This is a genomic window from Pseudomonas sp. GW821-FHT07G06 (assembly GCF_058986625.1).
In genome coordinates this window covers 170725-228395 of the sequence record NZ_JBYSVW010000013.1, presented here as the reverse complement: position 1 = coordinate 228395, position 57671 = coordinate 170725, and the positions used below count along the sequence as shown (strand labels likewise).

The 57671-nt window shown below is 60.1% G+C and carries 46 protein-coding genes (2 of these 46 only partly in view); 21 read left to right on the top strand and 25 right to left on the bottom strand.

Annotation, left to right across the window (positions count from 1 at the left end; all coding sequences use genetic code 11):
• A protein-coding gene (locus AC3WJW_RS22120; RefSeq protein ID WP_493727398.1) for a tautomerase crosses the window boundary here: on the top strand, nt 1–317 show its 3' portion. 139 nt of this gene lie to the left of the window's left edge; only the last 317 of its 456 coding nucleotides appear in the window; the start codon falls outside the window, past its left edge; the stop codon is at nt 315–317.
• A gap of 61 nt (nt 318–378) precedes the next feature.
• Here AC3WJW_RS22120 and AC3WJW_RS22115 read toward each other — a convergent pair whose 3' ends face one another.
• Entirely contained in the window at nt 379–1872 is a 1494-nt protein-coding gene (locus AC3WJW_RS22115; protein ID WP_493727397.1) for a DUF1254 domain-containing protein, read from the bottom strand.
• A 48-nt stretch (nt 1873–1920) separates the two neighbouring features.
• Nucleotides 1921–3375, bottom strand: a complete 1455-nt coding sequence (locus AC3WJW_RS22110) for a DUF1254 domain-containing protein (RefSeq protein WP_493727396.1) — start codon at nt 3373–3375, stop codon at nt 1921–1923.
• A 272-nt stretch (nt 3376–3647) separates the two neighbouring features.
• On the opposite strand from AC3WJW_RS22110, the gene AC3WJW_RS22105 reads away from it, so the two are divergent.
• On the top strand, nt 3648–4130 hold the full coding sequence (locus tag AC3WJW_RS22105; RefSeq protein WP_493727395.1) for an HIT family protein: 483 nt from the start codon (nt 3648–3650) through the stop codon (nt 4128–4130).
• Nucleotides 4131–4291: 161 nt separating this feature from the next.
• On the opposite strand, the gene AC3WJW_RS22100 is transcribed toward AC3WJW_RS22105, so the two are convergent.
• From AC3WJW_RS22100 to AC3WJW_RS22080, 5 genes are all read right to left on the bottom strand, one after another.
• Nucleotides 4292–4642 carry a copper-binding protein gene (locus AC3WJW_RS22100; protein ID WP_493727394.1) on the bottom strand — a complete coding sequence of 117 codons (351 nt, stop codon included), beginning with the start codon at nt 4640–4642 and terminating at the stop codon, nt 4292–4294.
• A complete protein-coding gene (locus tag AC3WJW_RS22095; protein ID WP_493727393.1) occupies nt 4639–7797 on the bottom strand; it encodes an efflux RND transporter permease subunit in 3159 nt (1052 codons plus the stop codon). The genes AC3WJW_RS22100 and AC3WJW_RS22095 overlap by 4 nt, the downstream gene beginning before the upstream one ends.
• Nucleotides 7794–9278: an efflux RND transporter periplasmic adaptor subunit gene (locus AC3WJW_RS22090; RefSeq protein ID WP_493727392.1), complete on the bottom strand. Its 1485-nt coding sequence runs from the start codon at nt 9276–9278 to the stop codon at nt 7794–7796. The genes AC3WJW_RS22095 and AC3WJW_RS22090 overlap by 4 nt, the downstream gene beginning before the upstream one ends.
• Nucleotides 9275–10531 (bottom strand): TolC family protein, encoded by a 1257-nt coding sequence (locus AC3WJW_RS22085; protein ID WP_493727391.1) that lies wholly within the window; start codon nt 10529–10531, stop codon nt 9275–9277. The genes AC3WJW_RS22090 and AC3WJW_RS22085 overlap by 4 nt, the downstream gene beginning before the upstream one ends.
• A 100-nt stretch (nt 10532–10631) precedes the next feature.
• Complete coding sequence (locus AC3WJW_RS22080) at nt 10632–10973, bottom strand: hypothetical protein (RefSeq protein ID WP_493727390.1); 342 nt, start codon at nt 10971–10973, stop codon at nt 10632–10634.
• A gap of 515 nt (nt 10974–11488) precedes the next feature.
• On the opposite strand from AC3WJW_RS22080, the gene AC3WJW_RS22075 reads away from it, so the two are divergent.
• From AC3WJW_RS22075 to AC3WJW_RS22050, 6 genes are all read left to right on the top strand, one after another.
• Nucleotides 11489–12622 (top strand): pyridoxal-phosphate-dependent aminotransferase family protein, encoded by a 1134-nt coding sequence (locus tag AC3WJW_RS22075; protein ID WP_493727389.1) that lies wholly within the window; start codon nt 11489–11491, stop codon nt 12620–12622.
• Nucleotides 12623–12697: 75 nt separating this feature from the next.
• Entirely contained in the window at nt 12698–12943 is a 246-nt protein-coding gene (locus AC3WJW_RS22070) for a hypothetical protein (protein ID WP_493727388.1), read from the top strand.
• 427 nt (nt 12944–13370) lie between these two features.
• Nucleotides 13371–14189: a hypothetical protein gene (locus tag AC3WJW_RS22065; protein ID WP_493727387.1), complete on the top strand. Its 819-nt coding sequence runs from the start codon at nt 13371–13373 to the stop codon at nt 14187–14189.
• 281 nt (nt 14190–14470) lie between these two features.
• The gene (locus AC3WJW_RS22060; RefSeq protein WP_493727386.1) at nt 14471–15322 is read left to right on the top strand and encodes a hypothetical protein; all 852 of its coding nucleotides are present in this window, start codon (nt 14471–14473) and stop codon (nt 15320–15322) included.
• Between the two features lie 680 nt (nt 15323–16002).
• Nucleotides 16003–16530, top strand: a complete 528-nt coding sequence (locus AC3WJW_RS22055) for a PDDEXK family nuclease (protein WP_493727385.1) — start codon at nt 16003–16005, stop codon at nt 16528–16530.
• Between the two features lie 75 nt (nt 16531–16605).
• The gene (locus tag AC3WJW_RS22050) at nt 16606–17226 is read left to right on the top strand and encodes a hypothetical protein (RefSeq protein ID WP_493727384.1); all 621 of its coding nucleotides are present in this window, start codon (nt 16606–16608) and stop codon (nt 17224–17226) included.
• Between the two features lie 313 nt (nt 17227–17539).
• Here AC3WJW_RS22050 and AC3WJW_RS22045 read toward each other — a convergent pair whose 3' ends face one another.
• The 3 genes from AC3WJW_RS22045 to AC3WJW_RS22035 form a co-directional block, all read right to left on the bottom strand.
• Complete coding sequence (locus AC3WJW_RS22045; RefSeq protein ID WP_493727383.1) at nt 17540–17938, bottom strand: YfeK family protein; 399 nt, start codon at nt 17936–17938, stop codon at nt 17540–17542.
• 137 nt (nt 17939–18075) lie between these two features.
• Complete coding sequence (locus tag AC3WJW_RS22040) at nt 18076–19554, bottom strand: DASS family sodium-coupled anion symporter (RefSeq protein WP_493727382.1); 1479 nt, start codon at nt 19552–19554, stop codon at nt 18076–18078.
• A 54-nt stretch (nt 19555–19608) separates the two neighbouring features.
• Nucleotides 19609–20556, bottom strand: a complete 948-nt coding sequence (locus tag AC3WJW_RS22035; protein WP_493727381.1) for a lactate/malate family dehydrogenase — start codon at nt 20554–20556, stop codon at nt 19609–19611.
• Nucleotides 20557–20876: 320 nt separating this feature from the next.
• On the opposite strand from AC3WJW_RS22035, the gene AC3WJW_RS22030 reads away from it, so the two are divergent.
• Nucleotides 20877–21683 (top strand): lytic transglycosylase domain-containing protein, encoded by an 807-nt coding sequence (locus AC3WJW_RS22030; protein WP_493727380.1) that lies wholly within the window; start codon nt 20877–20879, stop codon nt 21681–21683.
• A 31-nt stretch (nt 21684–21714) separates the two neighbouring features.
• Here AC3WJW_RS22030 and AC3WJW_RS22025 read toward each other — a convergent pair whose 3' ends face one another.
• From AC3WJW_RS22025 to AC3WJW_RS21980, 10 genes are all read right to left on the bottom strand, one after another.
• A complete protein-coding gene (locus AC3WJW_RS22025; RefSeq protein WP_493727379.1) occupies nt 21715–24273 on the bottom strand; it encodes an efflux RND transporter permease subunit in 2559 nt (852 codons plus the stop codon).
• Nucleotides 24274–24302: 29 nt separating this feature from the next.
• A complete protein-coding gene (locus AC3WJW_RS22020) occupies nt 24303–25379 on the bottom strand; it encodes a WD40/YVTN/BNR-like repeat-containing protein (protein WP_493727378.1) in 1077 nt (358 codons plus the stop codon).
• Between the two features lie 169 nt (nt 25380–25548).
• Nucleotides 25549–26907 (bottom strand): DUF1329 domain-containing protein, encoded by a 1359-nt coding sequence (locus tag AC3WJW_RS22015; protein ID WP_493727377.1) that lies wholly within the window; start codon nt 26905–26907, stop codon nt 25549–25551.
• Between the two features lie 38 nt (nt 26908–26945).
• Nucleotides 26946–28772, bottom strand: coding sequence for a DUF1302 domain-containing protein (locus tag AC3WJW_RS22010; RefSeq protein WP_493727376.1), 1827 nt, complete (start codon nt 28770–28772; stop codon nt 26946–26948).
• 179 nt (nt 28773–28951) lie between these two features.
• Nucleotides 28952–29959: a YeiH family protein gene (locus tag AC3WJW_RS22005; RefSeq protein WP_493727375.1), complete on the bottom strand. Its 1008-nt coding sequence runs from the start codon at nt 29957–29959 to the stop codon at nt 28952–28954.
• A gap of 3 nt (nt 29960–29962) precedes the next feature.
• Nucleotides 29963–31237 (bottom strand): MFS transporter, encoded by a 1275-nt coding sequence (locus AC3WJW_RS22000; protein ID WP_493727374.1) that lies wholly within the window; start codon nt 31235–31237, stop codon nt 29963–29965.
• Between the two features lie 61 nt (nt 31238–31298).
• On the bottom strand, nt 31299–32879 hold the full coding sequence (locus AC3WJW_RS21995) for an acyl-CoA carboxylase subunit beta (RefSeq protein ID WP_126045445.1): 1581 nt from the start codon (nt 32877–32879) through the stop codon (nt 31299–31301).
• On the bottom strand, nt 32876–34435 hold the full coding sequence (locus AC3WJW_RS21990) for a class I adenylate-forming enzyme family protein (RefSeq protein WP_493727373.1): 1560 nt from the start codon (nt 34433–34435) through the stop codon (nt 32876–32878). The genes AC3WJW_RS21995 and AC3WJW_RS21990 overlap by 4 nt, the downstream gene beginning before the upstream one ends.
• 65 nt (nt 34436–34500) lie before the next feature.
• On the bottom strand, nt 34501–35211 hold the full coding sequence (locus AC3WJW_RS21985) for a GntR family transcriptional regulator (RefSeq protein WP_102699884.1): 711 nt from the start codon (nt 35209–35211) through the stop codon (nt 34501–34503).
• Nucleotides 35212–35216: 5 nt separating this feature from the next.
• Entirely contained in the window at nt 35217–35441 is a 225-nt protein-coding gene (locus AC3WJW_RS21980) for an acyl-CoA carboxylase biotin carboxyl carrier protein subunit (protein WP_102699883.1), read from the bottom strand.
• 196 nt (nt 35442–35637) lie between these two features.
• On the opposite strand from AC3WJW_RS21980, the gene AC3WJW_RS21975 reads away from it, so the two are divergent.
• From AC3WJW_RS21975 to AC3WJW_RS21920, 12 genes are all read left to right on the top strand, one after another.
• Nucleotides 35638–36105, top strand: a complete 468-nt coding sequence (locus AC3WJW_RS21975; protein WP_493727372.1) for an acetyl-CoA carboxylase biotin carboxyl carrier protein — start codon at nt 35638–35640, stop codon at nt 36103–36105.
• Entirely contained in the window at nt 36105–37514 is a 1410-nt protein-coding gene (gene accC, locus AC3WJW_RS21970) for an acetyl-CoA carboxylase biotin carboxylase subunit (RefSeq protein WP_493727371.1), read from the top strand. The genes AC3WJW_RS21975 and accC overlap by 1 nt, the downstream gene beginning before the upstream one ends.
• Complete coding sequence (locus tag AC3WJW_RS21965) at nt 37511–38905, top strand: acetyl-CoA carboxylase biotin carboxylase subunit family protein (protein WP_493727370.1); 1395 nt, start codon at nt 37511–37513, stop codon at nt 38903–38905. The genes accC and AC3WJW_RS21965 overlap by 4 nt, the downstream gene beginning before the upstream one ends.
• Nucleotides 38906–38908: 3 nt before the next feature.
• Entirely contained in the window at nt 38909–40408 is a 1500-nt protein-coding gene (locus tag AC3WJW_RS21960; protein WP_493727369.1) for a hypothetical protein, read from the top strand.
• 7 nt (nt 40409–40415) lie between these two features.
• Nucleotides 40416–40832 carry a Zn-ribbon domain-containing OB-fold protein gene (locus tag AC3WJW_RS21955; RefSeq protein WP_493727368.1) on the top strand — a complete coding sequence of 139 codons (417 nt, stop codon included), beginning with the start codon at nt 40416–40418 and terminating at the stop codon, nt 40830–40832.
• An 8-nt stretch (nt 40833–40840) separates the two neighbouring features.
• Entirely contained in the window at nt 40841–42370 is a 1530-nt protein-coding gene (locus AC3WJW_RS21950) for an AMP-binding protein (RefSeq protein ID WP_493727367.1), read from the top strand.
• Nucleotides 42367–43551, top strand: a complete 1185-nt coding sequence (locus AC3WJW_RS21945; protein ID WP_493727366.1) for a thiolase C-terminal domain-containing protein — start codon at nt 42367–42369, stop codon at nt 43549–43551. The genes AC3WJW_RS21950 and AC3WJW_RS21945 overlap by 4 nt, the downstream gene beginning before the upstream one ends.
• Entirely contained in the window at nt 43548–43706 is a 159-nt protein-coding gene (locus AC3WJW_RS21940) for a hypothetical protein (RefSeq protein ID WP_493727365.1), read from the top strand. The genes AC3WJW_RS21945 and AC3WJW_RS21940 overlap by 4 nt, the downstream gene beginning before the upstream one ends.
• Nucleotides 43703–45244, top strand: a complete 1542-nt coding sequence (locus AC3WJW_RS21935; RefSeq protein WP_493727364.1) for an acyl-CoA carboxylase subunit beta — start codon at nt 43703–43705, stop codon at nt 45242–45244. The genes AC3WJW_RS21940 and AC3WJW_RS21935 overlap by 4 nt, the downstream gene beginning before the upstream one ends.
• A 43-nt stretch (nt 45245–45287) precedes the next feature.
• Nucleotides 45288–46022, top strand: coding sequence for an NAD(P)H-dependent oxidoreductase (locus AC3WJW_RS21930; protein ID WP_493727363.1), 735 nt, complete (start codon nt 45288–45290; stop codon nt 46020–46022).
• 140 nt (nt 46023–46162) lie between these two features.
• On the top strand, nt 46163–47317 hold the full coding sequence (locus tag AC3WJW_RS21925) for a response regulator (RefSeq protein WP_493727362.1): 1155 nt from the start codon (nt 46163–46165) through the stop codon (nt 47315–47317).
• A 38-nt stretch (nt 47318–47355) separates the two neighbouring features.
• Nucleotides 47356–51771 (top strand): response regulator, encoded by a 4416-nt coding sequence (locus AC3WJW_RS21920; RefSeq protein ID WP_493727361.1) that lies wholly within the window; start codon nt 47356–47358, stop codon nt 51769–51771.
• 35 nt (nt 51772–51806) lie between these two features.
• Here the strand turns inward: AC3WJW_RS21920 and AC3WJW_RS21915 are convergent, their stop codons facing one another.
• The 5 genes from AC3WJW_RS21915 to AC3WJW_RS21895 form a co-directional block, all read right to left on the bottom strand.
• A complete protein-coding gene (locus tag AC3WJW_RS21915; protein WP_493727360.1) occupies nt 51807–53126 on the bottom strand; it encodes an OmpP1/FadL family transporter in 1320 nt (439 codons plus the stop codon).
• A 150-nt stretch (nt 53127–53276) separates the two neighbouring features.
• Nucleotides 53277–55178, bottom strand: coding sequence for an acyl-CoA synthetase (locus AC3WJW_RS21910; RefSeq protein ID WP_493727359.1), 1902 nt, complete (start codon nt 55176–55178; stop codon nt 53277–53279).
• 2 nt (nt 55179–55180) lie between these two features.
• Nucleotides 55181–56137: a fumarylacetoacetate hydrolase family protein gene (locus AC3WJW_RS21905; protein ID WP_493727358.1), complete on the bottom strand. Its 957-nt coding sequence runs from the start codon at nt 56135–56137 to the stop codon at nt 55181–55183.
• A 175-nt stretch (nt 56138–56312) separates the two neighbouring features.
• Nucleotides 56313–57404: a VOC family protein gene (locus AC3WJW_RS21900; RefSeq protein ID WP_493727357.1), complete on the bottom strand. Its 1092-nt coding sequence runs from the start codon at nt 57402–57404 to the stop codon at nt 56313–56315.
• 87 nt (nt 57405–57491) lie between these two features.
• On the bottom strand, nt 57492–57671 hold the 3' end of the coding sequence (locus AC3WJW_RS21895; RefSeq protein ID WP_104448546.1) for a TetR/AcrR family transcriptional regulator. Its footprint extends 435 nt past the window's final position; only the last 180 of its 615 coding nucleotides appear in the window; the start codon falls outside the window, past its right edge — the gene reads right to left on this strand; it ends in the stop codon at nt 57492–57494.

The following is a 57671-nucleotide window of genomic DNA, read 5'->3' as shown; positions in this document are numbered from 1 at the left end:
CACTTGTTGAGGAAGTGGCGCCAGGCGCCTGGACCTGTGGTGGAGTGGATGTCAGCGCTCAAGCCATTCCGTGCATCATTCAGGTCAAGGTCCCAGCCGGTGTGCTGAACGAGGCCATGAGAGGCGACTATGTGCAGCGGCTACATCAAGCGGTAAGCCGGTCGCGAGCACCGCAAGACCCACGAATCATCATGACTTCGATCATCCTTGATGAAGTCAACGATGGTGCCTGGGGAGCCAATGGAGCGATCTGGCATCTGCCCGATTTCATTCAGGCGGCCGGGTACCGACATCTGCAAGATCTGGCACAGCGGTAGACACTCCAAGCGTCAGCCGTTCGCCCTGCCCCGCTTTACAACGGGGCAAGGCAATTCATCGTTACTGTTTGATCAAATCACTGGGCTTCCAGCTCTGGTCGAAAAACGCTTGCTTGGGACCATACAAACGTACAATCACCAGGAAGCCTTTGCCCGGCACGGTACGTATCCAGTTCTTGCCCGTACCCGGTGATTCAGGGCCGAAGTAGATGTCGGTCGAGCCATCGCTGTTCTGCGCCGGTTTGTCCATCTGGTTGAGCGACGGGAACGGCTGGCCGTTGTCCAGGCCCGATGCCGTCAGGTTGTCGTAGGCCGTCACCGACCAGAACAACGCCGCCGGCACATTGGCGGGCAGGTTGAGCTTGTAGGTGTGGGCGCCGTCGAGGAACTTGCCGTCGGCATCGCGGGTGGTGGCGGGATACTTGGCGCCGGCGCCGACCATGTTCATCACCATGCCCGGGCTGTCCGAGTAGGCAGAGGTGAAGAACGCCACACGCTGCTCGAGGTTGGTGTACGTGCCGCTGGACTGGAACTCGGTGTTTTCCCCGGCGAAGGTATTCACGTACTGGCGATCCGTGTAGTACAGGCCGCCCGGCTCTTTCATCAGCAGATGACTGGTGACCACCTTGCTCATCTTGAACGCGGTGCGTGCCGCTTCATCCAGCAGCTTGCGCCGCTGTGCATCCGGGGCGAAGGCCTTGCCCTTTTCGATGCCGATGGTGTGCAGGAAGCCGCGCATGTCCATGTCCGCCGGGTCGACCGCTTCGGCTTCAATGAAGCGCGACAGCAGATCGAAGTACCGGCCGTCCTCGGGGAACAGCATGTTGATCGGTGCACCGGTGGCATCGGGGAACTGCATCGGCAGCGCCGAATCCTTCTTGCCCAGCGGATAGATCTTGGTGCGCTCGACCTCGGCCACCGGCACGCTCAGGTCTTTCGGATCCTTGAAGAAGGTGCGCCAGAACAGGAACACGTTGTTGGTGCGCGAGCGGTAGACGAAACCTTCGGTGGGCTCCGGGCCGGTGTAGCCAGGCGGCAGCAGCACATAGGTGCCGCCCTTGCCCTTGTCGGGGCCGGCCAGGCCGACGTCGCCGCGCCAGGTCTTGCCGTCAATGGTCGGACCGACAATCGGCCGCTGGAAGAAGTCGTCGAACATGCCCTGCACGCCGGGCGGTGCTTCGACCACCAACGGACCGTATTTCGCCAGGTCCAGATAGCTCATGGCGTAGACCAGGTCGGAGTTCGGCGTGGTCACCAAGGTCTTGGCGTTGATGCGTTTCTTCCAGGTCGGCAGGATGTTGTAGCCGGCGCCGAATTGTTTCTCCGACGCCTCCTTCATCGACCAGATGTTGATGGCCGGCAACGACCAGAGATACGACTGCACGGCGCGCTGGAAAATCAGCTCGTCGATCATGCTGCGTGCGGTGGCCTCGGTCGGGAAACCGTTTTCGAAGGGCAGGTTGGCCAGCTCTTCGTAACGCGTGGCGGCATCGGCGACGCCGCTCAGAGAGACCGCCACTGCCAGGGCGGTCAGGGTGTTACGCAAGCTGCTCATGGGATGTCCTTATGTGGCGCAGTTTGAAGATAAAACATGGCATGGTTTTCAGTTGAGCTTGACCACCGCCGGCGGCGTCCACTGGCCGTTCATCGCGGCGGCTTCAGGCCAATAGGCTCGTACGTAGAGGGAGAAGTCGGCGCCCTTGGGCGCGGGCAGCCAGTTGCTTTCCTTGTCGGCACCCGGGGATTCGCTCTGCACGTACAGCGTCAGCGAGCCGTCGGCATTGGGCTTGAGCGATTTGTTCTTGGTGCCGAGGGAATAACGGCCCAGCGGGTTATCCGCGAAGAAGTGCTGTTCGTTATACAAGGTCAGCGACCAGAAACCCTTGACCGGCGGCAAGGCATCTTTAGGGAAGGTCACGCTGTAGCGCTGGCCGCCATTGAGGCGCGTGCCGGACTGATCCAGGTCCTGGTAAAAGTACTTGGTCTCGACCTGCTTGTTGACGAAGATGTTCGAGCGGGCCACCGCCGTACGCAGGAAGTAGTCGGTGCCGAACGCTGCGCCGTTGTCGATGGTGCTCCAGTGATTGGGCAACTGCTTGCCATAGTTGCGGAACTGCAACAGCGGTTTGACCACCTCGGCATCAGACTTTTGCGCCTCGTCGATCATGGCCTTTTTCAGCTCCGGATCACGCTGGGCGATCTGTGCCAGTACCGACAATTGCGCATAGCGTGCTTCTTCGCCGGGCAATGGCTTGGCGTCCTTGAGGAGTGCCGGCAGTTCATCGAAGAATTTTTCCGGGAGCACCCAGCGGGTTTCTTCGGCACCGGCCGCTTCTGCCGGGAATTTCGGCGACTTGCTCCAGTCACGCTGCTTGAGTTTGCCGTCGTATTTGGACACCGGGTACATATCGATGCCGGACAGGTACGGCTGAATCGCCTTGCGATCCTCGGTCGTATCGTCCTGGAACACCCGTGGAATCACGAAACCGGTGTTGGTCTTTGCGCGGAAAACCTGGGTGATGCCCTCAGGCACCTTGCCGTTCCAGTCCGGGCCGACCAGCAGGTAGAAACCGGGTTTGGTGCCGTACATCTTGCCCAGTTCGGCAAAACTGTCGGAGCGCAGATCCACGACCTGATACACCCAGAACCGGTCGCCGAAATCCGGTACCTGCAAGACCACCGGTTCCAGATCCAGCGCGATGCTGCCGGCGCCGTAGACCACGTCCTGGTTCGGGCAGGCCACCAGGCGTTCACCCGGCGAGATGTAATCGGTGAGCATCGACAGATGATTGATCGGCGCCACGGGCACGATGCCGCCCATCAGGCCAGGCTGCGGCAGATCCTTGAACTTCAGCCGCCGGTTATAGATGTTGGCCATCGGCCAACCCCAGAAATAGGCTTCGCGCGCCATCATGCGCACATAGGTTTCGGTCACCTTCACATCGGCCTCGGGCCCGGACACCTGAGCCACTGGCTCACTCTGCGCCTGCACGGCAGTCGCGCCGAGCAACATCGCCGTTGCGAGCAGACCAAGGGTGAAAAGAGGAGTCTTTTTCATGAAGGCGCTTCCTTGCTTGGGAGTTTTCGTTAAACGTGTTTCTGGCAGTAAACACATCGGCAGAAAATTTAGCAGAGGAATCTGATTCGACAAAGAAAAGGCGTAAGACCAAGGGGCGCTTATTTCTTTTTTCGCCAGGTCAGCGTTATTTCTCGAAAGGCATCCATGGGTCGGATGCAGCCCTTCGCGACAGGCAACAATCGGCCAGGAGCGGACGTAACCATGATGCCTTGATACTCTGTGTGACCGATCGCCGAAGGACATCAACGCACATGGAAATTGCACCACGGTTCATCATTCATGAAACCGATCATTGGATACTCAATCATCATATGTCATCCGCGCTCCCCGGTTATTTGATGCTGGGTTCGCGGACTCATGCGAACTCGCTGGCCGACCTTCCGGGCAGTGCCCTGGCAGAGTTGGGTGGCCTGCTCGCAGCAGTTCAGAAAGCCATTGAATCGCGACTAAAGCCGAAGTGGATCTACATCAGTCGATTCGGCCATGACCCTGGCTATCCCATTCATTTCCATTTCATCCCTGTGTATCACTGGGTCGAAGAGCTGTTCTGGAAGGATGCGAGATACAGACTTTTGGAGACCTTCGCTACAGCTGAAAACGTTCAATCACTGACTGACGGAGCAGAACTGACACTGTTCATCTGGCGCGAATTTGGGGAGAGCCCGGAGCCCCCAACCACCCAAGGACCTTCCATCAACCAAGTCATTAGTGATTTTCGCGAATCATTCAAATAGGCCGACGAGCCTGTCCGCTTCGGCTCGGAAGCAGCTCCTCGTCACAGACCACAATCGGCCAGAAGCACCCAATTCACGCGGCGCCTCTGAAGTGCTGATTATTGTGAAAATTGTTAAAGCCGGCACGTCGATGCGTGCCGGCTACGAACAACATCAATATTTCATTTTTTGATAGAAACAATCGTTGCTTTTCCACCCTCCAGTCGGAAGGAAAACGATACTCGGTCTCCAACCTTCAACCCTGTCAATTGATCTTCTGCCACCGAAAAGGCCATGGTCATCGGCGGCCATTGCACAGCTGGAACAGCGCCGTGAGCCAGGGTCACCGTATGCTTTGCAGTATCCATAGCCTTGATCGTGCCCTCGGCGCTGGCGACTGGAGCCTGCTTTGTTTCCTGCTCCATCTTCATGCCCTCCATACCGTCCATTTTCATTCCTGGCATGTCCCCTGCGCGGGTAGCCAGAGAGAACACAACGGCGGTGCTGGCAATAGCAATAAGGGTCAGTTTCATACGACATTTCCTTCCTGGGTGACGGGTGTGATTGGGAGACTTTGGCGACGCATCAAGCGATAGGCGGCCGGGATGACAAACAGCGAAAGCAAGGGGGCCGTGACCATACCGCCGACCATAGGCGCGGCGATGCGGCTCATCACTTCGCTGCCGGTGCCGCTGCCCAACAGGATGGGTAACAGACCGGCAATGATCACGGCCACGGTCATTGCCTTGGGTCGGACTCGCTGCACCGCGCCTTCACGAATCGCTGCCAGCAGCCCACGCTCAGAGCTGTCGCCGAGGTCTTCTCGTTCGGCCCAGGCGTTCTTCAGGTACAACAACATGATGACGCCAAATTCGGCAGACACTCCGGCCAGTGCGATAAAGCCGACCCCGGTGGCAACCGACAGGTTGAATCCCAACAGATAAAGGAACCATACCCCGCCAGTCAGTGCGAATGGCAGAGTGGCCATAATCAGTAGGGCCTCGTCGAAGCGGGCAAAAGTCAGGTAGAGCAGCACGAAGATGATCAACAGCGTGGCAGGCACCACCAGTTTGAGTCGTGCGTTTGCCCTTTCGAGAAACTCGAACTGTCCTGAGTAACTAAGGCTCATGCCGGGCTGCAACTTGACCTGTTCATTGACGACCCGACGTAGATCGGCAACCACCGAGGCAATGTCCCGCCCCCGCACATCGATATACACCCAGCCTGAAGGACGTGCATTCTCGCTCTTGAGCATCGGCGGACCATCCGTGATCTTGATCTTCGCCACTGTGCCGAGGGTGATCTGGCTGCCTGACGAGGTGTAGATCGGCAATTGCTCCAAGACACCTGGCGAGTCGCGCCACTCACGTGGATAACGTACGTTGATCGGGAAACGCGCGAGTCCTTCAATGGTCTCCCCTATGTTTTCACCACCGATGGCACCGGCCACGATGGATTGCACATCCTCGATGTTCAGCCCATAGCGGGCGGCGGCCTTGCGGTCGATGTCCACGTCGATATAGCGACCACCGGTCAGGCGCTCGGCCAAAGCCGAACTGACACCGGGCACATCTTTGGCCACCCGCTCGACCGCCTGAGTCGCGGCATCGATCTCCGTCAGATTGGTGCCGGCAACCTTCACACCGATGGGGCTCTTGATTCCCGTAGCCAGCATGTCGATACGGTTGCGAATCGGCGGTATCCAGATGTTGGTCAAACCGGGAACGCGCACCACGCGATCCAGTTCTTCCACCAGCTTTTCCTGGCTCATACCGGGGCGCCATTGCTCATGCGGCTTGAACTGAATGGTGGTTTCGAACATTTCCAGTGGCGCCGGGTCGGTTGCGGTTTCGGCACGACCGGCTTTACCGAAGACGTGTTCGACCTCTGGAACAGTCTTGATCAAGCGATCGGTCTGTTGCAGCAGTTGCGCCGCTTTCTGCGCCGACAATCCCGGCAGGGCCGATGGCATATAGAGCAGGTCGCCCTCGTCCAACGCGGGGAGAAACTCGCCACCCAGGCGAGACATTGGCCATAGCGCGCTGAAAAAAACCAGCAGCGCCACCAGCAGCGTGATCTTCGGCCGACGCAAGACTGCGTCCAGGGCTGGCTGGTAGATCCTGATCAACCAGCGGTTCAACGGGTTCTGTTGTTCACCGGGAATCCGTCCGCGAATCCAGTAGCCCATCAGCACTGGCACCAGGGTCACCGACAATCCCGCCGCTGCGGCCATGGCGTAGGTCTTGGTGAACGCCAGTGGACCGAACAGCCGCCCCTCTTGGGCTTCCAGGGTGAACACCGGAATGAACGACAGGGTGATGATCAACAAACAGAAGAACAGGGCCGGCCCTACCTCTGCCGCCGCGTCGGTCATCACATGCCAATGCCGCTCCCCCCTCAACTCCTCTCCTGGATTGGCCACGTGCCACGCTTCAATCTTCTTGTGGGCGTTCTCGATCATCACCACGGCGGCATCGACCATGGCGCCGATGGCGATGGCGATTCCGCCCAGGGACATGATGTTGGCGTTGATCCCTTGGTAGCGCATGACGATGAAGGCAATCAGCACCCCCACCGGCAGGGAGATGATCGCCACCAGGGAGGAGCGCAAGTGCCAGAGGAATATCCCACACACCAGCGCGACAACGATGAACTCTTCGATCAGCTTGTGGCTGAGGTTTTCCACCGCGCGGTCGATCAGCTTGCTGCGGTCGTAGGTGGTGACGATTTCCACGCCAGCCGGCAAACTGCTTTTCAGTTCGTCGAGTTTGGTCTTGACCGCCGCGATGGTCTCGCGCGCATTTTTGCCGCTGCGCAAAATCACCACGCCGCCGACTGTCTCGCCTTCGCCGTCGAGTTCACTGATGCCGCGACGCATTTCCGGTCCCAACTGGATAGTGGCGACATCGCCAAGGGTCACTGGCACGCCGCCAGAGTCGAGCTTGAGCGGGATCGCCCGAAAATCATTGAGCGTCTTCAGGTAACCGGATGCGCGCACGATGAACTCGGTCTCTGCCATCTCCAGCACGGCCCCACCGGTTTCCTGATTGGCCTTGCCGATAGCAGCGCTCACCTCAGCCTGAGTGATGCCGAGGCTGGCCAGTTTGAGTGGATCAAGCTGCACCTGGTATTGCTTGACCATGCCCCCCACGGTGGCCACTTCCGCCACGTTGGGCAGGGTCTTGAGTTCGAACTTGAGGAACCAGTCCTGAAGTGCGCGCAGCTGCGCCAGATCGTGCCCGCCACTGCGATCCACCAGTGCGTACTGATAGATCCAGCCCACCCCCGTCGCATCCGGCCCCAACGCCGGCTTGGCGCTGGCCGGCAACCGACTTTGTATCTGGCTCAGGTACTCCAACACCCGCGAGCGAGCCCAGTACAAGTCGGTGCCGTCTTCGAACAGCACATACACGAAGCTGTCGCCGAAGAAGGAATAACCACGCACCGTCTTGGCTCCCGGCACTGAGAGCATGGTGGTGGCCAACGGATAGGTCACCTGGTTCTCGACAATCTGCGGCGCTTGTCCCGGATAAGGGGTGCGGATGATCACCTGCACATCGGAGAGGTCCGGCAGCGCATCGATGGGGGTGCTCTGTACCGACCAAATACCCCAGGCCGTGACAAACAACGTCGTCAGCAGCACCAGGAACCGGTTGGCCACTGACCAACGAATCAGGGCAGCAATCATGGCTGGCTCCCCGATTTTTCCAGACGTTCGACCCGCAAACCATCGTCGGTCTGGCTCACCGCCACCCGAACCTTGTCACCCGCTTTGAGCCCCTGCCTCAGCGCCGGATTGGCGAGTGGAAACGTCATCGTCATACCTGGCATGCCCAGTGTCTTGAAAGGGCCGTGGGCGAGCGTGACTTCTTTGTCGTTGATCTCGACGATCTGCCCATCCGCCTCATGAAAACCGGAGGCTGCTGCACTTGGTGGCGCCTGATCCTCCGTGCGAGCAACAATGCCCTTGAGGCTGGCCTCCGAATCGAGGAGGAACTGGCCTGACGTCACCACCTTCCGGCCTTCTTCCAGACCTTTCAAAATCGCCGTCTTGCCGTCGCTTTCCGGCCCGGGTTGTACCTCCACCGGACGGTAGCGGCCCGCGTCTTCGGCGAGCATCACCAGGGTACGTCGGCCAGTGCGGATAACCGCCTCACTCGGCACCCACAACACGCTGTGCTCGGATTTACGATTCAGGCGGACCTGCGCCGTCAAACCTGGTCTCAGGCGCCCGTCTGGATTGGGCAGCTCCACCCGTACGCGCAGGGTACGGCTGTCCGGATTGGTCTCGGGCAGAATCGCGCTGACCTTGCCATTGAGCTTTATCCCCGGGAAGGCTGGCAATTGCGCTTCAACCGTTTGCCCCACGGTGATCGATCCGGCCTCCGATTCGGGAACGGCCACGGCTAGCCAGACACTACTCAGGCCATTGACGCGGGCCAGAGTCTCGCCAGTCGCCACGGTCATACCCACACGCACATTCAGCTCTTGCAGCACACCACCAATGGGGCTGGTGAGCGTCAGGTAGGGTTGGACCTTACCGCCACGCTCTACTTGAGTAATGAGTGTTGCCGGCATCCCTGTGAGCCGCAGTCGCTGGCGGGCCGCCGCCAACAGGTCAACATCACCGTTGTGCTTCAGGGCAAGAAACTCTGTCTGGGCGGCGGCCCATTCCGGCACCAGGATATCCGCCAATGCCGCATTGGCTTTGAGCACATCGCCTGGAGCATGGGCATAGACCCGTTCCACGAAGCCAGCTGTGCGTGCCTGAATCACTGCGACATCCCGTTCGTTGAATGCCAGGACACCGGTCACCTCGAGGCTGGAGTCAAAGACTCCACGGGTGACTGTGGCAACGCGCAGACCGAGATTCTGGGTGAGAGCTGGATCGATACTGACCGTCGCATGGTCGCTACCTCCACTGGCGTATTGTGGGACCAGTTGCATGTCCATGAAGGGAGACTTACCCGGCTTATCGAACTTTTGCTGTGGGTACATGGGGTCGTACCAATACAGAGCTTTGCGTTCATCCGGTGAAATGGAGCTCATCTGCGTGGCGGTAACCGGTACTGCGCTCACACGCTGGTGAGCAAACCAATATCCACCGGCACCACCCAAGGCCAGCGAGAGACCTACCAACAACGCCCCGTTCCATTTTTTAAGGATCATTGGCTGGACTCCCCATAAGCAAAATACAGTCGCGCACGGCTCAACGCTCGCTGCTCTTCCACGTCGATCTGTTTGAGGCGCGCCTCGATGAGTTCACGTCGGGCGGTAACCACGGCATTTAAATCACCTTTGCCGGCACGATAACTGGCCATGCTGAGTTCGACCTTTTCCCTGGCCAGCGGCAACAGGCTTTCCTGGTTTCGCTGTACCGCACGATTGAGGCGCTCGTAGTCAGCCAGTTCGCTCTCCAGTTGCTGGGTATGCTCGCGTGACAGGGCTTCGCGCTCGGCCTCAAGCTGGCTGAGCTCAGCCTGTTTGGCTGCGATTTTGGGATTTTGGCGAGCGTCAGGAAACAGCGGCAGATCCCAGGAAAACTGCACACTGACCATGTCGCCAAACTCACGGCCACGGTGCTGGTAATCCAGTTCCCAGCTCCAGTCCGGCTTTTTCTCCGACACGGCTTCGTGAACCTTGGCCTGCGCTTCACGGGTCATCGGCGTAAACGCTGCCAACTCGGGATGGTGCTGCAGTTTATGGACGTAGCTTGAGGAGTCGACAGGCCATTGAGGCAAGCTGCCCACCGGTTTGTCGTTGGCGGCTGAACCAATCCAGCGTTTTAGTGCCGCTCGTGCCTGGGCGCGCTGGCGAACCAGATCGTCCTGTTGCTCCGCCAGTTGAGCCGCTTCTTGCTTGGGCGTCACCGCATCGGCGGGTTGAGCGCGGCCACCGGCAATTTGCGCCCGGACGGCGTCGGTCAGCAGACGGTTTTCTTTGTAGAAGTCCTGGAATAGCGCATCTTTGCGTTCAACCGAGTAGCTGCTGATCCAGGCCAATGCCGTGGATTGACGCACGTTCAGTCGTGCAACCCGACGCTCGGCGGCAGCGCGATCAACGGCGGCGTTGGCGACCTCGATGCGAGCTTTACGCTTGTCACCGTTGGGCATCTCTTGCCTGACTCCGACCATTTGCATGGTCATGAAGTCGTCGTTGATGCTCCAGCGATCCGGGCCGTCGATGGGGTAGTTCTGCACACCGGCCAGCAACTTGGGGTCAGGTAGTTCACCCGCTGGAATAGCCGCACTGCTGGCGGCCTGAATCTTTGCATCCTGTGCAGCCAGCGACGGCGCATTGTTTTCGGCCAGCCGCAGCGCTTCATCGAGTGTCAATGCGGCAGCGAAGCTCGGCAATGCCAGTACGCTTGCCGCCAGACCGGCCACGAAGGACCAACCTGTGCAATAGCACTTGGAGTTCATGTTTACGATTCCTGTGATCATTCACTGCACGCATCAAAAAGACAGGCGCGCAGCCAGTCCATCCCGCAAATGCGGAATGAGGCTCAATGCTGGACAGGAATCAAACGCGAGGCGGTCGCCATACCCCGGACGGGGTTTGTACAGGCAGGGAATCACTGGAGTAGGAAAAAACTACGGGGCTGAACACGGTGACAGGAGGCTTGAGGATCGTGACTTGCAGCATGCCGCCTGTCTTGCATTCCTGGCCTGGCTTGCAGGGCTTGCCATGCTCGGTTGGGCTTTTCATATCATTGCAACAATCCATGCCCATGTCGTCCATCATCGCCATGCCCATCGACTTCATTGGGCATGGTTCTGTCGGTGCCTGAACGCCCGCCATCCCGCTGAGGGGAAGCGCCAGGCTAATCATGAAAATGAGGCAAAGCCGCAGGTAGCGTTTCATGGGGTTGGAGTGTAGCCGTCAGATATGGCACTAACAATCAATTGAACACATGCTTGTAGCTGCCTTGCGCAGGCGCTGATTGCGCGTGGATATAAGCGCTTCAGTATTAAGCCAACATTACATTGTCAGCCCGCTCACTATCTCCTGAGGTATTACGGACAACCTTCAGAGAGGATGGCTCGTACGGCTCCACTGATCAATCAACGTCGGTAAAGGAGCTAAAAAGATGAACAGTGCGCAGGCGAAGGGGCATTTTCAAATGTCCGCTACAGGTCGGTTCCTGCCCTTCGTAACTGGTCGTTATCGACGGAACGCAAGGAGGCAGGAACCTTTAAGGCCCACCCTCCCACAACTCAGCAGCCACCGGCGAGCATTGCTACGCCCACGTCCAGTCATCGACCTGTTGATGCCAGCCGCTCGACAGAAGTCGCCATTCCATCCCGAGCAATCTTGTCATTTGCGAAGGCTTAGGGCAGGGTCGATACCACTGAGATCCCTGTCAAAGGAGTCACCCCATGTCAAAGCTATATCCCGATATCGATCCCGAGGGGCTGGTCGAGTATTCAGTGGTCTACACCGACCGCTCGCTCAATCACATGTCGCAGTCATTTCAAGGCGTGATGAAGAACATTTCCACGACCCTGAAACAGGTCTACAACGCCCAGGCTGTTGCGGTGGTCCCGGGCAGCGGCACATTCGGCATGGAAGCGGTGGCGCGACAGTTTGCCACCGACCAGCAATGCCTGGTGATACGCAACGGCTGGTTCAGTTATCGCTGGAGCCAGATCCTTGAGATGGGCAACATCCCGGCGGCCACCACGGTGCTGAAAGCCCGACCGGTCGACACGGGTCGCCAGGCTGCCTACACCCCACCCCCTCTGGACGAAGTGCTGGCTGCCATTGCGGCTTCGAGGCCGCAGATTGTCTTCGCCCCCCACGTTGAAACCTCATCGGGGATTATCCTGCCCGACGACTACCTGCGGGCCGTGGGCGACGCCGTGCATGCGGTGGGTGGCCTGTTCGTGCTGGACTGCATCGCCTCAGGCACGATTTGGGTTGATATGCACAAATGCGCAGTCGACCTGCTGATCAGCGCACCCCAGAAAGGCTGGAGCGCCTCCCCTTGCTGCGCCCTGGTGATGTTCAGTTCCCTGGCCCTCGAGCGCATCGAACAGACGCAAAGCAGCAGCTTCGCCTGCGACCTGAAAAAGTGGCTGCAGATCATGCAGGCCTACGAACAGGGCGGACATGCCTACCATGCGACCATGCCCAGCGATTCCCTCGCGCGATTCAACGAAGTGATGAAAGAGACGCAAGCCTACGGTTTCGACAAGGTCCGCGGCGAACAACAGGCGCTGGGCGATCGGGTGCGCGCGATGTTGACCGGCAAAGGCATCAAAAGCGTGGCTGCAGCCGGCTTTCAGGCCCCTGGCGTAGTGGTGAGCTACACCGATGATCCCGACATCAAGACCGGCAAGAAATTTGCCGACCACGGCCTGCAGATCGCCGCCGGAGTGCCGTTGCAATGCGACGAGCCGGCCGACTTCCAGACCTTCCGCATCGGTCTGTTCGGGCTCGAAAAGCTGCACAATATCGAGCGCACGGTCAGCACGCTCGAGCAGGCACTGGACGAGGTCATGGTTAACTAAACATTCATCTTGCCCTCCGGAGGCCCACCAGCATCGTGGGCCTGTATCGTCGAACTGAATGTAAGCGACCTGACTATGGATGATTTTGAAACGACTATTTCGCGCTTGGTACCCATGAGCAAAATGCGTAAAGACGAGTTTACAAAACTCCGTGATTGGGCGAATCAAAATGCAATCAGCGCTTCGGCTATGGTTGCCGGTCAGAATGATACGGAAACTCAGATCGGCGGCAGGCAAATTGATTTTTTAATCTGCGGTGATTTTTCAGTGGGCAAGGCTTTGTTGCTCAAATCGCGGCTGATGGTCTGGCCGGTAAAGTGACTGCATGAGCAAGCTGCTCCTGCCAGGTACAAAACGAATAACCGGTCACCCTGTTAGATGGCGGCCTACCCGCTTAACCCCTGGCGATACGCCCATGCGGATCAGTAGAACCGAGTGGGCCCAAGTAAGAAAGGATGACCTTCGTGGCCAACATTTCTTCCCTCGAAACAGAATTCCGAACCGCTGGATTTGGATATCGGTGAGCGGGGTAGCTATCGGCTCAAAGCGTGCACTCGCGAATGGCTGCTTCCGGCCTATCGGTGCCTGTCGCGAAGGCCCGCGTGCGACCCGAAGCGGTCGTTGGAGATTGACAGTTACCGGTTAGAAGCGAATGTTAAGCTTGGGGTGATTCTTCGACTAACAACCGATAGTCAGGCGGCTTTCCATTGCTTTTAAGAGTTAAAAAACGCGTGGAATCATATCCACAATGAGCCCTGTTAAGATCCCAGTCGCGTCTGAGCAATCAGGAAAAAATTCAGTATGGAGCGCCATAATGGTCAGTTGTTATTTTCCCGGCTGTGAAAATCATGCAAACAGCAAAGAGCATATCCCACCGCAATCTTTCTTTCCAGACTCTAAAAAAGTAAATCTAATGACTGTAAAGTCATGCAAGGTGCACAATAACGATAAAAACAAGGACGACATATATGCTCTGGCCAATATTTGTGTAAATTGTATAACCGATGTGCAAAGCAATGCATCAGAGGTTTTCGAGTCCAGTGTCAAGCCTCAACTGATGCGTAATAACAGTTCTCTATTTAAGAAAATCTTCAAGGACCTAACCAAGCAGCCACAGGGATATGGATTCTCGGTTGACACCGCCAGACTGAATTCTTTCTTTGATTGTCTGACTCACGGGGTTCTATATAAAAAAACAAAGAAAAAAATTAATCCAGACTGCTACAGGGTAAAGCACCTCTACATGAATCTTAATGAGAAAAGCTCCGACGGTTCTCATGAATTTTTAAAGATGATGAAGGACTACTGGAAAACCCACCTTCTGAACGGAGGGCCTATAGCGGAAATTTTAGATTTTAGGGTCACAGATGCTAAAGGTTACAGTCATGAAATTTACAAAGTAAAAATCATGGGCGCCGATTTTTTAAATGCTACTGGGATAGATGAGTTTCAATCGTCAATTTCAGTAATTCATGAGTTTTACGGCCACTTCGTTGTGGTTTCAGCGCTGACACGAATTGCAAACTTTGAGAATACACCGGCATCCATACGGCCTGAGTTTTCCTGATATTTGATGTTCTTTTGATGGGCGGCACTTATGTCGCCCGATTTGAGGGACGTACCATCCGATTCAATAGTCAGGTGAGCCTGATATCGGGATCGCTAAGACGCAATCGGATGCTCTACACATTCCGCAAACCAAAGCGGGCTGCAGGGGAGCAATGAAGTCCCTCAGCGAGCCAGGTGTGAAGCAGAAATCACGACTAATACGCCCGACTTTTAAAGCGAAATAAACAATTTACACTAACGCTATGCTGCGAGGCTTACAGCAGCTCTTTGGATTCGATGATGAAGACCACCACAAAACAGAATCAGGGGAAGTCCGACTACTTCTCCGCTGGCAAGCCAGTACATCGGCTATCCTATTGCGCCTTTCTTGATGTCCTAGGCTTTTCTGACAGAATTTTAACCGGCTACAAGGACGGCGGAGCAGACAAGTTGTTGGAGAGTTTTCACAAAATTCTCGCCAAGAGTATTGCCCAGTTCAAGAAGAGCACCCATGAGTCGATGCTCTATTTCAAGTCATTCACTGACAACGTGGTGCTGGCCCATCCCCGGTTCAGCGATGATATGGAATCCGAGTTCGGGTTCATCCTGTGGGCCATCAACGAATATCAGTTTCAAATGGCGTTGAAAGGCTTTTTCATCCGAGGCGGCCTAGCGGTAGATCTGTTATTCATGGACGAGAACAGCGTATATGGAGCAGCCCTGCTTGAGGCCTATCGTCTTGAGAGCAAAGTTGCTGTCAACCCCGTCGTCGTTTTGTGTGATAACACAATGAAGCTGGTGGACAAACACCTCACGTACTACGCCAGTGGGATTGCCCCCCAACTTAGGCATGTGTTGAAAGGTCCTGATGGCCGCTATTTTTTGAACTATCTGGCGGAATGCATTATAGAAGGTGACGATCAAGATTATCTCGATGATAGTTCACTTCGCCGCCATAAAAAGCAGATAGAGTCGGCGCTCAAAGCCTATGCCACCGTTCCAGTTGTCTTTGCAAAATTCGCGTGGCTCGCTTCCTATCACAACTACTTCTGCGACATGGTTTCCGGCTACCGGGAATATAAAGGCTCGCTGAAGGTTTCCGCGGCGCTTACCGCCACACAATTTAGACGTCTCGATGAAAAGAAGAAATGAGCCGTTAATGTTACCCTCCAAGCTCTTTGTTATTGAAATAAAATTCGACTCCGTGTATGGATTCCTACGAACTACGTCCAGTTCAAGGAGTGCGTGAGGCGGGAGGATAGGGAGCGAGGCAATCCTTTGTCTCATCAAAGCGTTTGTGGGCGTCTCACGTTGCTTGGTATTGAGCAAAGGGTTGCTTTGGGCCGTTAACTACCCTTCACGAAGGGTAGCAATCGACTGTGGATTCAACCGGTCAGCTCGGGCTGAAGTCGGCCAGAAGCAGCCTCTTGAATATGTCTACGAAACCGGTGGCGATTCACTGATCTATGGAGTTCGAGCCTTTTCTTCTGACAGCGCTCTCCCGTCAAGCCTTGCTATTACTGATTTATAGCTAACTCACACCTGTTTTGACCTGCTTTTCATCGCTGTGATATCCACACTTTCCTACACGTTAGCTAGACAGCCTTGAGGCCGATCGGTAACGTCTAGCCATCACGTCACCTTGGCTGGTTTGGTACGTGTTGCCTTTCATGTCGTTGTTGCGCCTGGCTTAGTCGCGCTTTCCATTTTCGCGTCCCTACCAATCAGGGGTTACTACATGACAATGGATGTTACAAGCAACGCAAGGCGTGTTATCCGTCAGCAATGCCGCCTCATTAGTAGTCAGGCCTTTTTACAGGAGATTGGAATCCATGCTCAAAGCGATTCAGACTCGATATAAAGGACACAAATTCAGATCCCGTTTAGAGGCCAGATGGGCGGTATTTTTTGATGTCGCTGGAATTAAATGGATATACGAGCAAGAAGGTTTTGTGGTTAATGATACGCCATACTTGCCAGATTTTTTTCTGCCAGAGTTTGGCTATTTCGAGGTCAAGGGTAGACCTGACTATGATGAGAACCTCATGCAGGAGTTTTCAAATCAATCTGGCGAGCTTGTTATTCTTGCATTTGAAGAAATACCTTTTCTTGAAAACGGAAATGGGTATCTAAAAGTTCTGACCCCAAACTCACACCATGAATGTGGTGATCTAATGTTTTGGGGGTACAATGATATGTTTTTGCAGTGCGATGGTTGCGGAAAAATCACAATTCAAAACGAAGTTTACGATACGGTTAAAGGAAACTGCTGCGATGGCTTCCGAGAAATGTCCATTGAGCACGCATTACTAACAGCTAGGGAAGCCCGATTTGAGCATGGGGAAAAACCTAATATCTAACAAGTGGTTCAAATCGTTAGCTTCGCTTGCTGGGACGGGCTAAAGCCAGCCCCTTAACCAAGTGTTAGGAATATAATGGAAACTACCTCTGAACGCTGGGAACGCTTTCTTGACCCTGACGTGGTCAAACCCTCTCTTTTTCTAGCGACAATGTTCATCACAGCATTTGAGATACTTAAAAACGCGGTGATTGATCGCCTGCGCAATTTTTATGCAGATGGCTGGGACGAAAACGGCCCAATCATTAGCCCTGAGTACCAGAATAGAGTTTTGTATCGTAACAAGAGCGCGCTTTACGCATCATTTGATTGGCTGCAAGAAAGTGGAGCCATAGGCAGTGAAGATTTGGAGCGGTACGAAAAGCTCAAAAGAACTAGAAATTTGTTAGCGCACCAACTATTTGAAGTGGTAACAGGCCAGGTTGAATCAAAGCATGAAGCTCATTTCGAAGAGCTATTAGAGCTGCTGCGAAAAATAGAGGTGTGGTGGGTTGTTAACCTTGAAATTGCCAGCAATCCAGATTTTGACGGACAGGAAATTGATGAGACAAGCATTGTTCCTGGCTCTATCTTGTCATTGCAGATGCTTATTGAAGTGGCGTCTGGCAATAGTGAGCTTCTTGAGCGCTGGCGCAAAGCACAAAAGCAACGCGGAGCAGACGCCAACAATGCATATATGGAATCTCCCCACAAGTAATGGGCAAAGCTTTTGATTTACAACTGCCGTCTGTGAGGTTGCTTGCGTAGAACCGGCCTTTCACGGGCGCGAGGCCCTGGCTATTTTGTAGTTCGTGCAGCACGGGGCCAACCTGGATCACCACTCGACTTGTAGACACTCGATGACCGCTTCTGGCCGATTGTAGCCCTTCGTGACCGGCAGAAAACGGCCAGAAGCAGACGATCAGGAGTCTCTTTGAATCAGGGGAAAGATGTAACACCCGGAAAAAGTCGATCGCTTTGCTTCTTGACCACGGAGCGCCATTCAGACTGTTATCGGACTTGAGGCAAAATCAATGCAGTTGCCGTTGCCTCTGTAGTTCTCTCTTCAACCACGTGTTTGCCGGTTCTACACCTTCTGGACATCGCACCTCATAGGCGCGGCCGCTCATACTGCTTTTAGTGGCAGCAAGATCGATGAAGTCTTCTGCGCTGTTCACCATGTTCTTGCCTTCGAGATATTTCAGTTTCTGCTCCAGATGTGCCCGAGCGCGGGGACCTGGGTATTCGCTCCCATTGCGCACAAACTGACACTCACTGTGTTCGACAAAGTCCAGCAAGCCTTTTATCTCTTGAGTGACTTGAGGTGCGGCGAGAACCTGCGCATTCGTGATGATTGCGACAAGGCCAATACCCGCAGCCATCATCAATAGGCTGACAAGCTGCTCTGTGCCCCTCATCCAGATCCGCATGATCAATCCTGGTTTTGAAGGTGAAATGAAACGAGATCCCTCCTCCTGCCAATACAGAGGGTGCAGGAAGACAGCGCTATTATCACGAAAGCGGCAGTGAGGCTCTTAAAGAATCAGCCCCTACTTTAGGTGCCGTCTCAAACATGTCCAAGCAACTGCCACCAAAGCGGGCCGACGACCAGCCAGATCACCATGTAGATGACGCTCATCAAGAAGCCGGTCTTCCACCATTCCCCCTGGGTGACGTAACCGGCACCGAACATGACCGGCCCGGAACCGATGCCGTATTGGGTCAGACAACCGTTGACGCTGCTCAGGATGCCGAGAGCGACCGCTGCTGTGAATGGCGGGATGCCGGCAGCGACCATAAGCGCCATGCAGAGGGGAAACAGAGCACTGATATGTGCCGTGGCGCTAGCGAAGAAATAATGGATGTAGCAATAGATCGCCGCCACCAGCATATAGACAGCCAGCCTAGGGAAACCCTCCAGGTATGCCCCGAACTCCTTGCCGAACCACGAAACCATGCCGTACTCATTGAGTTTGGAGGCCAGCATGATCAGCAGGCCGATCCAGATCATGGTGTCCCAGGCGGATTTCTCATTAAGGGCATCCTGCCAGGTCAGTACGCCGGTGATGAACAGCAACGAGACACCGAGAGCCGCCGCCAGCGTCGCTCCGATTTTCAGATCCTCACCGAAAATCCAAAGCACCAGCAAGCCAACGAAGATCACCGCCATGATGATTTCCTTGGCCGAGATGGGCCCCATTGCCAGGAGTTCTCTCTGTGCCAGGGCCTTCGCATCGGGTGTCTGGCGAATCTGCGGCCGGACAATCCACAGCAAGGCCACCGGAATGAGGGCAAGGCACAACAAACCGGGAACTGATGCTGCCACCGCCCATTCGAGCCAACTGATTGAGACGCCCTGGTCTGCGGCCATCTTGACCGCCAGGGGATTTCCCGCCATCGCCGTGATGAACATGCCTGCGGTGATGATATTGGCGTGGAAGGCACAGAGGATCAGGTAGTTCCCCACCTTGCCGCGCGATTCAGGGTCATCGGCATGGCTGCCGAGGACCTCCGACATCGCTCGGGTAATCGGCAGCATCACCCCACCGGCGCGAGCGGTGATGCTGGGCATGGCGGGCGAGATAAGGAGTTCAGTCATGACCAGTCCATAACCCAGCCCCAGGGTTCGCTTGCCCAGCAGCCGCATGAACAGGAGTGCGATGCGGTGCCCCAGTCCGGTCTTGATCACGCCTCGGGAGATGAAGAAGGCGAGCATCACCAGCCAGACGAGGTCCGTCCCCGTGGATTTGGTGACGTCGGCAAAGCTCACGACGCCAACCAGTACGCCCACCGTGGCGCTGATAATGGCTACCGCCGACATCGGAAGAGGGGCGGTCATGATGCCGGCGATGGTGGCGACGAACACGGCGAACATGTGCCATGCCTTCACGTCGAGGCCAGCCGGCGCCGGCAGGAACCAGAGGACGATACCTATGCCCACCGGGACGAGAAATTTCCAGACATTACTGAGGTGCCCTTCCGATGGCGTCGGTTTCGTCACGGCCGGGGTTGCAGGTTGCGAATCCTTTGCGGGTAATACAGCCATGATATAAACCTCTTGGCGGCACTGTTCGGTTTATTCAGAGCGTGCGCAATTTCCCTAACGGGCGAGAAGCACGCTGTCGGTTGCCTCTTTGACGATGCACGCACTGCGCTGCAAGGCCTCGCGCTCGATGGGGCCGAGCTCCGGATAGGCCAGTAACTGCGCACCTCTGCCATTGACCACCATCGGCAGCGACAAACACACCTCTGGTACGCCTTCGACTTCAGCATGCACGACAGCGACCGGCAGAATGAGGTCGGTGTTATGTACGATGGCCTGGCAAATTCGCCCAATCGCACTGGCGACTCCATAGTGGGTGGCGCCCTTGCCTTCCTTGATGAGCGTGGCTGCCTCGTGCACGGAGCGCAGGATCAGATCGCGGCTGGCAGGCCCCAATTCTTTGCCGCTCCTGGCCAGGAACATATCGAGGGGCATTCCGCAGACCGTCGCGCCGGACCAGTCGATCACCGCGGATTCGCCGTGTTCGCCGAGAACGTAGGCGTGTATCGCAGGCGCCACGACGCCCAGCCGCTCGGAGAGCAGCGATCGCAGTCGCCCGGTATCGAGGGATGTGCCGGTGCTGATAACGCGCTCGCGCGCGCAACGCAGGCGGTCAAAAACGACACTGGTCAACACATCGCAGGGGTTGGTCGCGATTACGTAGATTGCATCCGGGGCCAACGGTGCAGTGCGATCCACAACTTGCGCTGCAATGGCCGCATTGGTTCTGGCCAAGTCCAGACGAGTCTGCCCTTGCTTCAGACCGACACCAGCGGTGATGACGATGATGTCCGCGTCTCGTGCGTTCTCGTAATCACCGGCATAGAAGCGATTGTGCCCCCAGAATGCTGCTGCGTGGGTGAGGTCCAGCGTCTGCCCTTCGGCTCGTATTCGCTCGACATCGATGATGACGATCTCGGCACTTGGAATAGCTACGGCCGCAAACAGGGCTGCTGATCCGCCAACCAATCCTGCACCGACGATTACGATCTTGGGTTGCCGCATCGCATGCCTCCCGTCGCGCCAGGAGAATTGGACACCTGAACCAGGCATCCGCCAATGGCGAGTTCCTCATTGGGAACCGGCAAGAAAAGAGTAGCTCAACATCGACTGGGTGCATGCCCGCATGGATGTGCAACCTGGGAATGGCTGCAATAGAGAATTGCCAATGACCGCAATGGGTCGCAAGCAGCCCGTACGTCAACGCTAGTTCCAAGGCCGGTTACAAGGCGTATAACTATCAGAACAAACGGCGGATCACCCGGAACAGCCCCTCCAAAGGCAGCGCCCAGGCCTGATCGGCGCCTGTGGCGCGGAGCGATGTGATGAGTTGCAGAGCATGGCGATGGGCTCGCAAGAGCCTTCTTGGCGGCATCGGGCTGGCCTTGCTGGTCGCTCCACTGTGCGCCAGCGCCATGTACAAGTGCCAAGCCAGGGACGGTGCCATCAGCTACACCCGCCAAGCCATCGCCAGCGCCCGCTGCACTCGCCTCAATGGCATGGCGGGCGCCGGTGTCGGCGCCAAGGCAATGGCCCTGCCACGGTTTGTGCGGGACGACAACTCGGACGCGGTGCGGGTTCGGATGTTCACCTTCATCCACAGGGGTGTTCGTCAATATGTGAGCCGGCGCCCCGTGGGGATTTCCGCACGGGTCGATGTCATTGATCTCTATTACATCAAGGGCTGCTACCTGTGCAGGGCGCCGAAGGATTTCAAGGTCGCCTCACTGCGCCTGGACACCCAATCCTATCGGCGGGAGATCGAAGCCGCTTCGGGTCTTTATGGTGTCGACCGGGCGCTGGTCCGCGCCGTGATACATGCCGAATCGGCGTTTCGCCCCTACGCCATTTCCGAGGCCGGCGCCCAGGGGCTGATGCAGTTGATGCCCGCCACCGCCGAGCGTTTCGCCGTGGACGATCCGTTCGACGCACGACAGAACATTCGTGGCGGCGTGCGCTACCTGGCCTGGCTGCTCAAGCGCTTCAACGGCAACCAGGTGCTGGCGTTGGCAGGCTACAACGCCGGCGAAGCGTCCGTGGCCGAGTACAACGGGGTGCCTCCCTACGCCGAGACGCAATCCTACGTCACCCTCGTGCAGTCCTTGACCGAACGCTATCGCAACCATCGCTAGTGCCGCAGGGCGCATAACCCGGAATATCCCTTTACTCCACCCGACTGACGGGCATCCTGCCCTTACCCGCCTGGTCAGCGTCGCAGTGCTCAAGCCCTTGCGACGCCTCGACAACTGACACTTCAGACGTCATCTCGTCCGTTTTCTTGCCCAGGACGTGATGAGTTCGCAAAAGAAAATGCGACAGCGCCGGGATCAATATCAATGCACCCAGCATGTTCCACAGGAACATGAAGGTCAGCAGCATGCCCATGTCGGCCTGGAACTTGATCGGCGACCAGATCCAGCACACCACGCCAGCGGCGAGGGTAATGCCCACCAGGCCGACCACCCGGCCGGTAAAAGACACGGCGTTGCGGTAGGCCTGGGACAGCGGCAGGCCCTGGCGCTGGTATTGCAGCTGGACGCTGAGTAAATACAGCGCGTAATCCACGCCGATGCCAACCCCCAGGGCAATCACCGGTAGCGTTGCCACCTTCACGCCAATACCCATGGCCACCATCAAGGCTTCGCAGAGGATCGAGGTCAGTACCAGCGGCAATAGCGCCACCAGCGTGGCCCGCCAGCTGCGGAAGGTGATCAGGCAGAACAGCGTCACCGCCGCGTACACGTACAGCAGCATGGTGCGATTGGCCTCGCGCACCACGATGTTGGTTGCCGCCTCGATACCGGCGCTGCCGGCGGCGAGCAGGAACTGGCGATCGTCGCTGCTGTTTTCCCTGGCGAATTTGTCGGCAATCGCCACCACCGCATCGAGGGTTTCGGCCTTGTGATCCTTGAGGAAAGCGATCACCGGCATCAGCGAGCACTCGGTGTTGAACAGCTCCGGGGAGTTGACCGAGGCTTGCTGCGCGGCGTAGTTGAGCACGTCCTGGTTGCGCTGGATGCTGTTGAGCTTGGGGTTGCCTTCGTAGGTGCCGGCGGTGATCTGCCGTACCGCGTTGACCAGCGAAGCCGTGGCCTGCACGCCCGGATACTGTTGCAGCTCCCAGGCCAGGCGGTCGGCGAGGATCAGGGTCTTGTAGTTCAGGCAGCCCTCCGCCGGGGTCTTGATCATCACCGCGAACAGGTCGCTGGACAGCGCGTAATGCTGGGTGATGTAGGCGTTGTCGCGGTTGTAGCGCGAGTCGGCGCGCAACTCCGGCGCACCGCTGTCGAGGTCGCCGATTTTCAGTTGCAGGCTGACCACGAATCCGCCGATCCCGAGCAAGGCTGCAACGAGGACGGCACCGGTGGCCCACTTCGCTGTCGTGAAGCGGTCAAGACTGTCCCACAGTTTGCCGAAGCCTTTATGCGCGCTCGCCCGCGTGTCGATTTGCAGCGCACGCTCGGCGGCTTTGCTACCGACGCCGACAAAGGACAGCGCCACCGGCATCAGCAGCAGCGAGGTGAAAATCAGCACCGCGACACCGATGCTGGCGGTGATCGCCAGGTCCTGGATCACCGGGATATCGATCAGCATGAGCACGGCGAAACCCACCGCATCGGCCAGCAACGCGGTGACCCCGGCGATGAACAGGCGGCGGAAGGTGTAGCGCGCGGCCACCTGCTTGTGGGTGCCACGGGCGATGTCCTGCATGATGCCGTTCATCTTCTGCGCGGCGTGGGACACACCAATGGCGAAGATCAAGAACGGCACCAGCACCGAATACGGATCGATGGCATAACCCAACCAGGCGACGATGCCCAATTGCCAGACCACCGCGATCAGCGAACAGCCGACCACCAGCAAGGTGCTGCGCACACAGCGGGTGTAGAGGTAGATGATCACCAGCGAGGTGACCACGGCCAGACCGAAGAACATCATCACCTGGATAAGGCCGTCGATCAGGTCGCCGATCAGCTTGGCAAAACCGATCACCCGCACCTTGTAGTGCCCCTTGCCCTCCTCCCCGGCCTTGCGCGCCGCAGGGTCACCGGCGTATTCGATCTTGTCGCGCAGACGCTCTTCGAGCATTTGCGAGAACGCGTGATAGTTGATGCCGTTCCCCGTAGCCGAAGCCTTGTCCAGCAAGGGCACGATCAACATGCTCGACTTGAAGTCGCTGGCCACCAGGCTGCCAACGATGCCGGCGCGGTTGATGTTCTGGCGCAGCTGCTCGATATCGGAGGGCGAGCCCTGATAACTGTCGGGCATGACCGGGCCACCCTGAAAGCCCTCTTCGGTGACTTCGGTCCAGCGCACGGCCGGGGTCCAGAGCGATTTCATCCAGGCGCGGTCGACGCCTTCGGTGAGGAACAGCTCATCGTTGACCTGCTTGAGCACGTTCAGGTATTCGGGGTCGAAAATGTCGCCCTGGGTGTTCTCCACCACCACGCGCACCGAATTGCCCAGGCCGCGCAACGAGTGGCGGTTCTCGAGGAAATTCTGAATGTACGGCTGGCTCTGCGGGATCATTTTTTCGAAGCCGGGGCGCAGCTCCAGACGGGTCGCCGCCATGTAGCCCAGCACCAGGGTGGCCAGGGTCATGAGCACGATGAACAGCGGGCGATAGTTGAACACCAGCCGTTCCAGCAGGTTGCCGGAGCGCCGATCAAAATCGCGCAGGTCGCGGATCACCGGCATGTTGTCTTGCTTGGTAGGGGCCATGTCTGAGTACTCGCTCTATGTTCTGGCTCTTATTCTTTGAGAAGCGCACGTGCGCCACGCATACCCACCACGACCAGCGAACCATCGACGGCCAGGGTGGCACCGGCGACCGGTGACGGGTTCTGTTGCGGCATCAATTGCAATTGGGCGTTATCGCGCTGATCGGCGAGCATGTGCCCCGCCTGGGTGAACAGGCGAAAGTGACCCTGGGCATCAATCGTGGCGGCAGTGACGCTGACCTGCAGGCCAGTGTCGAACGGCGTCCAGCTCGACCCGCCATCGGTACTGCGCAACGCATTGCCACGCAGGCCGTAGATCACGACTTCGCCGGGCTTGCCGACGACGCCGAAAAAACTGCCCTGATACGGCGTGGCCAGTGCGGCGAAACGCTGCTGTACCGCCTCCCATTTCAGCAGCAGGCCCTGCTCGCCGGCGATGTACAGCGCATCACCAGTCGAAGCGATGGCATTCAAGTGAAAGCTCTGCGGGTTGTCGGTACGGTCCTGGAACGGCGTCCAGCTTTGGCCGCCATCCTCGGTACGCAGGATCAGGTTGAACACCCCGACCACGTAGCCGACCTTGTCGTCGGCGAACCAGACGTCGAGCAGCGGCTTGTCGGCGCCCTCCTCGACCAGCCGCCGGCCGTCAGCGACCAACAGCGGCCACTGCTCATTGGCCGGCTCGGCAGTGGCCAGCGCCGTGTAATGCCTGACCAGCAACGCGCCGATCTGTCGACCGTCCAGTTGCTTGTTCCAGGTCACGCCGGCGTCGCTGCTGTGCAGGATCACGCCATCGTTGCCGACGGCCCAGCCCTGCTGCGGCGAAGCAAAATACACCGCACTCAAGTCACTGCTGACCGGTACGCTCGCCTGCTGCCATTGCCGGCCGCAATCGTCGGAATAAAGAATGTGCCCGCGCTGCCCGACCGCCACCAGCCGTTGCCCGGCATTGGCGACATCCAGCAACGGGCTACGCACGGCCAATGCACTGGCCCTGGCGGGCATGTCCAGCACATCGACGTAATCGGCCGCCTGGGTGATACCCTGCGACAGGCCGAGCACAACGCCTAACGCCCAACGCCAAATATGATTTTTGTACGAACACATGCTGCGTCCTCTTCGGAAAACCGCGTCGTGCAGGTCATGTGGGAGCGAGCCTGCTCGCGATGGACGTTAACGATGACGCGTGCTGTCTGGATGCCCGCGTCGCCCTCTGGTCCATCGCGAGCAAGCTCGCTCCTACAGTGGATCGTGCGAGCGTTTGCTTGCGGTTGGCTCAGCGAATACCGTTACCGGCCAGCGCATCCGGCGACCACTGCGCCTTGGAGAGCGGCGCGATGTACTTGATGCCGCCGTAGGCGCCGGACAGGCCGTTGATGTTGTAGGTACCGCCGACCAGGTCGTAGATCACGTGCGGCGTGGTGTTGGGCGTTGTCACGTCGTAGCTTTGCGAGAGGAAGCTGAACGAACCGCGATAGAGCTGGCCACGGGCGTCGTACTGATCCGATGCCAGAGCGACCCAGCTGTCCTCATCCAGATAGAAGCGACGTTTGCTATAGACGTGACGGGCACCCGCCTTAAGCGTGCCCTCAACAACCCACACCCGATGTTTCTCCCAACGCACGAACTGCGGCGCCAGGTGATTCGGGGTGGTCAAGGTTTTCGTGTCTTTGAGATAGCTCAGGGCGTAGGCGTTGTACGGCACGATCATTTCCTGCTTGCCGACCAGTTTCCAGTCATAGCGATCCAGCGCACCGTTGAAGACATAAACATCATCATAAGTGCCGGAACCTGCGGTGCCCGGGTTTGGCGTGTCGTAGGCCAGGGTGGGTGCCAGCTTCACGCGGCGTTGCCCGGGCAAGTACTGCCAGGCACGGCGTGCCTGCGCCAGCGGGTTGGCGGCGTCCTTGAGCATGATCGCCTCGCCTGCACGGCGCGCCGGGCCCGTATACAACAGGCGGGTCTGGAAGTAGGTGTCCTTGCCATCGATAACCTTGTCTGGGTCTTCGAATATCGGGAACGAGTTCACCACCTCTCCGCTGGTCGCCAGGTTCTGCGAGCCCGAGGAATCCACGTTCCACGAATCGTACTTGGTGGAATAAGCCACGCCCTGATAGCGCAACAGGTGGTTCCACATGGCCTCGGCGCCCGACTGCGGGATCGGGAACGGCACGCCAGGCAGCACGTTCTCGATCGCGTTGCCGCCTTCCAGCGACTTGGCGCCGGTGGCGTTTTTCAAGGTATTGTCCAGCACGCTTTGCGGCAGCGCGACGCTGCGGTGGGTCGGGTAGACCTCGACGCGAAAGCTTGGAAAACGCGTGGCCAGTTCGACGGTGACGGCGGTCAGCTGGTTTTTGTACTGCGCGACGTTCTTGCCGTCGATCACCAGCAAGGGTTTCTCGCTGGCGTATGGATCCGGGCGGAAAGTGTCACCGGTCTTGAAGCCTGCCGGCAGGCTGGTCAGCCCACCGTTGTAGGCCGGGATGGAACCGTCGGCATTACCGGCCTTCTCGGCGCCGACGGCGGTCAGGTTGCTGCCCAGTTTGGCGGCATCGGCGGCGGGTACGGCGGCCTGGACCAGGCCGGCGAAGGCCAGCGCAACCGAGGCGGTCAACAGAGTGTGCATGCATTTCATTGTGTCGTTCTCCTGATTGGGTTTTAAGCAATCGCGAATCAGAAAGTTGTCTTGAAGGTGGCCGTCACCATGCCGCGATCCTTGAGCTGGGCCGGAGTACCGCCGAAAGCGGTGGTTTGTCCTGGAGTGCAGTTGTACTGTCCGTTCACACCCGGTGCGGTGCCGTCGCCCTGACTGCCTGCGCTGCCCGGTGAGCTGCAGGTATCGAATGGACCGAAGTTGTCCACGTATTTCAGGTCGAAGCGGTATTGGTTGCGAATGTCGAAGCCGACGCCGACCGAGTAGCTGCCGGAGTCTTCGTTGCCGCCCAACTGCACGGCGGAGTTGCCATTGAGGCCGACGTTGTAGGTCATCGGCATGTACATATCGACGCCGGGGAACACCTGGTACCAGGTCGGGTTGAAGTTGACGCCGATGATGTAGTTGTCGCGGGTGACCTTGTCGGTGCCGTGGTACCAGTCTTCGCCCTTGAACAGCTGTTTGTTGTCGGTCACTTTCAGCCAGCGGCTGTAGCCGAGTTCGACCAGCAACGAGGAACTGTCCCACAGCGGCGTGTCGCCGAAAGTCGTCAGGCCGTTAAGCACCGCGTGCACGGTGTTGCCGCGCGCCACGCCGTTTTCGCCGTTGAAGCTGCCGATGAAGCCTGGCACCCCGGCGGCGGCCGCCGCCGCATTGACGGTGCCTGGCACACTGGCCAGCGGCATGTTTTCGCGGTAGTTCAGGTCGAATCCGACGCTGACATCGCCAACGCTTTTCGACAGGCTCAGGCCATAGATATCGATGTCATCGACGTAGAACTGGTTGTAGCTGCCGATGTTGCCGGAGATCAGCTGCGCCGGCCCGACAGCGGTCGGTTGCAGCACCAGGTTGGGCAGGATGTCGGACGTCTTGCGGTAGTAGACGCCGAGCGTGCCGTCCAGCCACTCAGGGCTCCACTTGGCCATCAGCCCGAAGTCGCCATGCTTGTCCGGGGTAAAGGTATGGCCATTGCTCAAGCGCAGGAACTGGTTCGCCCCCAAGGGTCCGGGCGTACCGAAACGCGGATTCAAGCCACCGATCAGCGACAGGTTGTGCCCGCCGTTCTGGATGCCGTCGTTGAAGCCCAGATAGGTCCCGGATTCCGGCAGGCGCGAAGCGTCCCAGTCGAGGAAATACTGCGCACCCAGGGTCAGCTCCGGGTTGACCGTGAAGCTCATCGACAGCTGGTTGCGCGGGATGAACAATTCCTTCGCTTCGGTACCTGGCACCGCCAGCGCCTTGGTGATGTCCAGGCCGGACTGGCCGTAGCTGTTGCCGTGGGCGAAGGCCAGGACACTCTCGCCCCAGTACTGGGTGTGCTTGCCGAGCTTGGCGCTGAGGATCGACTCGTCACCGATTTCCGTGCTGCCGAAAACGAAGGCATCGAGGATTTCCGCCGACGGCCCGTTGTAATAGCGATCGACATAGCCGCTGACATGGCGCGAGTCCGGGCGACCACTGTTCAACTGGTTGGTCGCCGCGTTGTCACTGCCGACATTGTCGTAGGCATGGTCGTACCAGCTGTTGGTGCTGACCCGAAAACCCATCTTCTTCTGGTAGGCCACATCCAGTTCCGAGAGCACGTCCAGGCGCTGGGACACCGCACTGCCCGAAGAGAAGTTACGGTTACCGTCGTTGTTGTTCCATGAGCGGGCCAACTTGCTGTTGGGACTTTCCACCCGCTGGGCATAGTTGAACTTGAAGGTGTTGTCGAAACGTACCGTCCAGTCTTCATTTCCGGTATCGAGTTCAAAGGCATGAGCCGCCGGCAATGCCGCGATAAATAGCGCAGAGGCCAGCAGTGTTGGCTCCCACACACCCACACCGAGTTTTTTGTTGATCCGCATACGTTGGCTCCGATCTTTTCTTGTTGTTGTTTTATGTTCATGAAAAAACATCTGGCCACCCGATTCGGGCGCGACAGTGCTCACCACTCTTATCCCCATCAGGGGAGTGTTCGATTCATTCAAGTAACCCGATCAATACCGCCGGACTCAGCATCCTGCGCGGTATGAAACGACCCGACTCAACCGGCGAGTCGTATCAACAGCAACACCAGCCCCAGCAGGAACACGGTTTCACCGACCATCAACACAATGGGTTTGAGCCCCACCGTGGCCAGCTCCTTGAGCTGGATTTTCATGCCCAGCGCGCTGATGGCGACCACCAGGCACCAGCTCGACATCTGATTGCCCAGGCTCTGCACCGCCGCAGGCAACCAGCCGAAACTGGTGACTGTCGCCAGCACCACGAAGGCCACGGCAAACCAGGGCAGCAACGGCGGTCGCTGACCGGTGTCGTTCCCGCCCTGGGACCGGGTGATCAACACTGCGCAGACGATCACCGGCAGCAGCATGGCGATGCGCATCAGTTTCACCACCGTGGCGGTATCGCCGATGTCATGGGACATGCTGTACCCGGCACCCACCACCTGGGCGACGTCATGGATGGTGGCGCCGAGAAACACCCCGGCCTGCAGCGGATCCAGACCGAGCGCCCGGGCAATCACCGGATAGACAATCATCGCCAGGGTCGAGAGGCTGGACACGCCAATCACCGTGAACAGCGTCGCGCGTTCCTTGGCATGATGGGCGGGCAACGCCGCCGCCAGGGCCAGCGCCGCCGAAGCCCCACAAATGGCCGTGGCACCACCGGACAACAGGCCGAACAGCACGTTGAAGCCCATGGCGCGCGCCGCCAGCATGGACACAACGATGGTCACCACCACCGACACCACAACGATCAGCACCGGATGCCAGCCCAGTGCCGCAATCTGCTCCAGGGAAATGCGCAGCCCCAGCAGGGCCACACCCACCCGCAGGATTTCCCGGGCGCTGAAGTCGATACCCGGCTTGCTCGGCCCCGCCGCCAGGAAATTCATGGCCATGCCGAGCAGCAGCGCCAACAGCATCACCGGCGCGTGGTATTGATCAGCCAGGAAGCGCGCGGCAATCGCCACGACAATGCTCGCCAGCACACCCGGCAGGTACTGGCTGACAACCGACTGAAACTGAATGACGGCGGACCTGGACATAAGCTAGACCTTGATTCCCATGGCCGGCAGCGCACGCGTGCTTTCGCGCTTGATCCGCGCCGCCACATAAAAGAACAAGCCACCAAGCAGCAGCGCCAGAATGTCGCTGACCAGCAACACACGGCTCAGCGGCGAAGCCACGCCGGCAGTCGTCAGCACATCACTGATCCAGCCCACGACAAAGGTGCCGAGCGCCACCGAGAACAGGTTCAACAGCAACATCGAGCAACCCATGACCGTCGAACGCATGCGCACAGGCACCGCGCCCTGGATCGCGGTGGTCGCGCAACCGTACAGCGACATCAACATGAAAATGCCCACCGCCATGCCGACGTAGAACAGTGGCGAATCCGCCGGCACCAGGCGATAAGCGATCATGAACGGCGCACTCACCAGCACCAGCAGTACCAGCACACTGGCGGGGCCACCCTTGAAACGCGGGGCCAGGCGATCGCTCAAGACGCCACCGGCCAAAGCGCCCAGCGAACCGAAGACAATCTGCATGACGCCCATGGTCGTGGCGATGGTCGCCGGGTCCATGCCGCGTTCGCGGGCGATCCACAATTGCGCGAACGAAATGCCCGGATAGACCAGATGCGCCAACACGAAACCGGCCACCGTGTAGCGCACCACGCGGTTGCTGCGCAGCTCCGCGAACACTTCGGCCATCTGCGTCGTCAGGGACGCGCCGCGTTCCTGCACGGCGTGGCTGCTGCGTTTGTCGCTCATCAACATCAACGGCAGGCCGATGACAATCCCGGCAAGCCCCAGGAAGTGGAACGTGGTGCGCCAGCCATGGGCGGCGCCCAGCGTACCCGCCAACAAAAAGCTGCAACCGATGCCCAGCGGAATGCCGAGGTAGAACAGGCCCATCGCCGTGCCCCGGCGCTTCTCCGAGAACAACTCCATCAACAGTGCCGTGGCGGCAGGCACCAGCGCGGCTTCACCGGTGGCCACCAGAAAGCGCGCCGCCACCATTTGCTCGAAGTTCTGCACGTAGCCTGAGGCAATCGTGCAGGCGCTCCAGACCAGCATGCCGGCGCCGATCACCCGTGGCCGGCTGTGCCGGTCGGCCAGGGCGCCGAGAAACACCGCCATCACCCCGTAGCTCAGGACCCAGACCGCGCCGACCAGAAAGCCGTACTGGGCATTATTGATCGCCAGCTCGCCGGTGATTTGCGGGGCGAAGCCCAGCAGGATGTTGCGGTCCACCTGGGCCAGCAGGTGAATCACCATCAGCGTTGCCAAAACGGCGCAAGGACTCTTTTTCCAGAACATCGTCTGTACCTTTGAGTTGTTGTTATGAAGGTAAGGCCGGATGCCGCTCGTCCCGCCAGGACTAGCGCATGGTCCGCCGCTTCGGCCCCAGGGAAAGTGCGGTGATGCGATACGCGTCACCCACCCAGTTGCACAGCAATGGACGCGTGCTGTCCGGCTCGATGATGTCGATCACGCCAAAACGCTCGGCGGTACGCAGCGGTGAAGCCAGGGCCTGGTAATGCGCCTCCAGTTCCTTGCGCCGGGCCAACGGGTCGTCCGCCGCAGCGATTTCCTGCTTGTAGGCGGCGGCCACGCCACCCTCGATCGGGATCGAGCCCCACTGCGCCGAAGGCCAGGCAAAGCGGTGCGGCAAGGCGGTGCCCGTCGGGCCGTGCCAGGGGCTGACCATGGCGCCGGCGAGGCCGACACAGCGGCGCAGCACAATGGTGATGACCGGCACGCTCGCCTGTTCGATCGCATGTACTGCCTGCATCGCCGCAATCAGCGTGCCTTGCATCTCGGCTTCCTGGCCGGTCATCACCCCGGGCTGGTCGACGAGGTAGATGATCGGCAGATGAAAGGTGTCGCACAGGTCGATGAAACGGGTCTGCTTGAGCGCCGCCGCACGGGTCAGCGCACCGCCGCCGACCCGCGGGTTGTTGCAGATGATCCCGACCGGGTAGCCGTCGAGACGGGCGAACGCGGTGATGGTCGACGCGCCGAAATCCGGGGACATCTCGAACAGGCTGTCCTTGTCCACCAGCGACTTGAGGATCTTGTGCGGGTTGAAGATCTTGCGCCGGTCATGGGGAATCGCATCGTTGAGCCAGGCGTCGCGGCGACCGGGGGAATCGGTCGATGCTGCACGCGGTGGCTGCTCCCAGACATTGCCCGGCAGGAATGACAGGAAGCGCTTGGCCAGGTCCAGCGCCTCGGCGTCGCTGTTGGCCGCGAGGTTGATCATGCCGCTGTGGCGATGCACCTGGTCGTATCCGCCGAGGTCGTTCTTGTCGATATCGACGCCGAACGCCTGCTTCACCACCGGCGGGCCGGCCGCGAACACCTGGCTCTGGCCGCGCACCATGATCGACAGATGCGAAGCGGCGACCCGCAGCGCACCCAGTCCGGCACAAGCCCCGTGGGCGATACCGACAACGGGCACGGCGCCCAGCAGGTTGGTGATCGGCAGCAAGGCATAACCCGGAATCTTGGTGTGGCCGAGCTTGTCGAGCAGCTTCACACTGCCGCCGGCGCTGTCGATCATGCGAATGATCGGCAGCTTGTATTCCCAGGCATAACGGTCGGCGTAGATCCACTTTTCCGCGACCGCCGCCTCCGACGATCCGCCGCGAATGGTGAAGTCATCCGCCGCGACCACCGTGCGTCGCTGCTCGATCTTGCCCACGCCAACCACCGCCGTGCTCGGTGTGGCGGAAGCGATCTTGCCCTCGGCCGTGTATTTCACGGCACCGGCGAGGATGCCGAATTCCTCGAAGCTTTCGCCATCGAGCAGGTGGCCGATGCGTTCACGCGCCGTGAGCTTGCCCTGGGCATGATGCTTCTCCACTGCTTCCGGGCCGCCCAATGCATAGGCAACTTCGCGGCGAGCGCGGATGTCGGCGAGTTCCCGGGACCATTCAGGGGCAACAGGCGTGCTCATGACGATTTCCTCTGCAGGCGCGCGAGATAGTCGTCGCGCAGAATGTTTTTAACCACCTTGCCGGCGTTGTTGCGCGGCAGGGCGTCGACGAACTCGATCAGGCGCGGTTTCTTGTAGCCGGCGATCAGTGCGGCGCAGTGAATGCCGAGAGCTTCGTTGTCGACGCTGGTGCCTTCGCGGCGCACGACGAACGCTGCGATGCGCTCGCCCCACTCCGCATCGGGCAATCCGAGCACCGCGACTTCGAGCACCTGCGGATGGCTTTCCAGGGCGTCCTCGACTTCCCGCGCATAGACGTTGAAGCCACCGGAAATGATCATGTCCTTGTTGCGCCCGACGATATAAAGGAAGCCCTGCTCGTCGAGGTAGCCCAGATCGCCCGAGTAGTACCAGCCATCGCGGATCGCCTCGGCTTCCAGATCGGGACGGCGCCAGAACGCCACTTCGCCGATGCCGTCGGTGGCGATGGCGATCTCGCCGATTTCCCCCACCGCCCTCTCTACACCCTGGGCGTCGCGCACCGTGATCTGCACGTTGGCAGTCGGTTTGCCGCAGGAGCGCAGCACGCCATCCTCTGCATGTTCGTACGGATACAGCACCGCCAGCGGCTGCACGGCCTCGGTCATTCCGTACTGCTGGCGCATCACCGGGCCGAATCGCGCCATGGCCCGGCGGATCAGGTCGACGGAAGTCGGCGCGGTCCCGTAATGGATGCACCGCAGCGACGACAGATCGGCCGCGACCCCGCTGTCGAGGGTGTCGAGCAAGCGCGTGAGCATGGTCGGCACGCACATCATTTGCGTGATGCGGTGGCGTTCGATTTGTTGCAGCGTTTCCAACGGCTCGAACTTCTCCAGGATCACGTTGCGCGCACCCCGCAAGTAGCACGGCAACAGGTGCACGCCGGCAGCATGGGTCAAGGGACCGACGTGCAACATCGCATCGGTCACGCCCAGGCTGTATTCCATGGCGTAGAAATGGTTGGTCAGGCGCTCGTACCAACGCTTGACCGTATAGGTGACGCCCTTGGGTTTGCCGGTCGTGCCGGAGGTATAGGCGATACGCAGCAAGGCGTCGGGCGACACCTGGACGTTGGGCGCACAGGCCGGCATCGAGGCGAGTTGCTGGCGGTAATCCAGCACCTGCGGTGCCTGCCAGTCGAGCGCCATGACATGACGCAGACTCTCGACGCGCCCCATGACCCCCAGGCTGATCTCGCGAAATTCCGGCCCCGCCACCAGCAGGCTCGCGCCGGCGTCGTCGAGGATCGCGATTTGCTCGGCGAGGGTATGCCGGGCGTTGAGCGCCACGTAGACCAGGCCGGCCTTCTCTGCAGCGAAAACGCTTTCTATCGCTTCAGGCGAATTGTCGAGCAACACGGCGACGCGCTCCCCCACTTGCAAGCCAAGGGAAATCAGGGCGTGGGCGAGACGGTTACTGCCCGCCTCCACCTCGTCGTAAGTCAGTGCCGTGTTGCCGAAGATCAGCGAGGTGCGGCCGCGGTGTTGCCGGGCTGCCCAACTGAGCATGAGTCCTGCGGTGCGTTTTTTTGTCATGATATTTTGTCTTATTGTCGACAATTAGACACAGCACTAGGGAGTGTTGTGCCCCCTGTGTACGGTTATTCCAAGTGGTTCAATGCCGCTTGATGGGAAGCGTTGATCAGCTCGACCATCAGGTTGCCGGCGGCGCTACTGTTGTTCTGCCCAAGTGCCTCGACCAACCCGCGCCAATAAACGGCGGAAGCCTGGCGACGCTCCGGTGAGCGCAAGCCCAAGCGGGTGTAGCGTGCGGTCTGGATCGCCAGTGCACCCATCAATTCTGCCAACTGCTTGTTGCCGCAGGACTGAAACAACACCGTGCTCAGGCGATAACTGCCCTGGGCATACTCGTCCAGTGCATCGGCTTGCCCGGCGATCAGTTCAAGCCGGGTGACGATGGCGTCCATCTGGTTGACGACCGCTGCATCGAGATCGACCAGGTACTTGGCCAGCAATCCGGCCAGCACGGCGCGGATCTCGAACAGGTTGTCGATTTCCTGCCTGCTCAATGAAGTCACATGCGCGCCACGCTGCGGCACGATGGTCACGACGCCGACCTTCTCGAGAATGCGCAGGGCTTCGCGGATCGGACCACGGCTGACCTGGAAGTGATCGGCCAGCTCCTGCTCACGCACCGAATCGCCCGGCCCGTATTCACCGCGCAGAATCGCCAGCGTAATGCTCTCGGCAATCTGCTCCGGCATCGTCAGAACGCGCTGGCGACCGGCCCGCGTGATACCTATTGCACTACCGCCCTTGGCGGCCGACGCCGAACCTGCATTCATTGACATAGACTTCAATCGCACTCCATCAGCAAAACATCCTGGCCGTCTTTCACTACGTCGCCTTCGGCAACGAGGACACTCACTACTCGACCCGACTCGAGCGCCATCAACGGGATCTCCATCTTCATGGACTCCATGATGACCAGGGTCTGATCTTCTTCAACGATGTCGCCTTCGCGGACATGAATCTGCCACACCGTACCCGCGACATCCGACTTAACCGCGATTGTACTCATTCTCGCCCCCTCCAAAACACCACTGTTTTCTGAAATCGCCAGGCCTCTGGCCGTCGCGGGCTACGCTTTTTGTATCCAGCGCTGTGCGAACGCCTTGGCTCACGAACTGCAAATTACATGATTGTACGATTGTTGACAATCCTACGTTTCGATGTTTTTATCCGACCAGGCAATTCGAACAACAAGAGGCCGAGGCATGTCGCTCACACATAAAGAAGCACGAAGAATCCTGGAGATCCTGGATCACACGACCCATCTGGACTTCCTTGAAGTCCGCGTCGGTGACACCACGCTGACCGCCAGCAAATCCGGCACGATCCAGCGCTCGCTGGCGCCTGCCCAAGGCGCTGCGCCGGCAACAACCGCATCGGCCGCTGCCCCTGCGGTGGCCGCGAGCGAGCCTGAAATCGCCGAGGGCCAGGTGGCCGTGCGGGCGACCATGATGGGCACCTTCTATCGCAAACCCAGCCCCGACCAAGCGTCGTTCGTTGAAGAAAACACCCTGGTGGAAACCGGCGCGCCGCTGTGCCTGGTGGAAGCCATGAAGCTCTTCAACACCCTCGCCTCCCCGGTGAAGGGCCGTGTGGTGCGCATCGTCGCCCAGGACCTGCAGATGGTTCAGCGCGACCAGATCTTGATGATTATTGAACCGGAGGCTCGTTGATGAGCAGCATTCCCGTGGCAACCCGTGACATTCGTCGGGTCCTGATCGCCAACCGTGGCGAAATCGCCGTACGCATCGTGCGAGCCTGCAAAACCCTGGGTATCGAATCGGTGGCGGCGGTGTCCGAAGCCGACAGCGACAGCCTGGCCGCCCGCCTGGCCGACCAGTACGTGATCATTGGCCCGCCGCCCGCCGCGCAAAGCTATTTGTGCGCCGAGTTGCTGGTCCGTACGGCGCTGGAGCATCGCTGCGACGCCATCCACCCCGGCTATGGCTTCCTGTCCGAACGCTCGCATTTCGCCCAGGCCTGCGAAGACGCCGGGCTGGTGTTCATCGGTCCATCGGCACAGATCATCGATTCGATGGGCGACAAGATCACCGCCGTCGGTCTGGCGGAAAAAGCCGAAGTGCCGCGCGTCCCCGGTTCCGATGCGGTGGCCGATGCCGAGACCGCACGCGGCATCGCCAGCGCAATCGGCTACCCGGTGCTGTTCAAGGCCACCGCCGGTGGCGGCGGGCGTGGCATGCGCATCGTGCGCAGCGATGAAGAGGCCGAGGCCGCATTCCGCTCGGCTTCTTCGGAAGCACAAGCGGCCTTTGGCGATCCGACCCTGTACGTCGAGAAGTTCATCGAGCTGGCGCGGCATATCGAAATCCAGATCATGGGCGATCGCCACGGCAACGTGGTGCACCTGGGCGAACGCGAGTGCTCGACCCAGCGTCGCCACCAGAAGTTGATCGAGGAAGCCCCCTCTCCCAGCCTCGCCGCGCAAACCCGCGAGCAAATGGGTGAATGCGCCGTGCGTCTGGCGAAAAACGTCGGTTACTTCGGCGCGGGTACCATCGAATTCGTGGTCGATGACCGCGACGGCAGGTTCTATTTCCTGGAAATGAATACCCGCATCCAGGTCGAGCACCCGGTGACGGAAATGATCACCGGCTTCGATCTGGTGGCCGAGCAGATCCGCATCGCCGCCGGCCTGCCGCTGGCGTTCACTCAGGCCGACGTCAAGCTGAGCGGTCACGCCATCGAATGCCGGATCAACGCCGAAGACCCGGACCGCAATTTCCTGCCCAGCCCCGGCCTGGTGAGCGAGTGGCTGGCACCCAAGGGCCAGGGCGTGCGCGTCGACACCCACTGCTTCAGCGGCGCCACCGTGCCGCCGTTCTATGACTCGCTGCTGGCCAAACTGATCGTGCACGCGCCGACGCGCGGTGAGGCGATCGTGCTGATGCGCAAGGCGCTGGAGGACATGAAAGTCGTCGGCCTGTCGACCACCGCCAGCTTCCACCACGCCGTGCTCGATCATCCGGATTTCGTCGCCGGCCGCGTCACTACACGCTGGGTCGAAGACGTGTTCGTACCGGCCCGCAAGCAGGCGTTGAAACAAGCCAGGGAGCGCGCATGAGCATGACTACTTTGGTCGATGTCAGCCTCAGTGACGGCCAGACCGCCGTCTGGGGCGGTGCCGCCAGCACCGCGATGTTGCTGGGGACGATGAACTCGCTGGGGCACGCGCGTCTTGCCGCCATCGAAGTCTTGAACCCGGCGGTGATCGCCCAGTGCGTCAGCCGTGAGGAAAACCCTCTGCAACGCGTTGCTGCGCTGCGCGAGCGCGCCAATGGCACGCCGCTGCGCGCCACGGTGAACCTGCTGGCGACCCATGGCTATATCGATGTGCTGTCGGGCGAGGCACTGAACACCTGGCTGCGAATGCTCGCCCGGCATGGCATCAGTGAGGTCGTATTGATCGATCCGCAGCTGGATTTCCAGCGTCTGGACAGCGCTGTGCAAATGGCCTTGGCCAACGGCCTGAGCGTCATCGCCGCCCTGCCCTATGTCGACGATCATGAGCACAGCGATGCCCACTATTCGGCCTCTGCTGCACGACTCGCCCAGACCGGCGCACAGCGCATCATGTTGCGCGACGAAGCCGGCTTGCTGCATGTCGATCGCCTGCCCGGGTTGCTTTCAGCACTGCGCGATGGCCTGGATGGCACGCCACTGGATCTGCACACACGCTGCCACACCGGACTCGGCCCGCAGGTTGCACTGGAGGCGATCCGACTGGGCATCGATCGCCTCGATGCCGCGCTGCCTTGTGTCGCCAATGGTGCATCGACGCCTGCGTTGCCCCTGCTGGTGCGCTCGGCGGCGTTGCTCGAACTGTCGCTGCAAGCCCCGGACCCGGACCGTATAAAAGAAGCCGAGGCCCAGTTCGCCGCCGTGGCGGATCAGCAAGGTTTCCCCGAAAGCCAGCCCTGGGCATTCGACCTGGCGCCTTACGAACATCAACTGCCAGGCGAAATCGCCGCCGACGCCATGCAGGCCTTGCGCTCGCGCGGCCGCCTGGCGGATCTGTTCGGGTTTGCCCGCGAGTGCACGCGCATACGCCAGGAGCTGGGCAACCCGCCGATGCTGCCGCCCTTCGCGCAAGCGATTGCACGACAGGCACTCGAACATCTGGATGCCGAACCACGTTATGCCACGCTGCAACCCGCCTTGCGCCGCTGGCTGCAGGGCTGCTACGGCCCGATTGACACGTCACTGACCCGCCTGCAACAACGCATCGGCGCCGTCGCGACGCCGTGCCGTCCGATCAATCTGTCCACCGATGATGCGTTGGCCGCCCTGATCTGCGGCTGCCCTGCACTGCCGCCTTTCCAGAAGCTTGAGTATGAAATCCGCACCCCCGAGCAAGCCCTGACCCAAGGGCTGCTGCAACGCTGGCCCGCCTACACCGTACTGAGTGTCACAGGCCCGGGCCTGTCCATCCATCTCGAACACAGCAAGGGGTGACATGTGCTGAATCAACTACGCGAAAAAGTGAATGCGGAGTTCATCCGCACCGGCAAACGTCGCCGTATCCAGCTGGTCGATGCCACCCTGCGTGACGCGCACCAGTGCCTGTGGGCCACGCGCATGCGCACCGAGCACATGCTGCCGATGGCCGAGCGTCTGGATGCCCTGGGCTTCCATGCCATTGAAACCGTAGCGCTGGTGCAATTCGACGCCAGCGTGCTGTTCCTCAACCAGAATCCACTGGAACGGCTACGGCTGTTGTCCGAGCGTATCCGCCACACACCGCTGCGTGCAGCGGTGCGCAGCAATATGTTGCGCAGCTTCTACCCCGAGCCGGATGACCTCAGCGAGCTGTATATTGAACGGCTGGTCGCCAATGGCGCGCGCGATATTGTCTTTCTTGAGTCACTGCATTGCTGGGACAACCTGACGACATCGATCGCCACGGCCAAGCGCCTGGGTGCCACCACCACGATCGGGCTGATTTATAACCTGGCACCCGGTTATGACGCGCCTTTCTATGCCGCCAAGGCCCGGGAGGCCATCCAGCGCTTCGACATCGATGCCTTTGCCTTCGGCGATGCCGGCGGCAGCATGACAGTGGAGCAGGTGCGCAGCATTGTGCCGGCGATCAAGGCCGTGATCGGCGATCGACCACTGGAAGTGCTCACCCATTGCCTGAACGCGACCGGCTCGCTGGTTGCACTTGAAGCAGCCGTACACGGTGCCGACCGGCTGCTGTGCTCGATCGATCCGTTGGCCAACGGCAATGCCGGGCCATCGGCGCAGATGCTGGCGCGCAACCTGCGCGAGATTGGTTTCGAGGTCGACTTCGATGACCGCGCGGCGGACGAGATCGGTGACTACCTCGCCGGGATTGCCGAAGAGAACGGCTTCCCGGTAGGCATTCCGGCGGAATACGACCCGGCGCACTTCGTTACCCAGTACGCCGGTGGCGCCATGTCCAACCTGCAATCGCAGCTGCAACTGGCGGGCATCGCCGACAAGCTGCCGGTGGTGCTCGAAGAGATCGCGCGCATTCGTGTCGAACTCGGTTCACCGGTGATGGCCACGCCCTTCCCCGCGATGATCGCCGCGCAAGCGGTGATGAACGTACTGAGCGGCGAGCGTTACAAGGTGGTGCCGGATGAAGTGAAAAAGTACGTGTGCGGCTACTTCGGCGCCCTGCCACTGCCGGTGGACCCCGACGTCAAGGATCGTGTGCTGGCCAACGGTTCCCGCGAAATCGCCCTGCAGCCACCGCTGCTGGCGCCAAGGGTCCCTGAGCTGCGTCGCCGCTACCCCGGTCTGTCGGACGATGAACTGCTGCTGCGGGCCATGTACGGCGACGAAAAAATCACCGGTCTGGTGCCGACCGTCATCGACGACACCTTCAGTGTGCGTCGTCCGCTGAGCGAGCTGATCGCCGGTCTGGCCAGGCTGCCGGAACAACGTCATGTGCATATCGCCATGGCCGGTTTCGAATTGCGCACTCACTGAGGCTGCCATGTCGACTCCCATCCCGCCACGACCACTGCCGCAGCCCACCGCCGAAACGGCCGCCTACTGGGCGGCCGCGCAGGAGCAACGATTGGTCATCCAGCGTTGCGCCAGTTGCGGCAACTGCCAGTTCTACCCGCGCGCGTTCTGCATTGGCTGCCTGTCCGAACGCATCGAGTGGATCGATGCCAGCGGCCAGGGGCGCATCTATTCCTTCACGGTCAGCCGCATTGCCCCGTCGCCGGCCTTCGAGGCCCGGCTGCCTTATGTCGTCGCGCTGATCGACCTCGATGAAGGCGTCCGGCTGGTCGCCAACATCCTCGACGCCGACCTTGAGCGCGTGCGGATCGGCGCCGCTGTCAGGGTCTGTTTCGAAACCGTCAGCGAATCCTGCACGCTGCCCCAGTTCACTCTTTTGGATTAGCCGTCACCATGGAAATGATCACCGACTACTTCGATGCCGGCGCCAATCGCCATCCCGATAACATCTGCCTGCAAGGCACCGGCTTCAGCCTCACCTACGCCCAGGTGCAAGCCGAATCCCACGCGATCGGTCATGCCCTGTCCCTGCTGCGCCTGCGATCCGCCCATGTCGGCGTATTGGCACCCAATCACCCGTTGGGTTTCGTCGCCATGCTCGGCGCGTTGCGCGCGGGGGCGACTTTCGTGCCGCTCAACGCCCGCGACTCGATCGACAGCCTGATCTGGTTCATGAGCTTCACCCAACTGTCGGTGCTGGTCCTGCATTCCCAGTATGCCGAACATGCCGAACGCATCCGCGCAGGCGTGCCGACGCTGACCACGGTGATCGGCCTGGACCAGCCCATCGCCGGCTTGAGCATCGCCGACTGGTGTCGCGAACACGCCGGTCAGCGCTGCACCGTGCGCAATTCGCTGGACGACACCGCCCTGATCAAATCCTCGGGCGGCACCACCGGCCGGCCGAAAGCGATCATGCAAAGCCACCGTGCGCTGCTGGCCTGCTACCGCATCAGCAACCAGTTCATGCCACCGGCGAAAAGCCCGGCGCATCTGGTCGTGGCACCGCTGACCCACGCCGCCGGCGCGACCGCCATGGCGCTGTCGATTTTCGGCACGCGCAACGTCATCGCAGCATCCGCCGATCCGGGTGTCGTGCTGGAAACCATCGAACGCGAGCGCATTACCCACCTGTTCCTGCCGCCAACCCTGATCTACCGACTGCTGTCACACCCGGATGCCCGGACCCGCGACTGCTCCTCGCTGGAATACGTGATCTACGGCGCGGCGCCGATGTCCGTGGACAAGCTGCGCGAGGGCATTGCCCTGTGGGGACCGGTGTTCATGCAGGCCTACGGTCAATCCGAAGTGCCTGGGGTGATCACTCTGCTGACTCGCGAAGACCATATGCGCGACGGCAAGCACCTGGGCTCGGCCGGTCGCCCCACCGGCGCCTGCGAAGTGGCGCTGATGGATGAAGAAGGACGCTTCGTCGAGCCTGGCGAACGCGGCGAAATCGTCGCCCGTGGCGAACTGGTAGCGCCGGGTTACTACGACAACCCGCAAGCCAACGCCGAGGCCCGCCGCTTCGGCTGGCATCACACCGGCGACATCGGCGTGTTCGACGAAGGCGGCTATCTGTACATCGTCGATCGCACCAAGGACATGATCATCTCCGGCGGTTTCAATATTTACCCGAGCGAGATCGAGCAAGTGATCTGGGCGCATCCGGCGGTGATGGATTGCGCGGTGGTCGGACTGCCCGATGCCGACTGGGGCGAGAAAGTCATCGCCGTGATCGAACTCAAGGCCGGCGCCAGCGCGACCGCCGAGGAATTCGTCGCGATCTGTCGCGAAAAACTCGGCAGCCTGAAAACCCCCAAGCAAGTGTTGTTCTGGGAGAGCCTGCCGCGCAGTCCGGTCGGCAAGGTATTGAAGAAAGACGTGCGCGCGCAACTCGTGGCCCAGGAGGCGCAAGCATGAGCAACGACCCTTCCCGCCTGGCGGGCCGCTACGCCATCGTCGGTGTCGGTGAGGCCGGGCTTGGCAAGGCGGCGCCTGGCGACACCGCGCTGTCGCTGCAATGCCGCTCGGCCCGTGACGCCCTGCTCGATGCCGGCCTCACCCTGGCCGATGTCGATGGGGTTTTCGCGCACTGGGACGACCGCGCCAACGCGCTGCTGGTGAGCGAGTACCTGGGCATCACGCCACGTCATGTCGACAGCACGGTGGTCGGCGGCGGCTCGCCGCTCACCCATTTGATCCACGCCATGGCCGCGATCGAGGCGGGGTTGTGCTCGGTGGCGCTGGTCACCTACGGCAGCACCCAGCGACTGGATCAGAGCCGCAATCGCGGCGGCGTCATCAACGAGCCGCGCTCGCCGTCGGGACAATTTGTTGCGCCTTACGGTGTACTGAGTCCGATCAGCTGGTACGCGATGCTCGCGCAGCAGTATCTGCATCGTTACCAGGCAAGCGAGGAAGACCTTGGCGAAGTAGCGATCAACGCACGACGCTGGGCACAGTTGAATCCTCAGGCGACGCTGCGCAAACCGCTGACGATGGAGGAGTACCTGGCGTCGCCGCTGATCTCGGACCCGCTGCGCAAGGCCGATATTTGCCTGGTCAGCGACGGCGCCGGTGCGTTGGTTCTCACCAAAGCCGACCGCGCACGCACGCTGGCGAAACCGCCGGTGTACATCCGCGGTTTCGCCGATACCTACCGGCACCACGTCACGCCACTGGGCTCGACCGACTGGCTCGCCCCTGGCGTCATCGCGGACTGCGCCGAGCGCGCGCTTTGCATGTCCGGCATCGCGCGCGACGAATTGAGCATGGTGCAGATCTACGATGCGTTCACCATCAACGTGCTCGTCGCGCTCGAAGCCATGGGTTTCTGCGCACCCGGCCAGGCCGGCGCATTCTTGCGCAGCGGCATTGCCGCGCCCGGCGGTGCATTGCCGGTCAATACCTCCGGCGGCGGGCTGGCCTTCAACCATTCCGGCCAGTTCGGCATGCAATTGATGATCGAATCCGTGCGTCAGCTGCGTGGTGAATGCGCCGGGCGCCAGGTCGCCAACGCCAGCAGTTGCCTGGTCCAGTCCAGCGGGCTGTTGATGTCGGCGTTCATGACCCTGGTTCTGGCAAAGGGTGATCGACCATGAAGACGACAATCCCGATCCGAACCCTGCAGGCCCTTCGTCTGTTCGACCGGCGCGATGGCGCCCGTCTGTACGAAGTGCCGCAAGTCCTTCACACATTGCGTCACGGCGAAATCGCCGGACGTGCCGTCACAGTTCCCAATGAGACCTCACGATGACCTGCGAACACCCATCACCGGAACAGCAACTGCAGGCCCGCCGCGAAAACACCCTGCAAATGGGTGGCGAGGCCAAGCTCCAGGCGCGCCGCGAGGCTGGCGTGCTCAATGCACGCGAACGACTGGAGGGCCTGCTCGACCCGCAGTCGTTCAGCGAAATCGGCATGCTCGCCCACTCCTCCCGGCCCGAGGACCGGGACAGCACGCCGGCGGACGGCAAGATCACCGGTTTCGGTCGCATCGATTCGCGTCGGGTGGCCGTGGTGTCCAACGACATGACGGTCAAAGGCGCGTCATCCTCATGGATCAATGCACGCAAGATCGCTTACATGAAGGAATGCGCCACTCGCAATGGCATGCCCCTGATCTTTCTTGGCGAATCGTCCGGCCAGCGCATGCAGGACGCGATGGGCGCGGCGAGCATGGCCAGTGCCGGCCAGGACGCCCAGCAATACTGCCGGCGCCGCGAAACCCCGTGGGTCAGCGCAGTACTGGGCCCGTGTTTTGGATCGGCAAGCTGGTACTCGTGCCTGGCGGACTTCACCGTCATGCGCAAGGGTGCATTGCTCGCCGTCTCCAGCCCCAAAGTCACCTCCGTGGCGATCGGTGAATCCTCGGACGCCGAAGAACTCGGCGGCTGGCGCATGCATGCTGAAATCACCGGGTTGGCCGACAGGGTGGTCAACACTGACCAGGAAGCATTGACCGCTATCCGGCAGTTTCTCAGCTACCTGCCCTCTCACTCGAATGAGACACCCGCCCTCCTGCCCTGCGGGCCCGAGGATCGACCCGACCCGTCGGGCCCGGAAACCATCGTCCCGGTGGAGCGCAGCAAAACCTACGACATGCGCAAGCTGCTGGCGACGCTGGTCGATCGCGACAGCCTGTTTGCGCTCAAGGACCGATTCGGCCGCTCGGTCGTTACCGCTCTCGCCCGCCTTGAAGGCGCCAGCATCGGGATCGTCGCCTCCAATCCGCAATTCAAGGGCGGAGCGCTGGACGCCGATGCCTGCCGCAAGGCCACCGGCTTCATCGCCCTGTGCGACTCGTTCAACATTCCGCTGGTGTTTCTTGTCGATACGCCTGGCTTCCTCGTGGGCATCGAAGGCGAGAAACGCAGCGCACCGGCGCACATCATGAACATGATCCACGCCGTACAACTGTGCTCGGTACCCAAGCTCTCGGTGATCGTGCGCAAGAGTTTCGGACAGGCCTATCTGAATTTCGGCGGTGGCCGCAACAGCGACCAGTCGGCCGCCTGGTGCTCGGCCGATGTCAGCTTCGTCGACCCGGGCGTGGCGGTCAGCGTCGTGCATGACGTGACGCGCGAGTCGGATCCCGAGCGCTACGACCGCCTGTACGCGGAATTCTCAAAAGACACCTCGGCCTTTGCACTGGCCGGTGCGCTGGGCACCCACGAGGTGATTGCGCCGGGAGAAACCCGTCGTTTTCTCGTCGAGGCACTGGCGGCACAGCGGCGCGCCATCAATAACGGCATCGGGCGCCACGAAATGCGCACATGGCCCACCTACTTTTGACCGGCGCGCTTCACTCAGCCCCTCCCGAATTCAAGGAATCGCCATGAATGTATTCATCGTACATGCCCATCCCGAGCCGAAATCCTTTACCGCCGCCTTGCGCGACCAAGCGGTTGAGACCCTGCAATCCCAAGGGCATCAGGTCCGGGTATCCGACCTGTACGAAATGAACTGGAATCCGGTGGCCGGTGCCGGGGATTTCCGCGCCCGGGAAAACCCCGAGTATCTGGTCTACGCACTTGAGCAACGACGCAGCAGCAAAGAACAGACACTCGCCGCCGATATCCAGCAAGAGTTGGACAAACTGTTGTGGGCGGACCTGCTGATCCTCAACTTCCCGGTTTACTGGTTCTCGACGCCGGCCATCCTCAAGGGCTGGATCGATCGGGTTCTGGTATCCGGCATTTGTTACGGCGGCAAGCGTTTCTACGATCAGGGCGGCCTGCGCGGCAAGAAAGCCCTGGTGACCGTGACCCTGGGCGGGCGCGAACACATGTTCGGCGACAACGCCATCCATGGTCCGTTGGAGGACATGCTGCGCCCGCTGCTGCGCGGAACCCTGGCCTATGTCGGAATGGACGTGCTGCAGCCATTTGTCGGCTGGCATGTGCCGTACATCACTGATGAAGCTCGACAGGATTTCCTGAAGGGGTACCGCCAACGCCTGGAAAACATCGGCGAGGATCATCCCCTCGCGTACCCGCGTTTGAGTCAGTTTGATGATCGGCTCTATCCCCTTGGAGTCGCGCCAGAAGAACCGGACACCACCTGCCGTTGATGCCGCCAGGCTTCGGGTAAGCAAGAGGCCCTTCAGGGGGTGGGTGAGCCGATGCCCGGCAATTGCCATGAATAGAGCTACGCTTGTCTGCAATGGAGGGACTTTGCGCAATCCTACGTAGGGCAGCGGAGCCAAAAGACATGGGCATTGAACAGGATGTTTATCCTGCGGCCACCGTTCTGGTGGTCGATGACACGCCAGACAACTTGATGCTGATGACCGACCTGCTCAAGGACAGGTATCGGGTCAAGGCCGCCAACAGCGGCGAAGCGGCGTTGCGCGTGCTGCAAAACAATCCGCTGCCGGACCTGATCCTGCTCGACATCATGATGCCGGGGCTGTCGGGTCATGAGGTGGCCCGGCAGCTGCAGCAAGATCCGCGCACCCGCCAGATTCCAATTATTTTTCTCACTGCCCTGGCATCAATGGAAAACGAAATCCAGGGCCTGGAGCTGGGCGCGGTCGACTACATCACCAAGCCGATCAGCCCGCCGTTGGTCCTGGCCCGGGTGCAGACCCAACTGAAGATCAAGGCCGCGGCTGACTTCCTTCGCGATCAGAACGACTTCCTTGAACAGGAAGTCCAGCGCCGCACCCGTGAGGTCATAGCCATTCAGGACGTCACGATCCAGGCCATGGCTTCGCTGGCCGAAACCCGCGACAACGAGACGGGCAACCACATCCGTCGTACCCAACACTACGTCAGGTTGCTGGCCGAACTGTTGCGCGATCATCCGCGTTTCAGTCCATTCCTGAACGATGACAGCATCCGGCAGCTGTTCAGGTCGGCACCGCTGCACGATATCGGCAAGATCGGCATTCCTGACCACATCCTGCTTAAACCGGGGCGATTCACCCCGGAAGAATTCGAGATCATGAAGACCCACACCACCCTGGGGCGCGATGCCATCCAGCGTGCCGAGGATCAGTTGGGCCTTTCGGTGGACTTTCTGCGCACGGCCAAGGAAATCGCCTACAGCCACCAGGAAAAGTGGGATGGCAGCGGCTACCCGCAGGGACTGGTTGGCGAAGAAATCCCGATGAGTGCCCGATTGATGGCGGTGGCGGATGTCTATGACGCGCTGATCAGTCGTCGTGTGTACAAGGCTGGAATGCCGCACGATCAGGCCGTGGAGATCATTCGGCAGGGGCGCGCGACCCACTTCGACCCAGACGTCTGTGATGCCTTCCTTGCCAACGCCGAGCAATTCCATGTCATCGCCGAGCGCTTTGCGGACAGCGACCAGGACATGGCCCGGCTGGTCGACCTGCAACGCACTCTCCAGAAACCCTGAACGGTCAACACGCCGGTTTGTCATCAACGGGAATTGCCATGACCAGAGTGCTCGCTCTGCTGGAACGCCTGCCTCTTCGTATCAAGCTGATCCTCGGCTTCGGGACATTAGGGGCGCTGGTCCTGGTGCTCGGCGTGCAGAGCCTGCGTACCCAGGATTTGCTGGAAACGGATATGCAGAGGCTGTACCAACAAGAGTTGGCGGGCATCGAACCCTTGCAGGAAGCGCGGGTGCTGATGCCGCATCTCATGCAGGGATTGCAGCATGCCGTCGGCAGCAATAGCGAAGATGAGCGTATCAAGGGCGTCGAGCAATTTGGTGAGGCTCGACAACATCTTCAAGTGGCGCTGCTGCAGGTACAACCGACCCTCTGGCGCCAGGAAAACCTGGAGCGATTCGCCCTGTTCGAGGTTTTGCTGGAGCGTTTGCTGCACGACGGTGAGGCAGCACTGGAGCTGGCCGGTGCAGGAGATCAAGCGCAAGCCTTGCGGCTGATCAATAGCGTCGAGTTCCAGGGGCTGGATGAGCAGGGAGACGACTTGCTCAAACAGATGGCGCGAATCAAACAGGCCTCCATTCATGACACGGCCAAACAGATCGCGGACTTTGCCGGGCGCAGCACCCGCCTCACTTATCAATTGCTGCTGGGCGGCCTGACACTGGCGTTGTTGATGGGCTGGTTGATCAGCCGTTCGATTCGCCAGCCCCTTGACCGGGTGCGCGCCGCCGTTGATGAGCTGACTGCTGGCCGACTGGACGGAACAATTCCCCATACCGATCTGCAAAATGAAACCGGTGATCTGGCGCGTGCAATCGCGACGCTGCAAACCGAGTCGCAACAACTGGAGCGCCAACGCTGGGTCAAGGCGCAAACCGAGCAACTCCAGGCCGACTTGCCACAAGCGGAAACGCCACGGGAGCTGGCCCAGGTTTTCTTGCGGCATATGGCGAGCATGCTCGGCATCTGCCGGGGCGTGCTCTATAGCGTGCAAGAGCAGGATGAAAGCCTGCAATTGATTGGCAGCTACGCGACCGATCCCGATTACCCGCCGGCGCCGACGGTGGCTCTGGGAGCCGGCCTTCTAGGGCAATGTGCGCTGGATCGTGCGCCCCGTGAATTGCAGGGGCTGACGCAGCCGCTTGGACGGTTGCATTCGCAGTTGGGTGAAGTGCCGGCCAGCTATCTGCTGGTGCAGCCGGTTTTGCGTGGCGAGCGTCTGCTCGGCATGCTCGAGCTGGCGGGCTATCAACCGCTGGGGGCCCGTGAACAGTCGCTGCTGCAGGAGGCCATGCCACGCCTGGCCGGTGCCATGGCGGTGATGGAGCGTCATCTGGCGGTGCAATCCTTGCTGAGCGAGACCCGGCGCCAGGCCGACGAAATGGGTCAGCAGGCCTTGCGCCTGGAGTTGCAATCGAAGGAGCTGGAGGCACAACAGACTGCGTTGCGTGCCACCAAGGCCTGGTATCGCGCGATCCTCGAGGCGGCACCGGACGGCATGATCGTCATCAATGCCGAGGGCGAGATCCTGATGACCAACCCGCAACTGGACACGCTGTTCGGTTACGCCACGGGAGAGTTGGTGGGCGAGACCATCGAGCGGCTGGTGCCTGACGCGGCGCGCGGCCGGCATGTGTCGTTGCGCAATGGCTTCATCGCCCATGGCAGTACCCGGCAGATGGGCGCGAACCTGGACGACCTCAAAGGCGTTCGCAAGGATGGCAGCCTGTTTGCCGTGGAGATCGGCCTGTCGCACTTGCCGCTTCTGGAGGGGCGTGGCACCTGTATCTGCGCCTCGGTTCGCGATGTCAGCGAGCGGCGGCAGATGCAAGCGGCGCTCAAATCCAGCGAAACGCAGTTGCGTGCGGTATTGGACAGCAGTCCGGTGGCCATGCTGATCCGAGGCGATGATGGCCGCCTGAGTTACTGCAACCCGGAGCTGGAGGGCCTGTTCGGCGTCAGCCGCGAGCAACTGGACGAAATGGATGAAAGTCGCTTCTGGTGCGATGCACAGGCACACGAGCGCTTCCTGGCCGCAGCCGCCAAGGGCGCGGTTTTCAACTTCGAGGCCAGCCTGCAGTGCGATGGAGGCAAGCGTTTCGAGGTCTTGCTCTCGGCCGTACCCTTGACACTCGGTGAGCGCAACATCAGCGCCAGTTGGTATTACGACATCACCGACCGCAAGGCCGCCGAGGCGCTGGTGCAGCACGCCCGGGAGATCGCCGAAGAGGCGACACGGGCCAAGAGCGAATTCCTCGCCAACATGAGCCATGAAATCCGCACGCCGATGAACGCCATTATCGGCATGAGTCACCTGGCGCTGCGCACCGACCTCGATAACCGGCAACGCAACTACATTGTGAAGGTGCATCGCTCGGCGGAGAACCTGCTGGGGATCATCAACGACATCCTCGATTTCTCCAAGATCGAAGCCGGCAGGATGGATCTGGAGCGTATTCCGTTCCGCCTGGAAGACGTGCTGGAGAACTTCACCAACGTGGTGGGCCTGAGGGCCGAGGATAAAGGCCTGGAGCTGCTCTACAGCACGGTTGCCGATTTGCCGACCGCACTGATTGGCGACCCGCTGCGGCTGGGCCAGGTCCTGGCCAACCTGGGCAACAACGCGACGAAGTTCACGGAACAGGGTGAAATTGTGCTGGGCATCGAGCGCACCGGGAATGACCAGGGCAAGGTCGAGTTGCATTTCTGGGTGCGCGACACGGGCATTGGCATGAGCGAAGAGCAATGCCAGAGAATTTTTCAGTCTTTCATCCAGGCCGACAGTTCCACCACTCGCAAGTACGGAGGGACCGGCCTGGGCCTGGCGATTTCCAAGCGTCTGGTGGAGATGATGGGAGGCCGCATCTGGGTCGAAAGTGTGCTGGGAAGCGGTTCGACGTTTCACTTTTGCGTGAGTCTGGGCATGCAGGCAGATGCTCCTGCGCGACGCATGTTCACCGCCGATGAACTGCTGGGCATCCGCGTGCTGGTGGTCGATGACAACGCCAGTGCGCGGGAAATTCTTTCGGGCATGGCGCACAGCTTCGGTGTCGAAGTGGACGTCGCCGACAGTGGTCGCATGGCCCTGCGCATGCTGGCGCAGGCCGAGAAGGATGCGCTGCCTTTCGACCTGGTCCTGATGGACTGGCGGATGCCGGGCATGGATGGGGTGGAGACGGTCCGGCAGATGCGCTCCGCCAACCTGGCACGCACACCGTCAGTCATCATGGTCACCGCCCTTGATCGCGAGGAGTTACTTGAACAGGCCAGGGACCAGGACGTACATCTGCCGGTGGTGCTGACCAAGCCGGTCACTCCGTCCACCTTGCTCGAAGCCATAGGCACAGTGTTCGGCAAAGTGCCCCAAACCGCTACCCGCGCCCATGAGCGCACCGAGCAGAGCGCTGACAACATGGCACGCCTGAAGGGTGCGCGCCTGCTGCTGGTGGAGGACAACGAACTGAACCGGGAGCTGGCGTGCGACTTGTTGCAAGAGGCAGGCATCGAGCTCGAGCTGGCATTCGATGGCCAACAGGCACTCGACTGCTTGGCCCGGGACAGCGATTTCGACGGTGTGCTGATGGACTGCCAGATGCCGGTGATGGACGGCTATACCGCGACCCGCAGGATTCGCCAGCAAACGAACTTCACGGCGTTGCCGATCATCGCCATGACCGCCGACGCCATGGCCGGGGACCGCGAACGCGCCCTGGCCTGCGGCATGAATGACCACCTGTCCAAGCCATTGGACGTCGTCGGCATGTTCGCCACGCTGGCCAGGTGGATCAAGCCACGGCCCGGGCGTAGCGGCCGGGCGCGGGAGGTGACCGCTGCCGAGACATCCGGACAGTTGCCCGCCGAGCTTGCAGGCATCGATCAGGTCGCCGGGCTGGCCGCCTGTTCGGGCAAGACGGCCCTTTACTTGCGACTGTTGCGCACATTCCATGGAACCCAGAAGAACTTCGTCGAACAGTTCGAAACGGCAATCGCCGACGCCGATCCGACGGCGGCGGTTCGAATGGCTCACACGCTGCACGGTAACGCGGGGAACATCGGCGCCAGGGCGCTGGCACAGGCTGCAGCACAGCTGGAGCAAGCGTGCCGGGCTGGCGAGCCGAGCGATGGCGTGCAAGCTCACTTGACCGAGGTCAGGCGGTGCTTGATACCGGTATTAAGCGCGCTGGCTCTGTTGCCCGAGGAAAAAACGGCTTCAGGGGCGAAGCCGCCGCAGGCCGAGGCGGAACTCGGTGACCGGCTCACTCGGCTCGGGCAGTTATTGGCCGAGAGTGACACCGCAGCCTTTGAAGCGCTTGATGAGTTGCGGCAGTTGTCTCTCGATGATGCATTGGCCAGGCGTCTGAGCCGGGTAGCGCAGCAGCTTGAGCGCTTCGACTTTGATCGGGCCCTGGCGTTGCTGCAAGGCGAAATCGAACGCTCCGCCCTGCCCCCCGAATGACCAGGGTGCACCGACAACAAGGAACCGGGTGTCGCTTAGTACCGATAGGTTGCCTGCACTGAAATGCCATTCGCACTATTGCGGTAGTTGGCACTGTATTCCGGTTGAAGACCGGAGTTGTTCGACTGCTTCACCGAGACTTTGGAATCCCAAAGATAACCATAAGCAAAGTCTATCGTCAGATCCGGACTCGGCGAATAAGCACCTCCCAGGGTCACGGCCTGGCGATTGCCAACCGGAACGCGCACGCTGCGATCGGCATTCCTGATGGGCGAAGGATCATAGGCGTAGCCGGCGCGCAGCAGCCATTGTTGGTTCCATTGCCAGGAAGCGCCAACGGCGGTGCTCCAGGTGTCCCGCCAGTTCATTTCTTCGGTCACACTTCCCAGACCCGCCGCCTGCCCCAATGGGGTAAGACCGCTGTTGACTGCCTCGACCTTCTTGATCCGGCTCCAACGCTTCCAGGTGGTCCCCAGGTAGCCGGTCCAGCGACTGTTGAAATGATGGGTGATGGACGTGTCCACGGACTCGGGCATCGTGAGGTCTATCTTGTTGTCATACTTTCCGTCAAGCGGGACAACGCTCGGGGAGCCGGAAACCTCGGTATGCCCTTCGAGCTCATAGTCCACCTTCGAGTGATAGTTAATCCCCCAACGGGTGGCATCACTCAAGTCAAACAAAACCCCGACGTTGTACCCAAGTGCGGTGTCATCGCCTTTGATGGTGACCAGTGTGTCCTCGCCGTTGTTCAGGGCGCCGGTGGCCAGGTAGTTCTGAAGTTTTGCATTGAAACGGTTGATGGTCGGTCCACCACCAATGGATAGGGAATCGTTGATCCGCCAGGCAACGGTGGGCTGCAGGGTTATTTCCTTGGTCGTGCTGTAGGAACCATGGTAACGCCCCTGAAAGCTGCTCTCGTAATCATTGATCAGACCACTCGGAGCATAGAGACCCAGGCCAATCGAAAATCGATCGTCCAGCGGCGTCGACATATAGGCGAAGGGCACGACCCCCAACGGTACCGAGTCCCCTTTATTCGTTCCCGGAGCACTGCTCTGCGCATCACTGATGTCATCGCTCACCGAGACGACCGCGGCTCCACCGGAAATCTCGGTACGTTTCAATTTGGTCAAACCTGCAGGGTTTCCAAAGATAGTGCTGGCATCCAGCGCGGAAGATGACCTTCCCGCATACGCAGTTCCCGCACTGCTTGCACTTTGTTCGTTAAGGGCAATGCCATTGGCGCTTGCGCTTGTTGAAACGCTGAGTATTACCGCGGCACCTGCGAATCTGATCCAGGAAGACACCTCTCGCACAGCTGAGAGACACGGGGTTGCACGGTTGCTCAGTTTCATTTCCCACCTCGTATTGTTTTTATTGATTGGTGCGCAGGCAAAGCTTCGCCTTCCGGTGCACTTGGCAGTGCCGGTTGGCGTTGATCGACGTTGTGAAAGACCCCGGCTGACGACTACCAGGGCCGAGGCGCCGAACTTACGAAGCCGGGATCATTTGAGCCACTCCACTTGAAAGCTATAGCGACCAAGAAGGAGGGCCAAAGACGCTTGATCTGTTCCGGCGCGGATGCACGCGACTAACCCACGTTGTTCATGCTGGATGACCTCGACCGCAATGTCCTTCAGACACATGCGTTGCACTTCCTGCCGAACGACTCGGGTCACTTCGCGCTGCTGCAAGGCGGGCTTGAAGATTTTGCCAACGGCCGTCAATGGCAGTGCTTCGAGGATTTCGATCCGCTTGGGAATGGCCGCCCGCTCGCTGATGTGGTGCTGAGCAAATTGCTCAAGTTCTTCGATATTGCAGACGTGGCCTGGTCGCAGTTGCACGTAGGCGACCGGCACTTCGCCCGAATAGGCGTCCGGGCTGCCGATGGCCGCCGCCAACGCCACCGCCGGGTGGGCTTGCAGCGCCTCTTCGATTTGCTTGGGATCGATATTGTGGCCGCCGCGGATAATCAGCTCCTTTTTGCGCCCGGTCAGCCAGAAGTAGCCATTTTCATCCTGCCGCCCCAGATCGCCCGTGTTCAGCCAGCGCTGACCATTGATCTCAATCCACAGACCCCGGTTATGGCTGTCCTCAACGTAACCCTCGAACAGGTTCGGGCCCGTGATGGTGATCACACCAGTTTCGTTGGAGTCAGCGTCGCGCAGATACTCTCCAGCGTCATCGAGCATGACTGCGCGCATGTCCTGATAGGCAATCCGTATACCGATGGAGCCGATGTAGCGTTCGCCATGGGGCGGGTTGACCGAGGAGACGCACGCGCCCTCAGTGAGTCCATAACCTTCGAGGATCTTCACCCCGGTCCGGCCTTCGAACGCCCGGAAAAGTTCGACCGGCATCGGCGCCGCACCACACATGGCATAACGAAGGCTGGACAGGTCGCGGCCTTCCAGCTCGTTTTGCAACAGTGCGGAATAGACGGTTGGAACACCGGAGAAGAAGTTGATGCCGAAGTGCTCAACCATCTCCCAGAAGCGTGGCATCACACCCTCACCGCGATAACCCTGCGGCGTGCCGAGGATGACATGATCACCTTGGCTCCAAGGCATCAGGCCGGTCACCAGCTGTGCATTGACATGGAACAGCGGCAACCCGCAAAAGATGACCTGACCACTCCCGCGTGGTTGCAGGTGCGTGGCCATGGCCCACGCGTTGAAGACCTCCGCCCCATGGGTACGCATCGCAATCTTGGGCAGCCCGGTGGTACCGCCGGTGCAGAAGTAGGAGGAACGATCCTCCGGGCGAAACAGCCGGGCACTCTTCAAGTGCGTGCCTGGCTGAGCGTCCATCAGCGTGCGCAATTCGTGAATCGTGGCGCCTCTGTGCAACTCACGTTCTTTCTTTGCCAGGGACTCCAGGGATTCACGCTGAGTTACATCAACGTAAGGCCCCATGCCAACCCACACGACGTGCTTGATCCGGGGAAGTTGATCCAGCTGCGAAGCCAGCTTGGGCCACAAGTCACTGCCCGGAGTCGGCGCGAGCGTTACCACCACGCTGGCGTTCGCGGCCCGCAACAAGGCCGCTATCTGCTTGGCCTCTTGCAGCGGATTGATCGCCATGACGATACCGGCCGCTTCACCCCCCCAGATGGTGAAGTGGGTTTCCGGCAGGTTGGGCAGGATGAAGGCCAGCACTTCACCGGGGGTAATGCCCAGGTCGTGGAAGGCATTCGCCGCGCGAGTGATGTCTGCGACGAGTTCGGCATAGCTCCAGTGGTGGGTGTTCCTGAAGCGGGTAGCGTCGGCGAAGAAACTCAGTGCCGGCGCATCGGGGCCAAGCTCGGCTGTCCGGGTCAGCGCTTCGTAAGTGCTTGAAGCCAGGCCACGCAATGCCAGCGGGACCTGCTCAATCCTTTCAATGTCGCTCAGAGATCGCACCATCATGTTCAGGCCTCCTCTACGACTCGGTTGCGCTGCACACCCAGGTCGATCACGCCATCGGCACTGCGAATGCGCGCCTCGACCACGTCGCCTGCCTTGAGATACTGCGTCCGCCCTTCCTGCGCCTTGAGGAAAAGTTTCCATTTGGTGGCTTCCGGCATCAGGGCTGCAATGCGCTGTTTGGCCGGCGAAGGAATGGTCAGTGCGCATCCCGCAGGCGTACCGGTGGCGATCAGGTCGCCGGGGGCGAGATCCTGGACGGTGGAGAGTTCGGTCAGGGTTTCAGCGGGGCCATACACGAGGTTGGCCGTGCTGTCGCTTTGTCGGACTTCGCCGTTGACCGTCAGGCGCAACTGCAAGGCTTTCAGGTAATGCATGTCCTGGGCACCCAGCAGGCAGAGATACGGGCCGACCGGGCCAAAAGTACGGAAGCTCTTGCCCTTGTAGAACTGCATCTGCGGGATCTGGATGTCGCGTGCCGAGTAGTCGTTGACAATGACCACCCCCGCAACGAACTCATGCAGGTTGGCGTCATTGACGGTCACTGCGCCGCTGATTACGCGTTTCATCACCAGCCCGAGCTCGATCTCATAGTCAAGGAAGCGCACGGTGCGCGGCTTGATCAGGACGCTGTCTGCGGCCACCAGGCAGCTGGTCGCCTTGGTGAACATCATGTTGTATTTCTTCGCATCCGGGTCCATGCCCGACTCGATCATGTGCTGCCGGTAGTTGGCCCCCTGGCAGACGAACTGTTGATTGCGGGTCACCGGCGACAGCAGCTTCACCTCGTGCGCCTCCAACTGCGCACCTTCGAGTCGAGCGAGGTCATCGATACTGTTCTGGCAGATGAAGTCACCCGTGGTCTCAAAAGTGCCCGGGACAATCGTGATACGGTCTTGGCGCAGCACGCCCCAGTGGATACCGTTCTCAAACTCAAAGCGGACGACGTGTACAGCGGACATTGAAGGTACTCCTGGGGCAGCGTTTGTCCCGCGCTCGACGGCGCGAGAACTGTGGTGTTGTTCTGAGAGTGGGCTGGCGACGCTGTAGAGCAACGAGCCGCTGGCGATCAAGGCTCCGGCCTTGAGGACGTCTCGCCGGCTATACCGGATAGCGATGCCCGACATGGCGGCCGCTCTACCCGAACATCCGCATCAGCGTGATCAACTTGCGAATCGTCAAGTCCGGGCTGCGTCGCAGGTTGCGGACCAGCGCTCGCACATTGCTGAAACTCATCCTGGGTTTGGTAAAACGCTTGGGCATGCGCTGCCCCCACTGCGCCATTGCTTCCGGGCTCACGAGATGGATGCCCGCAGGCCGAGTGGCCGTGAACACATCCCCGTCGCAGTAATGCTCGTGCTTATCGCCCCAGGGGTCTTGCCAGTAATCGAAGATCTGACTGCCCAGGATGTGCCGGCCGATCCCCCAGGAGTGTTCCCACCCCTGCTCCCGCAGGACGCGCTGCCCCATGCCCACCGCATCTGCATCGACGACTTCATAGGCACTATGGCTATAGGCAGCCATGAACCCCTGCGCTATCGCGAGCGTATGGTGGGCGGTGGGCGTTTCGCCAAGGTCGAGGCGCATGAAGGCGACGATAGGCGAGCCGTCGGGGAGCACCTGCACATCGCTGGGAATAAATCCGAAATGCCGGGTGTACCAGGCACAGGTCGACTGGTAGTCGGCCACTTCGATAACGATATGACCGAGTTTGAGTACCTCAGGCGGAGCCATCGGCGGGCGTTGCGTTGCGTTGATTCGCGGTTGCTGCTGCGCCAGGTTCCAGGAAAGAGGTGCCCGATGTTCCAAAGGTCTCGCTGGCGTCCGGTCGCAAACAGCCTCCACGATGAAGCCGGAAGGATCCTTCAGTTGGACGCAATACCCGCCACCAGGATGTTCCGACTTCTCGATCGATGATGCACCCGGGATCTGAGTCAGCTTTTCCAGATCGTCGAGAGACTCGACAGCCAAACCGAACCCGACAAACCGTGCCTGCTCGGCACGCTGGACGCGGTAGCAGTATGAACTCGCTTCAGTAGCGCGTAGATAAAGCGTATCGGCGTCCTGCTGAGCTACCGTCAGGCCGAAGTCCGTCAGGAAGCACGCCGCCTGATTCAAGTCCGGCCGTTGAAAGATCAGGTGCGTCAGATCCTGCGCCTTCACTGTCGGCTGCGGATGCCGGGCCGGTTGCGGAGTCGCCAGCCGGTGCGGTTCTTTTTTGTGGGTCATTGTTCTTGTTTCCCGGTTTTTTTAGGGCAAAGCTATCCCGCCCCCTGAAAAATCAGGGGGTGTTATCGGGTCGAGTGGGTTAGGTGATCAGTCTGGAGACGGCAGTACCGGCAACTCCGAGGTTGCCAGCGCACGAGCCTCCTGCGGTGGAATGCCCAGTGCCCGCAGCACCAGCTCAGCGGTGTCAGAGCCCGCTTCGCGCCACGTTCTATGCCCTTCCAGCACCAGGAAAATCGAGCCGAGGACGCCGCTCGATATCAGCGTGAG

Coding starts and splice junctions, on each gene's coding strand:
- AC3WJW_RS22095 (WP_493727393.1), bottom strand. CDS start 7,797: ATGATTGCTGCCCTGATTCGTTGGTCAGTGGCCAACCGGTTCCTGGTG.
- AC3WJW_RS21945 (WP_493727366.1), top strand. CDS start 42,367: ATGAGCAACGACCCTTCCCGCCTGGCGGGCCGCTACGCCATCGTCGGT.
- AC3WJW_RS21975 (WP_493727372.1), top strand. CDS start 35,638: ATGTCGCTCACACATAAAGAAGCACGAAGAATCCTGGAGATCCTGGAT.
- AC3WJW_RS21985 (WP_102699884.1), bottom strand. CDS start 35,211: ATGTCAATGAATGCAGGTTCGGCGTCGGCCGCCAAGGGCGGTAGTGCA.
- AC3WJW_RS22045 (WP_493727383.1), bottom strand. CDS start 17,938: ATGCGGATCTGGATGAGGGGCACAGAGCAGCTTGTCAGCCTATTGATG.
- AC3WJW_RS22055 (WP_493727385.1), top strand. CDS start 16,003: ATGCTCAAAGCGATTCAGACTCGATATAAAGGACACAAATTCAGATCC.
- AC3WJW_RS21910 (WP_493727359.1), bottom strand. CDS start 55,178: ATGATGGTGCGATCTCTGAGCGACATTGAAAGGATTGAGCAGGTCCCG.
- AC3WJW_RS22085 (WP_493727391.1), bottom strand. CDS start 10,531: ATGAACTCCAAGTGCTATTGCACAGGTTGGTCCTTCGTGGCCGGTCTG.
- AC3WJW_RS22015 (WP_493727377.1), bottom strand. CDS start 26,907: ATGAAATGCATGCACACTCTGTTGACCGCCTCGGTTGCGCTGGCCTTC.
- AC3WJW_RS22115 (WP_493727397.1), bottom strand. CDS start 1,872: ATGAGCAGCTTGCGTAACACCCTGACCGCCCTGGCAGTGGCGGTCTCT.
- AC3WJW_RS22070 (WP_493727388.1), top strand. CDS start 12,698: ATGGATGATTTTGAAACGACTATTTCGCGCTTGGTACCCATGAGCAAA.
- AC3WJW_RS22005 (WP_493727375.1), bottom strand. CDS start 29,959: ATGTCCAGGTCCGCCGTCATTCAGTTTCAGTCGGTTGTCAGCCAGTAC.
- AC3WJW_RS22035 (WP_493727381.1), bottom strand. CDS start 20,556: ATGCGGCAACCCAAGATCGTAATCGTCGGTGCAGGATTGGTTGGCGGA.
- AC3WJW_RS22065 (WP_493727387.1), top strand. CDS start 13,371: ATGAGCCCTGTTAAGATCCCAGTCGCGTCTGAGCAATCAGGAAAAAAT.
- AC3WJW_RS22030 (WP_493727380.1), top strand. CDS start 20,877: ATGAGTTGCAGAGCATGGCGATGGGCTCGCAAGAGCCTTCTTGGCGGC.
- accC (WP_493727371.1), top strand. CDS start 36,105: ATGAGCAGCATTCCCGTGGCAACCCGTGACATTCGTCGGGTCCTGATC.
- AC3WJW_RS21995 (WP_126045445.1), bottom strand. CDS start 32,879: ATGAGCACGCCTGTTGCCCCTGAATGGTCCCGGGAACTCGCCGACATC.
- AC3WJW_RS22020 (WP_493727378.1), bottom strand. CDS start 25,379: ATGTGTTCGTACAAAAATCATATTTGGCGTTGGGCGTTAGGCGTTGTG.
- AC3WJW_RS21935 (WP_493727364.1), top strand. CDS start 43,703: ATGACCTGCGAACACCCATCACCGGAACAGCAACTGCAGGCCCGCCGC.
- AC3WJW_RS22025 (WP_493727379.1), bottom strand. CDS start 24,273: ATGGCCCCTACCAAGCAAGACAACATGCCGGTGATCCGCGACCTGCGC.
- AC3WJW_RS21900 (WP_493727357.1), bottom strand. CDS start 57,404: ATGACCCACAAAAAAGAACCGCACCGGCTGGCGACTCCGCAACCGGCC.
- AC3WJW_RS22105 (WP_493727395.1), top strand. CDS start 3,648: ATGGAAATTGCACCACGGTTCATCATTCATGAAACCGATCATTGGATA.
- AC3WJW_RS22100 (WP_493727394.1), bottom strand. CDS start 4,642: ATGAAACTGACCCTTATTGCTATTGCCAGCACCGCCGTTGTGTTCTCT.
- AC3WJW_RS22040 (WP_493727382.1), bottom strand. CDS start 19,554: ATGGCTGTATTACCCGCAAAGGATTCGCAACCTGCAACCCCGGCCGTG.
- AC3WJW_RS21990 (WP_493727373.1), bottom strand. CDS start 34,435: ATGACAAAAAAACGCACCGCAGGACTCATGCTCAGTTGGGCAGCCCGG.
- AC3WJW_RS22010 (WP_493727376.1), bottom strand. CDS start 28,772: ATGCGGATCAACAAAAAACTCGGTGTGGGTGTGTGGGAGCCAACACTG.
- AC3WJW_RS21980 (WP_102699883.1), bottom strand. CDS start 35,441: ATGAGTACAATCGCGGTTAAGTCGGATGTCGCGGGTACGGTGTGGCAG.
- AC3WJW_RS21940 (WP_493727365.1), top strand. CDS start 43,548: ATGAAGACGACAATCCCGATCCGAACCCTGCAGGCCCTTCGTCTGTTC.
- AC3WJW_RS22000 (WP_493727374.1), bottom strand. CDS start 31,237: ATGTTCTGGAAAAAGAGTCCTTGCGCCGTTTTGGCAACGCTGATGGTG.
- AC3WJW_RS21955 (WP_493727368.1), top strand. CDS start 40,416: ATGTCGACTCCCATCCCGCCACGACCACTGCCGCAGCCCACCGCCGAA.
- AC3WJW_RS21905 (WP_493727358.1), bottom strand. CDS start 56,137: ATGTCCGCTGTACACGTCGTCCGCTTTGAGTTTGAGAACGGTATCCAC.
- AC3WJW_RS21965 (WP_493727370.1), top strand. CDS start 37,511: ATGAGCATGACTACTTTGGTCGATGTCAGCCTCAGTGACGGCCAGACC.
- AC3WJW_RS22110 (WP_493727396.1), bottom strand. CDS start 3,375: ATGAAAAAGACTCCTCTTTTCACCCTTGGTCTGCTCGCAACGGCGATG.
- AC3WJW_RS22060 (WP_493727386.1), top strand. CDS start 14,471: ATGAAGACCACCACAAAACAGAATCAGGGGAAGTCCGACTACTTCTCC.
- AC3WJW_RS22075 (WP_493727389.1), top strand. CDS start 11,489: ATGTCAAAGCTATATCCCGATATCGATCCCGAGGGGCTGGTCGAGTAT.
- AC3WJW_RS22090 (WP_493727392.1), bottom strand. CDS start 9,278: ATGATCCTTAAAAAATGGAACGGGGCGTTGTTGGTAGGTCTCTCGCTG.
- AC3WJW_RS21920 (WP_493727361.1), top strand. CDS start 47,356: ATGACCAGAGTGCTCGCTCTGCTGGAACGCCTGCCTCTTCGTATCAAG.
- AC3WJW_RS21950 (WP_493727367.1), top strand. CDS start 40,841: ATGGAAATGATCACCGACTACTTCGATGCCGGCGCCAATCGCCATCCC.
- AC3WJW_RS21930 (WP_493727363.1), top strand. CDS start 45,288: ATGAATGTATTCATCGTACATGCCCATCCCGAGCCGAAATCCTTTACC.
- AC3WJW_RS22050 (WP_493727384.1), top strand. CDS start 16,606: ATGGAAACTACCTCTGAACGCTGGGAACGCTTTCTTGACCCTGACGTG.
- AC3WJW_RS22080 (WP_493727390.1), bottom strand. CDS start 10,973: ATGAAACGCTACCTGCGGCTTTGCCTCATTTTCATGATTAGCCTGGCG.
- AC3WJW_RS21915 (WP_493727360.1), bottom strand. CDS start 53,126: ATGAAACTGAGCAACCGTGCAACCCCGTGTCTCTCAGCTGTGCGAGAG.
- AC3WJW_RS21925 (WP_493727362.1), top strand. CDS start 46,163: ATGGGCATTGAACAGGATGTTTATCCTGCGGCCACCGTTCTGGTGGTC.